Source organism: Thiobaca trueperi (assembly GCF_004342175.1).
In the GTDB taxonomy this organism is placed as follows: Bacteria; Pseudomonadota; Gammaproteobacteria; order Chromatiales; family Chromatiaceae; genus Thiobaca; species Thiobaca trueperi.
In genome coordinates, this window is the sequence record NZ_SMAO01000002.1 from 1 (window position 1) to 56,379 (window position 56,379).

General features: G+C 62.2%; 57 protein-coding genes, 1 tRNA gene and 1 pseudogene (1 of these 59 only partly in view). 42 read left to right on the top strand and 17 right to left on the bottom strand.

What is annotated here, in order from left to right; all coding sequences use genetic code 11:
* Positions 1-192 precede the first annotated feature (192 nt).
* From EDC35_RS03245 to EDC35_RS03265, 5 genes are all read left to right on the top strand, one after another.
* The gene (locus EDC35_RS03245) at positions 193-1,710 is read left to right on the top strand and encodes an RDD family protein (protein WP_165903335.1); all 1,518 of its coding nucleotides are present in this window, start codon (positions 193-195) and stop codon (positions 1,708-1,710) included.
* Between the two features lie 343 nt (positions 1,711-2,053).
* Entirely contained in the window at positions 2,054-4,609 is a 2,556-nt protein-coding gene (gene leuS / locus EDC35_RS03250; protein WP_132975725.1) for a leucine--tRNA ligase, read from the top strand.
* 203 nt (positions 4,610-4,812) lie between these two features.
* On the top strand, positions 4,813-5,283 hold the full coding sequence (locus tag EDC35_RS03255) for an LPS-assembly lipoprotein LptE (protein WP_132975727.1): 471 nt from the start codon (positions 4,813-4,815) through the stop codon (positions 5,281-5,283).
* A gap of 16 nt (positions 5,284-5,299) precedes the next feature.
* Complete coding sequence (gene holA / locus EDC35_RS03260) at positions 5,300-6,298, top strand: DNA polymerase III subunit delta (RefSeq protein WP_132975729.1); 999 nt, start codon at positions 5,300-5,302, stop codon at positions 6,296-6,298.
* A gap of 2 nt (positions 6,299-6,300) precedes the next feature.
* Complete coding sequence (locus EDC35_RS03265) at positions 6,301-7,092, top strand: glutaminyl-peptide cyclotransferase (RefSeq protein WP_243651397.1); 792 nt, start codon at positions 6,301-6,303, stop codon at positions 7,090-7,092.
* A 24-nt stretch (positions 7,093-7,116) separates the two neighbouring features.
* Here EDC35_RS03265 and EDC35_RS03270 read toward each other — a convergent pair whose 3' ends face one another.
* Positions 7,117-7,719 carry a D-sedoheptulose-7-phosphate isomerase gene (locus EDC35_RS03270; RefSeq protein ID WP_132975733.1) on the bottom strand — a complete coding sequence of 201 codons (603 nt, stop codon included), beginning with the start codon at positions 7,717-7,719 and terminating at the stop codon, positions 7,117-7,119.
* A 394-nt stretch (positions 7,720-8,113) separates the two neighbouring features.
* Between EDC35_RS03270 and EDC35_RS03275 the strand changes: the two genes are divergently transcribed.
* The 5 genes from EDC35_RS03275 to EDC35_RS03295 all read left to right on the top strand — a co-directional run bounded on the left by EDC35_RS03275 (position 8,114) and on the right by EDC35_RS03295 (position 10,854).
* A complete protein-coding gene (locus EDC35_RS03275) occupies positions 8,114-8,551 on the top strand; it encodes a DUF423 domain-containing protein (RefSeq protein WP_132975735.1) in 438 nt (145 codons plus the stop codon).
* Between the two features lie 5 nt (positions 8,552-8,556).
* On the top strand, positions 8,557-9,288 hold the full coding sequence (locus tag EDC35_RS03280; protein ID WP_132976281.1) for a 16S rRNA (uracil(1498)-N(3))-methyltransferase: 732 nt from the start codon (positions 8,557-8,559) through the stop codon (positions 9,286-9,288).
* Positions 9,289-9,350: 62 nt separating this feature from the next.
* Positions 9,351-9,557 (top strand): hypothetical protein, encoded by a 207-nt coding sequence (locus tag EDC35_RS03285; RefSeq protein ID WP_132975737.1) that lies wholly within the window; start codon positions 9,351-9,353, stop codon positions 9,555-9,557.
* Complete coding sequence (locus EDC35_RS03290; RefSeq protein ID WP_132975739.1) at positions 9,554-9,808, top strand: type II toxin-antitoxin system RelE family toxin; 255 nt, start codon at positions 9,554-9,556, stop codon at positions 9,806-9,808. The genes EDC35_RS03285 and EDC35_RS03290 overlap by 4 nt, the downstream gene beginning before the upstream one ends.
* A gap of 143 nt (positions 9,809-9,951) precedes the next feature.
* Entirely contained in the window at positions 9,952-10,854 is a 903-nt protein-coding gene (locus EDC35_RS03295; RefSeq protein WP_132975741.1) for a recombination-associated protein RdgC, read from the top strand.
* A gap of 246 nt (positions 10,855-11,100) precedes the next feature.
* Here the strand turns inward: EDC35_RS03295 and EDC35_RS03300 are convergent, their stop codons facing one another.
* From EDC35_RS03300 to EDC35_RS03330, 7 genes and pseudogenes are all read right to left on the bottom strand, one after another.
* Positions 11,101-11,310 carry a hypothetical protein gene (locus EDC35_RS03300; protein WP_207896095.1) on the bottom strand — a complete coding sequence of 70 codons (210 nt, stop codon included), beginning with the start codon at positions 11,308-11,310 and terminating at the stop codon, positions 11,101-11,103.
* Positions 11,300-11,587 (bottom strand): BrnT family toxin, encoded by a 288-nt coding sequence (locus tag EDC35_RS03305; RefSeq protein WP_132975743.1) that lies wholly within the window; start codon positions 11,585-11,587, stop codon positions 11,300-11,302. Before EDC35_RS03305 ends, EDC35_RS03300 begins: the two co-directional genes overlap by 11 nt.
* 66 nt (positions 11,588-11,653) lie before the next feature.
* Complete coding sequence (locus EDC35_RS03310) at positions 11,654-17,113, bottom strand: hybrid sensor histidine kinase/response regulator (protein WP_132975745.1); 5,460 nt, start codon at positions 17,111-17,113, stop codon at positions 11,654-11,656.
* Between the two features lie 29 nt (positions 17,114-17,142).
* Positions 17,143-18,231: pseudogene (locus EDC35_RS03315) on the bottom strand (methyl-accepting chemotaxis protein); the annotation flags it as partial.
* Positions 18,232-18,539: 308 nt separating this feature from the next.
* Complete coding sequence (locus tag EDC35_RS03320) at positions 18,540-19,145, bottom strand: chemotaxis protein CheW (protein ID WP_132975747.1); 606 nt, start codon at positions 19,143-19,145, stop codon at positions 18,540-18,542.
* A 5-nt stretch (positions 19,146-19,150) separates the two neighbouring features.
* Entirely contained in the window at positions 19,151-19,579 is a 429-nt protein-coding gene (locus EDC35_RS03325) for a response regulator (RefSeq protein WP_132975749.1), read from the bottom strand.
* A 107-nt stretch (positions 19,580-19,686) separates the two neighbouring features.
* Complete coding sequence (locus tag EDC35_RS03330) at positions 19,687-20,103, bottom strand: response regulator (protein ID WP_132975751.1); 417 nt, start codon at positions 20,101-20,103, stop codon at positions 19,687-19,689.
* Positions 20,104-20,359: 256 nt separating this feature from the next.
* Here EDC35_RS03330 and gshB point away from each other — a divergent pair, with 256 nt between their 5' ends.
* From gshB to EDC35_RS03375, 9 genes are all read left to right on the top strand, one after another.
* Entirely contained in the window at positions 20,360-21,316 is a 957-nt protein-coding gene (gene gshB / locus EDC35_RS03335) for a glutathione synthase (protein WP_132975753.1), read from the top strand.
* A 4-nt stretch (positions 21,317-21,320) separates the two neighbouring features.
* Positions 21,321-22,295, top strand: a complete 975-nt coding sequence (locus EDC35_RS03340; protein ID WP_132975755.1) for an energy transducer TonB — start codon at positions 21,321-21,323, stop codon at positions 22,293-22,295.
* Positions 22,296-22,390: 95 nt separating this feature from the next.
* Positions 22,391-22,954 (top strand): YqgE/AlgH family protein, encoded by a 564-nt coding sequence (locus EDC35_RS03345; RefSeq protein ID WP_132975757.1) that lies wholly within the window; start codon positions 22,391-22,393, stop codon positions 22,952-22,954.
* 135 nt (positions 22,955-23,089) lie between these two features.
* Positions 23,090-23,527: a Holliday junction resolvase RuvX gene (gene ruvX / locus EDC35_RS03350; RefSeq protein ID WP_132975758.1), complete on the top strand. Its 438-nt coding sequence runs from the start codon at positions 23,090-23,092 to the stop codon at positions 23,525-23,527.
* A gap of 7 nt (positions 23,528-23,534) precedes the next feature.
* Positions 23,535-24,134 carry a bifunctional pyr operon transcriptional regulator/uracil phosphoribosyltransferase PyrR gene (gene pyrR, locus EDC35_RS03355; protein ID WP_132976283.1) on the top strand — a complete coding sequence of 200 codons (600 nt, stop codon included), beginning with the start codon at positions 23,535-23,537 and terminating at the stop codon, positions 24,132-24,134.
* Positions 24,131-25,126, top strand: a complete 996-nt coding sequence (locus EDC35_RS03360) for an aspartate carbamoyltransferase catalytic subunit (RefSeq protein WP_132975760.1) — start codon at positions 24,131-24,133, stop codon at positions 25,124-25,126. The genes pyrR and EDC35_RS03360 overlap by 4 nt, the downstream gene beginning before the upstream one ends.
* Positions 25,119-26,447: a dihydroorotase gene (locus EDC35_RS03365; protein WP_243651398.1), complete on the top strand. Its 1,329-nt coding sequence runs from the start codon at positions 25,119-25,121 to the stop codon at positions 26,445-26,447. Before EDC35_RS03360 ends, EDC35_RS03365 begins: the two co-directional genes overlap by 8 nt.
* Positions 26,448-27,230: 783 nt before the next feature.
* The gene (locus tag EDC35_RS03370; RefSeq protein ID WP_132975762.1) at positions 27,231-28,586 is read left to right on the top strand and encodes a GmrSD restriction endonuclease domain-containing protein; all 1,356 of its coding nucleotides are present in this window, start codon (positions 27,231-27,233) and stop codon (positions 28,584-28,586) included.
* A 47-nt stretch (positions 28,587-28,633) separates the two neighbouring features.
* Positions 28,634-29,281, top strand: coding sequence for an NAD(P)H-dependent oxidoreductase (locus tag EDC35_RS03375; RefSeq protein WP_243651399.1), 648 nt, complete (start codon positions 28,634-28,636; stop codon positions 29,279-29,281).
* A 139-nt stretch (positions 29,282-29,420) separates the two neighbouring features.
* Here the strand turns inward: EDC35_RS03375 and EDC35_RS03380 are convergent, their stop codons facing one another.
* Both EDC35_RS03380 and EDC35_RS03385 read right to left on the bottom strand, forming a co-directional pair.
* A complete protein-coding gene (locus tag EDC35_RS03380) occupies positions 29,421-29,606 on the bottom strand; it encodes a hypothetical protein (RefSeq protein WP_132975764.1) in 186 nt (61 codons plus the stop codon).
* An 82-nt stretch (positions 29,607-29,688) separates the two neighbouring features.
* Positions 29,689-30,360: a Bax inhibitor-1/YccA family protein gene (locus EDC35_RS03385; protein WP_132975766.1), complete on the bottom strand. Its 672-nt coding sequence runs from the start codon at positions 30,358-30,360 to the stop codon at positions 29,689-29,691.
* 229 nt (positions 30,361-30,589) lie between these two features.
* Between EDC35_RS03385 and EDC35_RS03390 the strand changes: the two genes are divergently transcribed.
* The 14 genes from EDC35_RS03390 to uvrB all read left to right on the top strand — a co-directional run bounded on the left by EDC35_RS03390 (position 30,590) and on the right by uvrB (position 42,686).
* Positions 30,590-30,677, top strand: a tRNA-Ser gene (locus EDC35_RS03390).
* A 139-nt stretch (positions 30,678-30,816) separates the two neighbouring features.
* Positions 30,817-32,265, top strand: coding sequence for a chlorophyllide a reductase subunit Z (gene bchZ, locus EDC35_RS03395; RefSeq protein ID WP_132975768.1), 1,449 nt, complete (start codon positions 30,817-30,819; stop codon positions 32,263-32,265).
* A gap of 429 nt (positions 32,266-32,694) precedes the next feature.
* Positions 32,695-32,838, top strand: a complete 144-nt coding sequence (pufB, locus tag EDC35_RS03400) for a light-harvesting antenna LH1, beta subunit (RefSeq protein WP_132975770.1) — start codon at positions 32,695-32,697, stop codon at positions 32,836-32,838.
* Positions 32,839-32,918: 80 nt separating this feature from the next.
* On the top strand, positions 32,919-33,122 hold the full coding sequence (gene pufA / locus EDC35_RS03405; RefSeq protein ID WP_132975771.1) for a light-harvesting antenna LH1, alpha subunit: 204 nt from the start codon (positions 32,919-32,921) through the stop codon (positions 33,120-33,122).
* 118 nt (positions 33,123-33,240) lie between these two features.
* Positions 33,241-34,062: a photosynthetic reaction center subunit L gene (gene pufL, locus EDC35_RS03410; protein ID WP_132975773.1), complete on the top strand. Its 822-nt coding sequence runs from the start codon at positions 33,241-33,243 to the stop codon at positions 34,060-34,062.
* A gap of 16 nt (positions 34,063-34,078) precedes the next feature.
* Positions 34,079-35,050 (top strand): photosynthetic reaction center subunit M, encoded by a 972-nt coding sequence (gene pufM, locus EDC35_RS03415; RefSeq protein ID WP_132975775.1) that lies wholly within the window; start codon positions 34,079-34,081, stop codon positions 35,048-35,050.
* On the top strand, positions 35,047-36,150 hold the full coding sequence (gene pufC / locus EDC35_RS03420) for a photosynthetic reaction center cytochrome PufC (RefSeq protein ID WP_132975777.1): 1,104 nt from the start codon (positions 35,047-35,049) through the stop codon (positions 36,148-36,150). Before pufM ends, pufC begins: the two co-directional genes overlap by 4 nt.
* Before the next feature lie 96 nt (positions 36,151-36,246).
* Complete coding sequence (pufB, locus tag EDC35_RS03425; protein WP_132975779.1) at positions 36,247-36,390, top strand: light-harvesting antenna LH1, beta subunit; 144 nt, start codon at positions 36,247-36,249, stop codon at positions 36,388-36,390.
* A 58-nt stretch (positions 36,391-36,448) separates the two neighbouring features.
* The gene (locus tag EDC35_RS03430) at positions 36,449-36,877 is read left to right on the top strand and encodes a secondary thiamine-phosphate synthase enzyme YjbQ (RefSeq protein ID WP_132975781.1); all 429 of its coding nucleotides are present in this window, start codon (positions 36,449-36,451) and stop codon (positions 36,875-36,877) included.
* A gap of 3 nt (positions 36,878-36,880) precedes the next feature.
* The gene (locus EDC35_RS03435) at positions 36,881-38,236 is read left to right on the top strand and encodes a RuBisCO large subunit C-terminal-like domain-containing protein (RefSeq protein ID WP_132975783.1); all 1,356 of its coding nucleotides are present in this window, start codon (positions 36,881-36,883) and stop codon (positions 38,234-38,236) included.
* Positions 38,233-38,805 (top strand): isopentenyl-diphosphate Delta-isomerase, encoded by a 573-nt coding sequence (idi, locus tag EDC35_RS03440; protein ID WP_132975785.1) that lies wholly within the window; start codon positions 38,233-38,235, stop codon positions 38,803-38,805. The genes EDC35_RS03435 and idi overlap by 4 nt, the downstream gene beginning before the upstream one ends.
* Before the next feature lie 69 nt (positions 38,806-38,874).
* Entirely contained in the window at positions 38,875-39,849 is a 975-nt protein-coding gene (lipA, locus tag EDC35_RS03445) for a lipoyl synthase (protein ID WP_132975787.1), read from the top strand.
* Positions 39,846-40,631, top strand: a complete 786-nt coding sequence (locus tag EDC35_RS03450; protein ID WP_243651400.1) for a YdcF family protein — start codon at positions 39,846-39,848, stop codon at positions 40,629-40,631. The genes lipA and EDC35_RS03450 overlap by 4 nt, the downstream gene beginning before the upstream one ends.
* A 45-nt stretch (positions 40,632-40,676) precedes the next feature.
* Positions 40,677-42,686: an excinuclease ABC subunit UvrB gene (gene uvrB / locus EDC35_RS03455; RefSeq protein WP_132975789.1), complete on the top strand. Its 2,010-nt coding sequence runs from the start codon at positions 40,677-40,679 to the stop codon at positions 42,684-42,686.
* A gap of 196 nt (positions 42,687-42,882) precedes the next feature.
* Here the strand turns inward: uvrB and murU are convergent, their stop codons facing one another.
* Positions 42,883-43,554: an N-acetylmuramate alpha-1-phosphate uridylyltransferase MurU gene (gene murU, locus EDC35_RS03460; protein WP_132975791.1), complete on the bottom strand. Its 672-nt coding sequence runs from the start codon at positions 43,552-43,554 to the stop codon at positions 42,883-42,885.
* A gap of 3 nt (positions 43,555-43,557) precedes the next feature.
* Positions 43,558-45,372, bottom strand: coding sequence for a SulP family inorganic anion transporter (locus EDC35_RS03465; RefSeq protein WP_132976287.1), 1,815 nt, complete (start codon positions 45,370-45,372; stop codon positions 43,558-43,560).
* 209 nt (positions 45,373-45,581) lie between these two features.
* On the opposite strand from EDC35_RS03465, the gene xthA reads away from it, so the two are divergent.
* Entirely contained in the window at positions 45,582-46,400 is an 819-nt protein-coding gene (gene xthA / locus EDC35_RS03470) for an exodeoxyribonuclease III (RefSeq protein ID WP_132975793.1), read from the top strand.
* Positions 46,401-46,588: 188 nt separating this feature from the next.
* Here xthA and nadC read toward each other — a convergent pair whose 3' ends face one another.
* The gene (gene nadC, locus EDC35_RS03475) at positions 46,589-47,452 is read right to left on the bottom strand and encodes a carboxylating nicotinate-nucleotide diphosphorylase (RefSeq protein WP_132975795.1); all 864 of its coding nucleotides are present in this window, start codon (positions 47,450-47,452) and stop codon (positions 46,589-46,591) included.
* 41 nt (positions 47,453-47,493) lie between these two features.
* Here nadC and ampD point away from each other — a divergent pair, with 41 nt between their 5' ends.
* Positions 47,494-48,078, top strand: coding sequence for a 1,6-anhydro-N-acetylmuramyl-L-alanine amidase AmpD (gene ampD, locus EDC35_RS03480; protein ID WP_132976288.1), 585 nt, complete (start codon positions 47,494-47,496; stop codon positions 48,076-48,078).
* Positions 48,079-48,130: 52 nt separating this feature from the next.
* Here ampD and EDC35_RS03485 read toward each other — a convergent pair whose 3' ends face one another.
* From EDC35_RS03485 to EDC35_RS03500, 4 genes are all read right to left on the bottom strand, one after another.
* Positions 48,131-48,523, bottom strand: a complete 393-nt coding sequence (locus tag EDC35_RS03485) for a type II toxin-antitoxin system VapC family toxin (protein WP_132975797.1) — start codon at positions 48,521-48,523, stop codon at positions 48,131-48,133.
* Positions 48,524-48,526: 3 nt separating this feature from the next.
* Positions 48,527-48,757: a type II toxin-antitoxin system Phd/YefM family antitoxin gene (locus EDC35_RS03490; RefSeq protein WP_132975799.1), complete on the bottom strand. Its 231-nt coding sequence runs from the start codon at positions 48,755-48,757 to the stop codon at positions 48,527-48,529.
* A 111-nt stretch (positions 48,758-48,868) separates the two neighbouring features.
* Positions 48,869-49,615 (bottom strand): GNAT family N-acetyltransferase, encoded by a 747-nt coding sequence (locus EDC35_RS03495; RefSeq protein WP_132975801.1) that lies wholly within the window; start codon positions 49,613-49,615, stop codon positions 48,869-48,871.
* Between the two features lie 150 nt (positions 49,616-49,765).
* Positions 49,766-50,221 carry a cupin domain-containing protein gene (locus EDC35_RS03500; RefSeq protein WP_132975803.1) on the bottom strand — a complete coding sequence of 152 codons (456 nt, stop codon included), beginning with the start codon at positions 50,219-50,221 and terminating at the stop codon, positions 49,766-49,768.
* A gap of 191 nt (positions 50,222-50,412) precedes the next feature.
* Here EDC35_RS03500 and EDC35_RS03505 point away from each other — a divergent pair, with 191 nt between their 5' ends.
* From EDC35_RS03505 to glcF, 7 genes are all read left to right on the top strand, one after another.
* Complete coding sequence (locus EDC35_RS03505) at positions 50,413-51,162, top strand: YebC/PmpR family DNA-binding transcriptional regulator (protein ID WP_132975805.1); 750 nt, start codon at positions 50,413-50,415, stop codon at positions 51,160-51,162.
* A gap of 157 nt (positions 51,163-51,319) precedes the next feature.
* The gene (ruvC, locus tag EDC35_RS03510; protein ID WP_132975807.1) at positions 51,320-51,856 is read left to right on the top strand and encodes a crossover junction endodeoxyribonuclease RuvC; all 537 of its coding nucleotides are present in this window, start codon (positions 51,320-51,322) and stop codon (positions 51,854-51,856) included.
* A gap of 91 nt (positions 51,857-51,947) precedes the next feature.
* Positions 51,948-52,562: a Holliday junction branch migration protein RuvA gene (gene ruvA / locus EDC35_RS03515; protein WP_132975809.1), complete on the top strand. Its 615-nt coding sequence runs from the start codon at positions 51,948-51,950 to the stop codon at positions 52,560-52,562.
* Positions 52,563-52,773: 211 nt separating this feature from the next.
* Complete coding sequence (locus EDC35_RS03520; protein WP_132975811.1) at positions 52,774-54,099, top strand: hypothetical protein; 1,326 nt, start codon at positions 52,774-52,776, stop codon at positions 54,097-54,099.
* A complete protein-coding gene (locus EDC35_RS03525; protein WP_132975813.1) occupies positions 54,077-54,997 on the top strand; it encodes a hypothetical protein in 921 nt (306 codons plus the stop codon). Before EDC35_RS03520 ends, EDC35_RS03525 begins: the two co-directional genes overlap by 23 nt.
* 78 nt (positions 54,998-55,075) lie before the next feature.
* The gene (glcE, locus tag EDC35_RS03530; RefSeq protein WP_132975815.1) at positions 55,076-56,158 is read left to right on the top strand and encodes a glycolate oxidase subunit GlcE; all 1,083 of its coding nucleotides are present in this window, start codon (positions 55,076-55,078) and stop codon (positions 56,156-56,158) included.
* Between the two features lie 98 nt (positions 56,159-56,256).
* Positions 56,257-56,379: the 5' end (the start) of a glycolate oxidase subunit GlcF gene (glcF, locus tag EDC35_RS03535; RefSeq protein WP_132975817.1), read on the top strand. It continues 1,104 nt past the right edge of the window; 123 of the gene's 1,227 nt are visible here — the first part of the coding sequence; it begins with the start codon at positions 56,257-56,259; the stop codon falls past the right edge of the window.

Here is a 56,379-nt window from a genome sequence, read left to right on the forward strand (position 1 = left end):
AGTGAGACAGTAGTCAGACATGGCGAAGATTCTACAGATCCGGTTGATGTGTCACAAAATGCCTGTCGGCGAAAAACTCAAATGAGAGCGGTATAAAGTAACAAAGTAGAATTAGTAAACTGTCACCGTAATCCACCACGGGTTTCCAGTGGTGAGAGACTTGGCACGTGGCGGATGCCGGGAGGCGCTCGAATGGCGGGAACGACCTATCGCGTGAAGACAACCGGGATCCCCCAGCCTGGCATAGACCCGGCAGAGGTGCTGAGCCGGCTGGAACGGACCTTCCCCCGGATCGACCCTGGTCTCCGGCGCAGGATGATCGCCGGCACGCCCATGATCCTCAAACGGGGCATGGACCTGGACCGGGCCAGCGCATTCGCCAAGGGATTGCAGCAGGCGGGCCTGGAGTGCCGCATCGAGCCCGAGGACTCCGCGCCCCCAAGGCTGAGCCTTGAGCCCCTGAGCGAGGAGTCCGCCCCGGAAGGGCTCCAAACCGACCGGACCGAGGCTCCGGCGCACCCCGCCCCCCCGCCGGGCGACCCCAGGATCTGTCCGAAGTGCGGCTATGTCGCTAGGAGCTCCGACGACCCCTTGCTCAGCGCCCACGGGGGATTGGGCCAATGTCCCCGCTGCGGCGTCATCCCCGGCAAACTGAGATCGACGCAGTCGTCGCAGGCGTTAACGGGGCCGGTCGTGCCTGTCTCCACGGCCGAGCCACCGGTCCCTACCCGCCCCGAGCTCGCCAGGGCACCCACGGTGACGCTCAAGGAGCGATGGCTGGCCAACCTCGTGACCAACGCCTACATCATGGCTCCGGCTTTGGCGCTGTATTTGCTCTACGCCATGGCCGTCATCTCGCTCCACAAAGGGAGTCTGTTCACGAGCAGCTATTTCGGGGTCACACTCAATCGCGACACCGCAGATGCGCTGGCCCTGGGCTATCTGCTGCTGACCGCTGGTTTCGCCCTTTACGAGTACCTGGTTCGGCCAGCCACCCAGGGGGCGACCCGCGGCGAGCTGTTGCGCGGCATCGTACTGGTCAACGACAGGGGTATCGCCCCCTCGGGGATAGCCACCTTCGCCAAGCGCTTCGCCGGCGTCCTGGTCAACTCGATCTTCCTGGTCACCATCTTGTCCTGTGTCTTCGACGAGAGGCGCAGGACCCTCGCAGACATCTTCTCCGGGACCCGACCCATTCGGGGCGAAGAGATGGACGGGGGCTTTGACACGAGAGGCGGGGGGATCTTCTTGCTGGGCTTCTCTCTGCTGCTTCTGGCTAACGTCGGGGTTCCCAGGTACCTGCTCTATCTCGCCGAGCATCGCAACGACGCCCCGGTATCGACTTCGGTGCCGCTCGCCGAGCATCGCAACGACGCCCCGGTATCGACTTCGGTGCCGCTCGACACCAGGGCGCGTGACGCCATCGAGCGCACCCAGCGCATCCGCAGCGCGATTCCCTCCGCCGACGCCCAGCGGCGTCTGATTGAGCAGGCCGTGGGGCGACTGGAGACCCGCTACGCCGAGGAGCACGACGGCGAATACACGTACGACCTCGGCCTGCTGCTCCAGCTCTATGGCAGCGAGACCAGGGGCGAGGACATCTGGATGTTGGAGCAGGCCTACGCGGACGGCCAGGTCTCGCTCCGAATGGGATCCAGCGCGCCGTTCGAGGTCCGGATCGGTCCACCGGGCCGGCACGCTGTCCATTGATCCTCGGATCGGCACTCGCGGCGGGGTCGGCTGGATGATCTTCAGCGGGAAAAAGGTGCCGTGGGTGAAAGGGAAAAAGGCGAAGATACGAAGATAGAAGATACGGGGATAGTTTACTTAATTAATTAAGTCGAACATCGCGTAAATTAACCATCCTGGCCCCTCATCCCCCCTCTCCCCAACCCCTCTCCCGCGAGGGGATAGGGGCTAAGATGGACCGCTGTTATTGATCTGTGACTGCGTTCTGCTCGACCGCTCGGCTGCATCCCGGTCGCCGTGCCGCGTCGCTCTGCGGTATCCTTCGCGCATCGCTTTCAACCCCCGCTATCACAAGACCACATCCATGCAGACCGACTACGATCCGCGCGCCATCGAGGCGGCGGCCCAAGGCTATTGGGAAGAGAACCAGTCATTCAAGGCCGTCGAAGATCCCTCGCGGGAGAAATTCTATTGCCTGTCCATGTTTCCCTACCCCTCGGGTCGGCTGCACATGGGCCATGTGCGCAACTACACCATCGGCGACGTGATCGCCCGCTATCAGCGGATGCAGGGCAAAAACGTGCTCCAGCCGATGGGTTGGGACGCCTTCGGTCTGCCGGCTGAGAACGCCGCCATCCAGCATGGCATCCCGCCTTCGCAGTGGACCCGGTCCAACATCGCCTACATGAAAGACCAGCTCAAGAGCCTGGGGTTCGGCTATGACTGGGAGCGCGAACTGGCGACCTGCGACCCGGATTATTACCGCTGGGAGCAGTGGCTCTTCACCCGTCTGATGGAAAAAGGGCTGGCCTATCGCTCGACCGCGACGGTCAACTGGGATCCCATCGATCAGACGGTGCTCGCCAACGAGCAGGTCATCGACGGCAGGGGCTGGCGCTCAGGCGCGCCGGTCGAGAAGCGCGAGATCGAGCAGTGGTTCGTGCGCATCACCGACTATGCGCAGGAACTGCTGGACGCGCTCGACGGGCTGGACGGCTGGCCGGAGCGGGTGCGCATCATGCAGCGCAACTGGATCGGGCGCTCCGAAGGCGTGTCGATGGATTTCGGCATCGCCGGATCGGACGAGACGCTGGGCATCTACACCACCCGCCCGGATACGCTCATGGGCGTGACCTATGTCGCGGTGGCCGCCGAACATCCGCTGGCGCATCGGGCGGCGGCGGGCAATCCTGATCTCCTGGCCTTCATCGAGGAATGCCGCAAGGGCGGCACCTCCGAGGCCGAGATCGAGACCATGGAAAAGAAGGGTCATCCGCTCGGCATCGACGCCATTCATCCCGTCACCGGCGAGTCGGTGCCCATCTATGCCGCCAACTTCGTGCTCATGGGCTATGGCACCGGCGCGGTCATGGCGGTGCCGGCGCACGATCAGCGCGACTGGGAATTCGCCGAGCGTTACGGCATCCCCAAAAAGCCGGTCATCCGCTCGGCTGACGGCAGCCCCTGCGGGATCGGGGATGCCGCTTATACCGAGAAGGGCGTGCTCTTCAATTCAGACCCCTTCGATGGTCTGACCTCGGCCCAGGCATTCGACGCCATCGCCGACTGGCTGGCCGAGCGGGGGAGGGGGGCGAAGACGGTCAATTTCCGTCTGCGCGACTGGGGCGTCTCGCGTCAGCGTTACTGGGGCTGCCCGATTCCCGTCATCCGGACCGCCGACGGTGGAACCCGTCCCGAGACCGATCTGCCGGTACGGCTCCCCGAGGACGTGGTGGTCGATGGCTCCGGCTCCCCCCTCAAAAAAATGCCGTCATTCTCGAATCTCGCCGGGAGCGAGGTTCGAGAAACTGACACCTTCGATACCTTTTTCGAGTCGAGCTGGTATTACGCCCGTTACTGCTCGGCCAACTGCGATACAGCCATGCTCGACGAGCGGGCCAACTACTGGCTGCCGGTCGATCAGTATGTCGGCGGGATCGAGCACGCCGTGCTGCATCTGCTCTATGCGCGTTTCTTCCACAAGCTGATGCGCGATGAGGGTCTGGTCGATTGCGACGAGCCATTCAAGAACCTGCTGACCCAGGGCATGGTCGTCGCCGAGACTTGGTATCGCGAGGACGCCGAGGGTCGCAAGCAATGGTTCAATCCGACTGAGATCGAGGTCGAGCGCGACGACAAGGGCAAGCTGCTGTCAGCCGTCCTCAAGTCCGACGGCCAGCCGGTGAGCTTCGGCGGCATCGAGAAGATGTCCAAATCCAAGAACAACGGCGTCGATCCGCAGTCGCTGACCGAGCGTTATGGCGCCGATACGGTGCGGCTCTACACCATGTTCACCTCGCCGCCGGACCAGTCGCTGGAATGGAACGACGAGGGCGTCGAGGGCGCTTTCCGCTTCATTCGCCGTCTGTGGGCGCTGGCGGTCGGCGAGTCTGACGCGATCCGCTCCGCGCCCGCTGTGGGCGAGCTGGACGAGGCCGCCCAGACCGCACGCCGCGAGATCCACACCGCGCTCAAAAAGGCGCTGTTCGATTATGAGCGTCAGCAGTTCAACACCGTGGTTTCGGGCTGCATGAGCATGGTCAACGTCCTCTACCGGCTGGATGACTCGTCCGCGCGCGCGGGTCTGGTGCGCGAAGGGGTTGGCATCGTGCTGCGACTGCTTGCGCCCATCGCGCCGCATGTCACCCATCATCTGTGGCGTGAGCTTGGCTTTGGCGATGACATCCTCAATGCCGACTGGCCGCAGGTCGATGAGGCCGCGCTCAGACAGGACAGCATCGAGTACGTGGTGCAGGTCAACGGCAAGGTGCGCGGGAGCGTGCGAGTGGCGGTCGATGCCGATCAGGCGACGGTCCAGGCGGCGGCGCTGGCGACTGAGCAGGTGGCTAAGTTCATCGACGGCAAGCCATTGCGTAAGGCGATCCTGGTGCCCGGCAAGCTCCTCAATCTCGTGGTCTGATGATGTTTTCGCGTTGCGAAAACATGATGATTTTTTCAGGCTGGAGACGAGCGGGATTCCGGCTTTTGGGTGCGATCCGTTCCGGTTATCGATCAGACAGGATTGACAGGATGAACAGGTTTGCAAACAACCAATTAAAGAATCCTGTCAAAAGCTATCGTTCCGGCGTTCCATTGGGGAGCGTCACAGGCGTTCTGTTCCTGATGTCTGTTTTGACGATGCTGACCGGCTGCGGCTTTCATCTGCGCGGCAGCCTGGAGATTCCGCCGTCGCTCAACCCGGTCTTCATCCAGGCGCCCGCCGGGTCGCCGGTGCGTCAGGCATTCGATGACCGGCTGGCGGGCAGTGATGTGCGTCTGGCGGCGAGCCCCGCCGAGGCCCGGCTGATCGTGCGCATCCTCTCCGAAGAACGCTCCTCGCGGGTCGTCGCCGTCGATGCCAATGGCAAGACCCTGGCCTACGAACTGCATTATCTGGTCCAGTTCGATGCGGTCGGCCCCGATGGGGTGCAGCGGGTGTCGCGGCAGTCAATGGATCTGATCCGCAACTTCGACAATCCCGATGTCGAGGTGCTTGGCAAGCAGCTCGAAGAGGAACTCATTTATCAGGATTTCGCCGCCGATGCCGCTGATCGCATCCTGATGCGACTGCGCGCCGCGCTCATTGCATCCTGATCCACCGGCCCGGAAGATGAATCTGCGCTTCAACCAACTCGCCGGTCAGCTCAGTCGCGGACTGGCGCCGGTCTATCTGCTCTGCGGCGACGAGCCCTATCAGCTTGGCGAGGCCGCGCGTCTGATCCGCGAGCAGGCGCGGCGCAAGGGCTTCGACGAGCGCGAGATTCTGGATGCGGACGGCCATTTCGACTGGAATCTGCTGACCGCCGCCGCCGAGTCGATGTCGCTCTTCTCGGCCCGCAAGCTGATCGAGCTGCGGGTCAGTCACGGCAAGCTGGGCAAGGAGGGCGCCGCCGCGCTGCGCGCCTATTGCGAACGGCTCTGCCCGGACAATCTGCTGCTGATCCTCGCTCCCGGACTGGAGCGCAAGGATTTGCAGACCCAGTGGGCCAAGACGGTGGAGGCGCTCGGCGTGCTGGTGCAGGTCTGGCCGCTCAAGGAAAAGGAACTGGATGGCTGGCTGACGCAGCGTCTCCAGGCGGTCGGATTTCAGCCGGAGCCGGGTGTCGCCGCGCTGCTGGCCGAACGCTCGGAAGGCAATCTGCTGGCGGCGGTGCAGGAGATCGAGAAGCTGCGACTGCTCCATGAACCCGGCCCCCTGACGCTGGATGATCTGCTCGGCAACCTCGCCGACAGCGCCCGTTTCGATCTCTTTGCCCTCACCGACGCCGCTCTAGTCGGCGACCGGGCGCGGGTCCAGCGTATCCTCTCGGTGCTGCGTGGCGAAGGGACCGCCGAGATCCTGGTGCTCTGGGTGCTGGCCCGTGAGTTGCGGATGCTGGCCGAAGCCGCCGGGGCCATCGCGCGGCGGACCTCGCCGGCGTCGGTCCTCGCCGCCCATCGCATCCCCCGCCAGCGTCTGGAGACCGTCGAGCGTGCATTGCGGCGACTCTCGCCCGCCCGTCTGCATGACCTCCTGCAACAATGCGCTCAGGCCGATCTGGCCATCAAAGGCATGGCCCCCGGCGATCCCTGGCACTATCTGGCGCGCATCGCCGATCAACTGAGCTGATCGTGTTCGCCGCCACGTTCACCCCGCGCCTGTTCTTCGTCACGGCCATCCTCTGGCTGGCCGTCGCCTGTGCCGAGCAGCCGTCATCCGTCCCGGTGTTCGGCTACCGCGTGGTGGCGAGCTTTCCGCACGACCCGAAGTCCTTCACTCAGGGTTTGATCAGCGTCGATGGACAACTCTTCGAAGGCACCGGAAATTACGGTCGGTCGAGTCTGCGCCGCGTGGATCCCGCGACCGGTCGGGTCGAGCAGGAAACCCGGTTGCCGCCCCACCTGTTCGGGGAGGGTCTTGCGCTCTGGCAGGATCGGCTGATCCAGCTCACCTGGCGCGAAGGGCTCGGGTTGATCCATGACCGCGACAGTCTGGCGCTGGTGGATACCTTCGCGTACAGCGGCGAGGGCTGGGGTCTCACCCATGACGGGCGCCACTGGATCATGAGCGACGGCTCCAGCGAACTGCGTTTTCTGGATCCCGACACGCGCCGCGTGGTGCGCCGTCTGCCAGTACGCGACGGCGCGCGTCCTGTCGCTGATCTGAACGAATTGGAATGGGTCGAAGGCGAGATCTGGGCCAATGTCTGGCACAGTGACCGGATTGCGCGGATCGATCCGGCGAGCGGCAGGGTGACGGGATGGATCGATCTGAGCGGACTCTATCCCGAGGCCGAGCGGCCCCATCGCGAGGCCGTCCTCAACGGTATTGCATACGATGCCAAGACCCGCCGGCTCTTCGTGACGGGCAAGAACTGGCCGCGCCTGTATGAAATCGAGATCACGCCATCAGACGGGCGCTGAATGCGGGCAATTTGCACCCTTCTGTCAGCCGTCATCCCCCGCCAGCGACTCCACGACCTCGCACAGAAAATGACCCAGGACGAGATGAATCTCCTGGATGCGCGGCGTTTCGCGGGAAGGGACCGCCAGCACGATGTCGGCGCTGTCGGTCAGATCGGCATGACGGGCGCCGGTCAGGAGCACGCTCAGAACGCCTTGCCCGGCGGCGGTCTCCAGTGCGCGCAGCACGTTGGGCGAGCGCCCGCTGGTTGACAGCGCCCAGAGCACATCGCCGGGTCGCGCCAGGGCGGCAAGCTGGCGGGCGAAAATGGCCTCAAATGAGAAATCGTTGGCGACGGCGGTGACGGCGCTGGTGTCGAAACCGAGCGCGATGGCCGGGAGCGGGCGGCGGCCTTTATTGAGAAAGGGGCCGATCAGCTCGCCACTGAGATGTGTCGCCTCGCCCGCGCTGCCGCCGTTGCCGCAGATGAAGAGCGTCCCGCCCTGCCTGATCGCCTCGGCGGTGCGGGTCGCAGCGTGCAGGGTGGCCGCCAGCAGGTCGGTGTCGGATCGCACGGCGTCGAGCAGTGCGGCGGTGGCGTCGAGCCGCGCCGCGAGCAGGCGGGCCAGATCCGGTGAGTCAGACATGTTCGATTTCCTGCGGAGTCGGGATGGAGAGGATTGGTTAAGGTGCTTCCAGGGAGTTTCTACCCGCCTGAAATACCCCAATTAAACCGCGCCCAGCACGGTATGCGATCTTTGTGGATCGGCTCGGCTCTGGCAGACTCAAGGAGTATCGGAGCTGGCGCGGTTTAAGATATTAAAAAATAAAAAATTTTAAACCGCGTCTCCACTGAGGCTGGTGATATCCCCAAAGCTAAACACAAAATGAAAATTACGCATGTCGCTCTGGACGCGGTTTAATCCTGTCTGTTTGAGGCTGATGCCAGGGTATAACTTTTCAGGCAATCGCCCAAAGGGCGTGCATTATGCGATGTTTTGGCATTCGTTTCGCTTTCCAACACGCTTTAGGAACCTGCCCATGATCCATCCTCCCAATCCGCATTCCAGCATCCCGAACCGGGCGCGTCTCTGGCTGACGCTGGGCGCGCTGTGCGGCCTGCTCACGGTCGCGCTCGGTGCCTTCGGCGCACATGGGCTCAAGGGACGCATCGCGCCCGAGCTGCTGACGAACTGGGGCACGGCGGCGGATTATCTGGGGCTGCATGCGCTGGCGATCCTGGCCTGCGGTCTCTTTCTGCTCCAGCGACCGACGGCCCGCTTGGTCCAGGCGGCGGCCCTGGCGCTGCTGGTTGGCGTCGCTTTGTTCAGCGGCAGCCTCTTTCTGATGGCGCTCACCGGCGCACGCTGGCTGGGCATGATCACGCCCTTCGGCGGGGTGTCTCTGCTCCTGGGCTGGGCGCTGCTGGCCCTGGGCGGCTGGCGCGCTGCCGGTCAGATCACGACCGATCAGGTTTGAGCACCATGCAGATTCCGCGCATTTTCGTTGACCGGCCACTGATGGTGGGTGACAGCCTGACCTTGCCCGATGGTCCGGCGCGCCATCTGATTCAGGTGCTGCGACTGGTCGAGGGTGCCCCGCTTGTGTTGTTCAACGGGGATGGTCGCGATTATCCGGCCCGTCTGAGCGACAGGCCGCGTGCTGGCGCGGTCGTCATGATCGAGGGCGCGGGCGAACCGGAGCCGGAGTCGCGACTGGCGATTCATCTGGCGCTTGGCGTCTCCAAGGGCGAGCGTATGGATTACGCCCTGCAGAAGGCGGTCGAGCTGGGTGTCGATCAGCTCACGCCGCTCTTTACCGAACGCAGTCAGGTGCGTCTCGATGGCCCGCGCCTGGAACGGCGTCTGGAGCACTGGCGCGGCATCCTCATCGGCGCCTGCGAGCAGTCCGGGCGGCGACGGCTGCCGGTGCTCGATCCGGCGGTCAACCTGAGCCAGTGGCTCGCAACGGGGTCCACGGGCGGGCTGCTGCTGGATCCACTGGCGCCGCTGGCGCTCACGGCGCTGCCCGCGCCCGAAACGGGCGTGACCCTGCTGATCGGTCCCGAGGGCGGGCTGAGTCCACGCGAACGGGATGAGGCGGCACGGCAGGGATTTCAGGGGGTGCGTCTGGGGCCGCGCATCCTGCGCACCGAAACCGCCCCGCTCGCGGCGATTGCGGTGATCCAGGCGCTGTGGGGCGATTTCAGGGATTGATTGTCAGCTTTCAGCCGCAGCGGGCTACAATTCGCCTGTCAAAAAGCAAGTGGAATGATGTAATGATCACTGCAAACCATGAGTATCTGGTCGATGAGGCTGGAAACCGTAAAGCGGTTGTCCTGCCGCTTGCCGTCTGGCAGGAGATTAGGGATGCGCTGGAGGAACTCGATGATATTCACGCCTACGACGAAGCCAAGGCACATGCTTCGGAGCCGATCCCATTCGAGCAGGCCATGCGCGAGATTTATGAAGGAAAGATCGATTGAGTTACGCCCTTTTTATCGAGAAGCGGGCCCAACGCTCACTCGCGCAAATCGCTGCGCAGGACCGGGAACGGATATCTGCCGCCGTCCGTCGTCTGGCCGATGAGCCCAGACCCCAGGGAGCCAAAAAACTCAGCGGGCGAAATGGCTGGCGGATTCGCGTCGGCGTCTATCGTGTTCTGTATGAGATCCATGAAGGGCGACTTCTGATCGTGGTGATCGATATCGGCCATCGGCGGGAAATATACCGTTAGATCCGCAGGATGTCGGCCATCGCCTGGATTTTTTCGATAGCTGAATTTCCATGTTGTTTCTGAGCCAGCGCGAGCCGTCAGTCGCCCGCTTGCACTTCGCCGAGACTCGGTCATACTCCAGCCCTTTTTGATTGGGGTTGACCATGTTCAAGAATGCACGATTCTTCCGGCTGGATACGTCTTTCACACTGGATGCGCCCGCTCTGGAGGAACGCCTGGGCACTCGCCGCTTTCGTCCCTGCGGTCCAATCGAAACTGCGACCATGGGCTGGGCCGCTCCGCTGGGTGAAGACACCACGGCGCTGGCGCATGCGATGGGTGGCTGTCTGCTGATGTGCGCCCGCAAACAGGAACGCCTGCTGCCATCCGCCGCCGTGGCCGAGGCCGTCGATGAACGCATCGCCGAGCTGGAGGCGGGTGAGGCGCGGGATGTGGGCCGTGCCGAGCGTCGGCGTCTGCGCGAGCAGGTCATCAACGAGATGCTGCCCCGCGCCTTCACTCGCTCGCGCCGCACTCAGCTCTATGTCGATACCGAGGCCGGCTGGCTGGTGGTGGACGCAGCGAGCGAGAAGCAGGCCGAAGAGGTCGTCTCGCTGTTGCGCGAGACCCTGGAAACCCTGCCTGTCAAGCTGCCGGACCCCGAGAAAACGCCATCTACCGTCATGACCGACTGGTTGCTGCAAGGCTCGGCGCCGTCCGATTTCGTGCCGGGCGATGCCTGCGAACTGCGTGATGCGGATGACAAGGCCGGGGTCGTGCGGTGCAGCGGTCAGGATCTCGCCAGCGACGAGATGCTCAATCATCTGCGCGTCGGCAAGCGGGTCACCAAGCTGGCGCTGGAGTGGGACGAGCGTCTGAGTTTCGTGCTGGCCGAGGATCTGTCGCTCAAACGTCTGCGGGTCGGTGAGGCGCTGCTCGAAGAAATGGACGACACCGATCTGGACCCGGTGGCGCGCCTGGATGCCGAATTCGCGATCCTGGCCCTGCAGGTCAGGCAACTGATCGCCCGTCTCGACGAGGTGTTCGGATTATTGCCGGCCAGATGATTGAGAGGCGCCGACAACTGTTAATCGGGGCGCTGACGGCTATCTGGAGCGTTCGGGTGGTAGCGCGTTACTCTCGGTCAGCAGTTCCGATTCTGGTAGGGTGCTCCCGGTCATCAGGTGAGAGGTGCATCAGCCCATCTGTTGGCAACGCGAAAAAACGCCCCCGTTTCCCGCATAAGGGGCGATGAGATCCGGTTGATTGGTGTGGCAATGTTGGGTTGCCAAAAACGGCAACCCACGGCGCTATTATTTGACCGCCTCGATCAGTTCGATGTCTTTTTCAAGCATATCGTTGACCATCTCGCCCAACGAAAGTCCTTTTGCTGTCGCTCGCGCCTCAAGATAGGTCAGCACATCGGGACGCAGCGTCACGGTAGCCGCTGCCCGTCCCGCAAAGCGATTGGGTTGCGCCTGCGAGTAGTCGAAATCGTACTCCGGCAACAGATCATCCGGCACTGCGTTCATAGTCTCGTTGCTCTTTCGGTGTCGCCGCTCGGGCACTGATGATGCGCAGGCGATCCTCGCCGAGTTCGGTAAAAACGACCAGACACAACCGGCGTTCAGGGAGATGTCCGATGATGATCTCGCGCGGTTCGTTGTCCGAGTGCCAGGCATCCGGGAAAATCATAGCCAGTGGATCGTCAAAAACGGCGGTAGTTTCCGAGAAGTGAATGCCATGTTTACGAACATTGGCAGCCGCTTTGCGTGGATCCCACTCGAAAACCAAGCTCAAGCCTGAGTCCTCAACACGATTGCCATTGGGTTGCCAAAAGTGTTAACTCAATGGTGCTGCTGACGGCTACCTGGCGCGTTCGGCCAGCAGCCCGTTGATCTCGGCCAGCAGTTCCGATTCCTGGTAGGGTTTGCCCAGATAGCGATCGACTCCAAGCTGCATCGCATAGTCGCGGTGCTTCTCGCCGGTGCGCGAGGTGATCATGATGATGGGCAGGTCATGCAGACGGTCGGAGCGCCGGATATGGCGCGTCAGCTCATAGCCGTCCATGCGCGGCATCTCGATATCCAGCAGCAGGAGATCGGGCGTGTGTTCGTCGAGCAGGGTCAGGGCTTCGACCCCGTCCTTGGCCGTCAGCACTTCAATATTCTGGCGCCGCAACAGCCGGCTCGTGACCCGGCGCACGGTGAGCGAGTCGTCCACCACCATCACGCAGGCTGTGGTGCTGGGCGGCTGCTCCACGACGGCGGCGACCGGACGATAGTCCCGCACCGCGCCTGAACGCAGCAGCGCCAGGGCATCAAGGATGAGCGCGACCCGACCATCCGGCAGGATGGTTCCGCCGCTCAGCCAGCGCACGCCGGCGAGTTGCGGACCCAGCGGTTTGACCAGAATCCGCTGGCTTTCGAGCAGGCTGTCGATATGCAGGGCGACACGCTGCTCGCCGAACCGGGTCAGCAGGAGCGGCAGCCAGCGCCGTTCGCCCACTTCGGGTTCCAGGGTTGGATCGAGCACACTGCCCAGATAGGCCACCTTGTAATGGTGTCCATGACTGACGAAGTCCTTGCCCTCTTCGCCCCGATAGATTGCCAGCAGATCCTCGCGTGCGATGCGGGCGGCGGCCTCCACCGTGCTGTGCGGCACGGCATAGATGTTGTCGCCCGCCGCCACCAGAAAGGCTTCGATGATGGCCAGCGTCAGTGGCAGACGGATGGTGAAGCGGGCGCCCTGGCCGGCAACCGACTCCAGATCGATGCTGCCGTTGGCGGCCTTGATTTCGGATGCCACCACATCGAGACCGACGCCCCGCCCCGAGATCTGGGTCACTTTGCCGGAGGTCGTGAAACCGGGCTCCAGAATGAATTGCAGCAGCGCCTCGTCGGGCTGTCTGGCATCGGGACTCAGCAAGCCGCGCGCGATTGCCTGACGGCGAATGGCGTCCAGATCCATGCCTTTGCCATCGTCACTCAGACTGATGACGGCGTCATTGCCTTCGCGATGAAGCGACAGCGTCACCCGACCCGTTGCCGGCTTGCCGTGCGCGATCCGGGTTTTGGCGTCTTCCAGACCGTGATCCACGGCGTTGCGGAGCAGGTGTTCGAGCGGAGCCACCAGCCGATCCAGGATGGTGCGGTCCAGTTCGACCTCAGGGCCGATCACTTCCAGCCGCGCCGATTTGCCGAGGCTGTCTGCGGTCTGACGCACCAGCCGGTGCAGACGCGGCACGACCTGGACGAAAGGTACCAGACGGGTGCGCAGCAGGCCGTCCTGCAGATCGTCCGCGAGACGCGCCTGCTGGGTGAGCAGGTCGGTGAATTCGCGCTGATAGCCGCTGAGCATCTCCTTGACGCTGACCAGATCGTTGACGGTCTCGGCGAGACTGCCCGAAAGCTGCTGAAGTCGGGAGAAGCGGTCGAATTCGAGCGGATCGAATTCGCCGTCATACGCGGAAATCTCGGCCTCGCGCTCGACGCGATGCCGGATCTGGGTCTGGGTCTCGATCTCCAGCAGTCGAAGCTGCTCACGCAGCCGCACCACGGTCTGGTCGAGTTCGCCCAGCCCGAACCCCAACTGACCGTTGCGCTGGGTCAGACGGCTGCGGTAGATGCTGATCTCGCCGGCATGGTTGACCAGCCGGTTGAGGAGATCGGAGCGCACCCGGATCTGCGGTGTCATGGGGACAGCGCTTTCCGGGGCGGATGTTTGCCCGGCGGATACGTCCAGAGTCGCCAGTCCGGCGGTCGGCCGGGTGAAGGCGGGTCGCATCAGGGCGACATCCGGTTCCGCCTCCGGCCCGGCTGGCGTCGTGTCCAGCGGCGACTGCCCAAGCGCCTCGACCAGTTTGGTCATGAGCGGAATGCGTGCGCCCTGCTCCAGTGCATCGACCTGCACCGACAGCATGTCCATGGCGCGCTGGGCCAGTTCCAGCGTGGTGTCGTTCACCACGCCCCGGTCATCGCCCAATGCCTTCAGACGCGATTCCAGCGCATGGCTGAGGTCGCCGATAGGCTCAAGCCCGGAGAGCCGCGCGCTGCCCTTGAGTGTGTGCAGCAGGCGGTTGATGCCATCCAGAATGCTCAGATCCTGCGGGGCGAGTTGCCAGGCACGGAACTGCGTATCCAGATTGTCGAGCAGATCCCGTGCGTCTTCGAGGAAGAGGCTGGCGAGTTCGGTCTCCGGCGCCGGTATCGAATCGGCCGGATCCGTGACCTCCGGCGGTTTTGGCGGCTGGATGGCGGCGAATATCGGACGGGCATCGTCCGGGATGTCTTCAGAGACCGGCTGCGGATGCTCGGCGCGATCTTCCGGACCCTCAGGGGCGACGGAGACGGGCGGCGGCGTTTCGATCATGATTTCCGGCGCTGCCGTTTCTGCAGCGGTTTCTGCCGCTGTCTCCTGATCGGGCTCGACCGTTTCAGGCAGGCTGCCGGCGTCTGCCACCAGATGATCAATATCCAGTTCAGCCGGTTCCTCGACAGATTCGGCGGTCCATTGCCAGTCGCCGATGTCGAGTGAATCGTCGCCAGGGCTTTCTTCCGTCAGCACCAGATCATCGTCAAGCGACAGCGCCGGTTCCTCAATGACCTCCGGAGCGGGCGGTGGTGGCTCGACATCAGGCGCGGGCGGGGCGACCGCAATGGCGGGTTGGGGGTGCGCCAGTTCAGCAGCCAGAATTGCCAGGGCCGCCGCACCGTTCCCCGATGTCGGCAACTCATCGACCCGCGCCGCAACGCCATCGATCACCCGCTGGAACAGGGCCAACAGATTGTCGTCCAGCGGCGCGTCGGCGCTCAGCATGGGCTTGATGCACTGTTCCAGCGCCTTGGTGACGGTTGCGATGGAGCCGATACCGGCCATGCGCGCGCTGCCGGTCAGGGTATGCAGGGCGCGCTGAACCAGTTCATCCACCCTGGCCTCACCGGATCTGGCGCGTTGCAGAAAGGCGCGCAGGTCAGTGAGGTGTTCGTGGGTCTCGGTCTGGAAGATCCGCAGCAGCTCCTCGTCAGTAGCGAAGAGGCTGTCGTGATCGACTGCTTCAGTGGGGGCTTCGGTCTCCGCCGCCCCTGACAGAGGCGCCTGATGACTGTCCGGAACGGGCGTTGGCACGACCTGATCCGGCTGTTCGCGCAGTCGATTGGCGCGGGCAATCATGGGGTCGATGTCGAAGACGCGACCCTCGGCCTCCGCCGCAATCAGTTCCGGCAATTGCTCCACGGCCTCGGCGATACAGGCCAGCGTCTCCTCAGAGGGAAAGCATTGGCCTTCGATCAGACGGTTGAGCAGGTGCTCAATGGCCTGCGCAAAGTCGCCCACCTGGCGTGCACCAACCAGACGACCGCTGCCCTTGAGCGTATGAAAGCTGCGCCGGAGGGAGGCTAAAGCCGCCGCATCGTGGGGATTGGATTCCCAGCGGGCGAACTGCACCTGGGCTGAGGCGGTCTCCTCGTGCGCCTCTTCGAGAAAGATGTCGAGGAATTCGGTCTCGATCTCGGCGGAACTGTCCGCGTCAGGCAACTGGGGCGTCAGCTCAGGAGCGGGCGCGGCGGACGCGTCAGCCGGGGTGGGCTCTGCGCTGGCAGGGGAGGGCGTTGATGCAACGGGTTCTGGAATGGAGGGTGCGAGTGGTTCGGGGATTGAGCGTGGCTGCACGTCACCGCCGCCAGCCAGCGCCGCGAGTGAGTGGCCTGCGCGCTCGATCAGCGTCTCGCCAAAGGGCATGGCTTCCTGGAGATGGCCGATATAGAGCTCAAGCGCCGCGACGGCGTCGGCCAGATGCTCGAATTCGATTGCGGTCGGGGCTTGCGCGGCCTTGACGTAACGCCGTTGCACCAGATTGCCGACGGCTTCGGACAGATCGGCTGCCGGGTGTTCGCCGAGGATGCGCAGCGCGCCGGAGACGCTCAACAGATGATCCCGCACCGGGGCGAGGGCGGATGCGGCCTCCTGTTCGGCATGCGCGTTGGCGATGGCCTCCTTGACACGCACCAGCTCATAGCCGGTCTCGCGCAGGGTCGCGAAAGTGAGTTCGGACAGATCCATGTCGGGGGCGATGATCTGCCCGCTCTGCGTCGGACGATGGGCGGCGTGGGCGAGCAGCACCGCTTCGATGCCCAGCAGTTCCATGGCGTAGGTTTCCAGCCGCGCCTCGTCGCGCTCGCCTGAAGCCAGCTCGTTGAAGTTGGTGGCAAGCTGGCGCAGACGCAGCGGCAGGGTGCCGGCTTCGGCCATGCTCAGGGTTGCGGCAAGCCGGCGCAGGTCGGCGCTGAAGGTCTCGAAGGCGGTGTGATCGGTCTGCTCGCCGAGCGCGAGGCGGTCGAATTGGGTCTTGAGACCGGCGAACTCATCCAATGCCTCGCTCGCCAGTGCAGCCAGCGCCTGCTCGTTGCCGATGGTCTGCGAATCCTCGCGCGGCAACAGGGCGCCGGGCGTCTGTGCGCCATACCAGGATTCAATCTGGGTAATCAGCGGCGAGCTGATCTGACCCGCAGACAGGGTGGTCAGCAGTTGCTCGATGAGGGTCATGGCATCGACTTCAGGCCACTGGGGCGGCTTTTGCGCCAGTGGTTTCAGGATCCAGTCGAGATGCCCCATCAGGGAACGGGCGTGAGCATCCTGTGGCAGATGCCCTTCGCGTAGTGCGGTGGTGAAGATTTCGGCCAGGCGGAAGAGGTCGGCGAGCAACCCTTCCTTCAAATAATCCTGTAGTTGATGAAAGAGGCTGCCCAGACGGATCAGACCCTGATGATCGGGATCGCCCCGATACCAGGCCACCAGATGGCGATGGAACTGCGGGCGCACCTGACGCACCACCTCGGCCAGGAGATCCAGCGCTTCGGGCATCCATTGCGAATCGCCGTCGGCGTTGACGGCGGCGAAGGTCAGCAGCTCGGAGTGGGTGAGCGGCGAATCCTGACAGGCACCGCGCAACTCGTTGATGATCGACCAGAGACTCAGCGGCGGTTCGTCGAAGCCGGCATCCAGGCGGTCGAGATGGTTCGACAACTGGTCCAGCGCCTGACCCATGACCTGCACGGCCTGTCGCACGGACGCCTGATCACCGGCATCGGGCGCAAGGCCATCGGCCATACGCTCGGTGAGACGGATCATCTCGTGCACCAGACGCGCGGGTGTCGGCAACTGCAACGCCAGCAGCACGCCCTGGACCTGATCCAGCGCCTGCACGGATGCGTTCAGATCCGACGACGATACCCCACCGGCATCGACCAGATCGCGCACCGGACGCAGGGTCGCGCCGATCTCGCTCTTGACCCATTTCAGGCCGCCAACCACCTTCTTATCTGCCATGGGGCCGCTACCCGTGGTGAGCCTGTCCGTTAGGGGAGCCGGAAGCCCGCCACCGATTGCTGTAACTCGACGGCCAGATTGGCCAGCTCTTCGACCGAATTCGCCGCGCGTCGGGTGCCATCGGTGTTCTCCTCGGTGATGGCGCGAATGGCCTGCACCGTCTCGTTGATCTCGGCGGACTGGCGCGACTGACGCTGGGAGGAATCAGCGATGCGCTTGGTGAGTTCGGCGATATAGGCCGAGACGTTCTCGATCTCGCGCAGGGCGTCGCCCGCGTTTTCGGCCAGATTGGCGCCCTCGACCACGCCGGCGGTGCTGGCCTCCATCGAGCTGACCGCCTCGTTGGTGTCGGCCTGGATGGTGCGCACCAGCACCTCAATCTGCTTGGTGGCGTTGCGCGAGCGCTCGGCGAGTCGCTGCACCTCGTCGGCCACCACCGCAAAACCGCGCCCGGCCTCGCCGGCCATGGCCGCCTGCATGGCGGCGTTGAGGGCCAGGATGTTGGTCTGGTCGGCGATGTCGTCGATCAGCTCGACGATCTCGCCGATCTCCTGCGAGGACTCGCCCAGACGCTTGATGCGCTTGGAGGTCTCCTGGATCTGCTCGCGGATGGCGTCCATGCCCTGAATGGTGTCGCGCACCGTCTGTGCGCCGCGTCCCGCGACCTCGACCGAGCGTGAGGCGACCTCGGCGGACTCACCGGCGTTGCGCGCCACTTCATCGATCTGGAGCGTGAGCGACTGGACGGCAGTTGATGCCTGGGTGATCTGGAGCGACTGCACGCTACTCGCCTCGGCGAGCCGCAACGAGATGGAGCGGCTTTCCTGGGCCGAATGGGTGACTTTGGCGGCGGTGTCGTTGATCGTCGTGACCAGCGCCCGCAGCGCCTCGATCGCATAGTTGATGGCGTCGGCGATGGCGCCGGTCTTGTCTTCGGTGACGGTTGCCTGGACGGTCAGATCGCCATCGGCGAGATCGCCCATTTCGTCGAGCAGACGCAGGATCGCGCGCTGATCCAGTTCGCTCTGGGTCTTGGTCGTCTCCTCGCGACGTCTGGACTCGCGCACCGAGAACAGGGCGAGCAGACCGACACTTGCCAGGGCCAGGGCAGAGAACAGCAGGATGCCGCCCGCGCCGCCCAGCATCAGTGACTGCGGCGCAGGCGTGGTGGCGGTCTGACTGAGTTCGAGATAGCTTGAGAGCGATAAAACCGCGAAGATCAGTGCCAGTAGCGACAGCAGGAGCGTGATCCACCGCGAGCCGCCGGCCCCGTTCCTTCCCCTATTCATCTTCATGTTATTCGCCATCTGGTGCCGACTCCCGATGCGTGGGTTTGCTATCTCTGTTATTCACTCAGGACAATCCATCTTAAAAAATCCGCTGGCCGGGCGACCGGCGCTGACCGCCGGCTCGGGTCTGGTTGCACTCAGTTCATGGCCGCGTTGAACAGTGGGTCAGTCATCATCTGGCGCAAGGCAATAACCGGCACCTTGATCCCGTCGAGCAGAAAGGACGATTCGACGTAGGGTCTGCTCGCGCCCAGTTCTGCCTGGACTTCATCGACCCGGTCGCTGAATTTGATATGACGCATGCCGATGGCTTCAGAAACGGCCAGGCCGCAGGGCAATTCCTCCTGTCTGACCACCAGCACACGCTCACGCCGTCGATGTGCGCCGTCGCGCCGACGCTCCAGGCCGGGTTCCTTCCGCTGCTGGCGAGGCGCTGGCTGACCGCCTTCGATCAGGGTGGCCAGATCGTAGATCGGCAACAGGGTTCCACGGTTGTTGGCAACGCCCAGAAGCCAGGGCTTGGTGCCCGGCACCCGCGTGATCTCCCACGGCAGATCCAGAACCTCTGCGATCTGTTCCAGCGGGGTGAGGAAAAGCTGCGACCGCACCCGGAACAGAACCGCCGCCCAGGTGTCAGGAGGCGTCATGGTGTCCGATGCGCCGGCCATCTGAGCGCGACAGCGCGCGTCAAGATTGCGAATCAGCGCATGCAGATCGGTTTTGGAACGATGGGTGCGGGCCATCGATGTCAGGCACCCAAAAGAGCGCGGATGCGCTCCAGCAGGAGGTCGCGGTCAACGGGTTTGATCAGATAATCATTGGCGCCCTGACGCAAACCCCAGGCCTGATCCGTCTGCATGTCCTTGGTCGTCACCATGATGATCGGAATCTCGGCGGTTTCGGCGTCGCGACGCAGCATGCGCGTTGCCTGGAAACCGTTAAGCACCGGCATGATGACATCCATCAGGATCAGGTCGGGATGAATCAGGCGTGTGACTTCAATGGCTTCCTGACCATTGACCGCCGTGACCACCCGATACCCCGCCTTGGTCAGCAGGGTGGAGAGAATATGCGTCTCGGTGGGCGAATCATCGACCACCAGCACCGTTGCGGTGTCGGCAGCGGGCGCGCTGGCGTTCTGATCAGGCGGATTCGATTTGCGAAATAAGCGTCTCATGGCGTGCCCTGGGGCTGGTCGGCAAATAAAGTATTCAACGAATCGCAATGGGTCTCGACAAACAACGGATGGCGATGACTGTGTGCCATGTGTCTGCTCCCCGGCATTCAGGACGCCTTTTGCCCCGGTGTGTGGTCGCGGCTCAGATTGCCACGCACCGCTTCCAGCAATTCCTCTCCGGTAAAGGGTTTGGAGAGATAGAGCTGCGCCCCGACCAGCTTGCCTTTGGCCCGGTCGAAGAGTCCGTCCTTGCTCGACAGCATCACGACTGGCGTCTGCCGGAGGGCGGGGTTGCTCTTGATCAGCGCGCAGGTATGGTAGCCGTCGAGCCGGGGCATCATGATATCGACGAAAACCAGATCGGGCTTGAAGGTGACGACTTTGCCGAGCGCCTCGAATCCGTCCTCCGCAACACAGACCTCACAGCCGGCCTTGAGCAGCAGACTTTCCGCCGTGCGTCGGATGGTCTTACTATCGTCGATGACCAGGATCCTGGCGCCGCGTAAATCAGGGTTGTCCATCATGCTCCGTCACATTTGCGGCTTCTTGCCGCAGCAGGTTTTGGAGAACGGCTAGATCTAGCCGCAATTTGTACCACGGTCGAGCCAATGCGTCGATGTGATCGGCGTCACCATTTTGAACATTGGTGGCATGATAGCAGGCTCCAACTGAATTCTCACGGAGACAACGCACATGGTTCGTGAAGATTAAATGACCCTGATGACTCGCGCGAGCATCAGGGTCTGACAGCCCTCAAACTGCTGAAGTACACTGAACTCCATGCCTATCGAAATCGGTTTTGTGATGGATCCGATCGGCTCCATCCGCATCAAGAAAGACAGCACCTTCGCCATGATGCTGGCCGCGCAACGGCGTGGCTGGACGCTCTGGTACATGGAGGTGTCCGACCTCTCGCTGCGCGACGGTCGCGCCTTTGCGCGGATGCGCCAGATCGCGGTGACTGACGATCCCGGCGGCTGGTATCGCTTCGGCGCGGAGACCACCCGTCCGCTCGCCGAACTCGCCACGGTCCTGATGCGCAAGGATCCGCCGTTCGATATGGAATATATCTACACCACCTATCTCCTGGAACAGGCCGAGCGCGACGGCTGTTTCGTGGTCAACCGTCCGCGCAGCCTGCGCGACGCCAACGAAAAGGCGTTCACGGCGATCTTTCCGTCGTGTACGCCGCCGACACTCATCACCCGCCGCGCCCAGGACATCCGCGCCTTTCACGCCGAGCACGCCGACATCATCCTCAAGCCGCTCGACGGCATGGGCGGGGCATCGGTGTTTCGGGTGTGCGCGGACGACCCCAATCTGAGCGTCATCATCGAGACCCTGACCGGCCATGGTCAGCGTTTCTGCATGGCGCAGCGTTTCATCCCGGACATCCGCGACGGCGACAAGCGCATCCTGATGATTCATGGCGAGCCTGTGCCTTACTGTCTGGCGCGCATTCCTGCGCCGGGCGAGACCCGGGGCAACCTCGCCGCCGGCGCCTCCGCCGAGGCCCGGCCCCTGACCGCGCGCGACCGCTGGATTGCCGCCCAGGTCGGCCCCGAACTCAGGGCGCGTGGCATCCTCTTCGCCGGGCTCGACGTGATCGGTGATTACCTCACCGAGATCAACGTCACCAGCCCCACCTGCATCCGCGAACTGGATGCCGCCTTTGGTCTCGATATTGCGGGCGATCTGATGGACGCCATCGCGGAGACCCTTGGCGCGCCGGCCTGACCACATGTCCAAGCCATCTGACGAACTGGCGATTCCGCCACGTCTCCTGGCGTCGCCCGGCAGTTGTGCGCCGCCGCTTCTGGCGCCCGCGTTGGCCGGGGCCGCGCTGCTGCATCTGCTCCTGATTCTCTCCATTTCATCCCTGCCGTCCAAACCGCCGCCCGTTCCGGAAACGGCGCTGGAGGTGTTGATTCTGAGCGAAAACGGGCAGGCCACCAGGCAGCCGGCGCCGGATGCCGCGCGCTCGCAGCGCAACCGGATCGGTGCCTCGCCGGGCGGTGATGCGGTCGTGTCCAGTCAGTCGGACCTTGCGCCGCCGACTGAATTGACGCCAGCGGAGCCGGATCCGGTCCCGCCAGACATCCTGCCGGATCCGCAGCCGGCACCGCCGCCTGAGCCGCCGGCAAGCCGGATGCCATCTGAAACGCCGTCCGGCCCCCAGACACCAGCCGTGCTGGCCGCGCAGACGCCACCCAAATCCAGGCCACCGCCGCCGCCCGATCCGCTGGCGCCCCGTGAAATCCCGGTGGATGCGGCGCAGATCCTCGCCAGTCGCGGCCAGGAGATCCATCGTCTGACCACCAGTCTGGAGGCGCGTGCCACGGCTTACGCCAGTCGTGTGCGGCGCAAATCGGTCAGCGCCAGCACCCGCGAGTTTCGTTATGCGAATTATCTGGGCGCCTGGGCGCGCAAGGTCGAGCGGATCGGTAATCTCAACTATCCCGCCGCCGCCAGGGAGCAGCATCTCTATGGCAGTCTGATCCTGCATGTGGCGGTGCGCGCGGATGGCAGCGTGGAAAACATCCGGCTGGTCCGTTCATCCGGCTTCGCGCTGCTGGACGAGGCGGCGATCCAGATCGTCGAGCTGGCGGCGCCTTACTCACCCTTTCCACCCGATATCGCCGCCGAGACCGATGTGCTCGACATCATTCGCACCTGGCAGTTCACGCGCGGGGGCGTGCTCGGCTGGGAGCGATAGCAAAACGGCCATCAAGTGCGCGATACTAAACGGCGTCCAGCCGCGTCGAACGGTCGTACTTGCCACTCAGCGTGCCGATCAGGATACTAGCGTCCATGTCTTTCAGTACCTCACTCACCAATCACTTTCTGATCGCGATGCCGGGTCTCCAGGATCCCAATTTCGCGCGCACGGTCACCTATGTCTGCGAACATACCGACCAGGGCGCCATGGGCATCGTCATCAATCGCCCGCTGGATGTCACGCTCGGTGAGCTGTTCGCCCAACTGGACATCGTCACCGTGCGTCCCGGTGTGCGCGAGATTCCGGTCTATCAGGGCGGCCCGGTGCAGACTGACCGTGGCTTCGTGCTCCATACCGCTGGCCCGGCCTTCGACTCCACGCTCAACATCACGCCTGATATCAGCGTCACCACCTCCCGGGATGTCCTGGAGGCGATCGCCAGCGGCGAGGGGCCGGAACAGACCCTCATCGCGCTCGGCTATGCCGGCTGGGGCGGCGGTCAGCTTGAGCAGGAGATGAGCGCCAACGCCTGGCTCAACGGCCCGGCGAGCAACGACATCATCTTTCGTCTCGATCCCGCCGCACGCTGGATGGCCGCCGCGCAGTTGCTGGGGGTGGATCTCAATCTGCTCAGTGGCGAGGCCGGCCACGCTTAAACCGCGCCCCGTGCGGTATGCGATGTTGCTGGTTTGGATCGATCTTGGCCCCATTGACGACCGTCTGAGCCGGCGCGGTTTAAGAATTAAAAACAAAAATTTGCAAAATCCTGTTAAGCCCGTCCGGATGCACGCATGACCACCCTGCTCGGCTTTGATTTCGGCCCGCGCAAGATCGGCGTGGCGGTGGGCCAGATGGTCACGCGCTCGGCAAACCCGCTGATCACCCTGCGCAGCCGCAATGAGCAGCCTGACTGGGCGCGGATCGAGACCCTGATCCGTGACTGGAAACCCAGCGCACTGGTCGTGGGGCTCCCGTTCAATATGGACGACACCGAAGTGGACTGGTCGCCACGGGTTCACCGTTTCGCCCGTCAGCTTCATGGTCGTTACCATCTGCCGGTACACCTGGTTGATGAGCGTCTGACCTCCATTGAGGCCCGTCGCCAGCTTGCGGCGCGTCCCGGCCACAAGGCACCAACCCTGGAGGCCGTCGATGCGCTCGCGGCCGCACTCATTCTCGAAACCTGGCTCGGCGAGCAACCACCTGTGAGTGATCATCCCTGTGACTAATGTCTCTGTGAAGAAGGCGACGATCTGGAAAGACACGCCCGACATCGATGCCGCCATGGTCCGCATGGCCGATGAACTGGTCGCCCTGCTGGCCCGGCGCGGCATCGCCGATCCCCTGATGATCGGCATCCATACCGGCGGGGTCTGGATCGCCGAGCGGCTGCATGCACGGCTGGGGCTTGGCGAACCGCTCGGTTGTCTGGACATTTCCTTCTATCGCGATGATTTCAGCCGCATCGGCATGCACCCCGAGGTCAAGCCCTCCCGGCTGCCGGTGTCGGTCGATGACCGTCATCTGATTCTGGTCGATGACGTGATGCACAGCGGTCGCACCATCCGCGCCGCACTCAACGTCCTCTTCGATTATGGCCGGCCCGCCTCGGTCATCCTCGCCACACTTGCCGAGCGCGGCGGTCGCGAACTGCCCATCGCGCCCGATGTGGTGGGGCTGCACGCCCATCTTGAAGGCGATGAGGAGATCAGGCTGACCGGTCCCGAGCCACTGCGAATGATGCGGGGACAGATCCCCGGAAAACCGGCGCTGAAGGGGGCTGATACCGGCCCCGACCACTCGTCGAACCTTGATCCAGTACAGGACCACCCATGAGTGACCCGAATTCGCAGCTCGACGCACAGGGCAAACTCAAACACTTCCTCACCATTGAAGGTCTGAATCGCGGTCTTCTGACCGAGATCCTTGACTATGCTGAGGGTTTTCTTGGCGTGGCCCGGCAGGCGGTGAAAAAAGTCCCGCTGTGCCGGGGCCGGGTGGTCGCCAATCTCTTCTTCGAGAACAGCACCCGCACCCGCACCACCTTCGAGCTGGCTGCCAAGCGTCTGTCGGCGGATGTGCTCAATCTCAATATCTCCACCTCGGCCACCGCCAAGGGCGAGACCCTGCTCGACACGCTCCGCAATCTGGAGGCGATGCAGGTCGATATGTTCGTGGTGCGTCACGCCCAAAGCGGTGCGGCGCATTTCATCGCCGCCCATGCCGCACCACATGTCAGTGTCATCAATGCCGGCGACGGGCGGCATGCGCACCCGACTCAGGCGATGCTCGACATGTTCACCATCCGCCGTCACAAGGGCGATTTCAGCCGGCTGCGGGTCGCCATTGTCGGCGACATCCTGCATTCACGGGTGGCGCGCTCGCAGATGCTGGCGCTCAAGGCGCTCGGTGTCCCCGATGTGCGGGTGATCGCCCCGCGCACCCTGATGCCGGCGCAGGTCGAAGAGGCGTTTGGGGTCAGTGCTTACCATGACCTGCGAGAGGGCGTGCGCGATGCGGATGTGGTCATCATGCTGCGCATTCAGCACGAGCGCATGAACAGCGCGCTGCTGCCCAGCGAGCATGAATATTTCCAGTTGTTCGGCCTGACCGAAAAGCGTCTCGCCACCGCCCGGCCGGACGCCATCGTCATGCATCCCGGCCCCATCAACCGGGGGGTGGAGATGGATTCGCAGGTTGCCGACGGCCCGCGCTCGGTGATCCTCGAACAGGTCAGCAACGGTATCGCGGTGCGCATGGCGGTCATGTCCATGTGTCTCGGCGCCCAGAATCTGCATACTCAGGGCCAGGGAGAGTTCAATGGCTAAGGATTATTCGACCGCATTGGGAATGGCGCACAGCGTCAGCATCCGTCATGGCCGTCTGATCGATCCCGCCAGCGGGATCGACCGCGAGACGGACATCCATCTTGCTGCCGGACGGGTACTCGCCATTGGCGACGCGCCGGCAGGCTTCGCGCCCGATCAGGTGATCGATGCCCAAGGTCTGATCGTCTGCCCCGGATTCATCGACCTCTGCGCCCGCCTGCGCGAGCCGGGTCACGAACAGAAGGCGACCATCGCCAGCGAGACCCGCGCCGCTGCCGCGTCCGGCATCACCACGCTCTGCTGTCCGCCCGACACCCTGCCGGTGATCGACACCCCGGCGGTTGCGCAGCTCGTGCAACAGACCGCCGCGCGTCTCGGTCATGCCCGCGTGCTGCCGGCGGGGGCCGTCACCCAGGGTCTGGAGGGACGCCGGATCGCCGAGATGGCGGCGCTCAGGCAGGCCGGCTGTCCGGTGCTGAGTCAGGCCGACCGGCCCATCCGTAACGCCCAGGTCCAGCGGCGCGCGCTGGAATATGCCGCCACCTTCGGGCTCACGGTCTTTCTCCATCCGCAGGATCCCGATCTGAGCGAAGGCGGCTGCGTCCATGAAGGCCGTGTCAGCGCGCGTCTGGGTCTTCCCGGCATCCCCGAGGCCGCCGAGACCGTCGCCGTTGCGCGCGATCTGGCGCTGGCCGAACAGACCGGCGCGCGCATCCATTTTCGTGGTCTCTCCACCGCGCGTGGGGTTGCCATGCTGGCCGAGGCGCGTCGTCGCGGGGTGCCGGCCAGCGGTGATGTCAGCCTGCATCAGCTTTTTCTGACCGAGTCCGATCTGGCCGACTTCGACGCCAACTGCCATCTGATCCCGCCGCTGCGCACCCGCGCTGACCGCGACGCGCTGCGTCAGGCGCTCGCCAGCGGCGACCTCAGCGCCATCTGCTCCGATCATCAGCCGCACGACGCCGACGCCAAACTGGTGCCCTTCACCGAGACCGCACCCGGCATCTCGGCGCTGGACACCCTGCTGCCGCTGGCGCTGCGTCTGGTCGAGGAGGGTGTACTGGATCTGGCTGGAGCCATTGAACGGCTGACCGTCGGGCCGGCGGCGATCCTCGGTCTCGACCTGGGACGGCTCGCCCCCGGCGATCCTGCCGACCTCTGCATCTTTGATCCCGAGATGACCTGGGTGGTGACCACCGAGACGCTGGTCAGTCAGGGACATCACACGCCGTTCCTTGGCCAGACCCTGCGCGGGCGGGTCGTCTGGACCCTGCTGGGCGGGCGGGTGGTGTTCGAGCGCCCCGAAAGCCGGACGCGCTAAATCAGGTGCAACCTGCTCTCAAGCGGGGCGGGGTATTTCCATCGGCTATTCGCCCCGTCATCAAACGCCGTGGACAGGGCGGCAAAGGTTGCGGTAACGATAGGCCCGATCCGGCCCGGCAAGCGTCCACGCTTGCGCTGGATTCTTGGCGGCGGCGGGGGGTATATTCCGCTCAGGCAGAGATGTTTTATGGCGCAGAGTGTGTGACCGAGAGAGCGGCGAGCCAGGATAGCGGCGGATGCGCTCGATCCGCCCTCGTTTGCGATGGAAACAGGATGGAGCGCCTGATCCCGCAAACGAGGCTTTTGCTTGATTAAGCGAAATGCCGCCTAAAGCAGAGGTCAGACCAGAAGATTGACGTAACGCATTGACAGAAAAGGGAAAGGAACAGCATTCGCCGTGGGCGGGGATTTTTAGGCTTCACTTTTGAGATGTAATCAAGCAGGATTCGGCGTCAATTTTGAGGTTGAATTGTCGTTGTCCGAACATCGCCATCAGATGAGCAACGTGTGGGAGCCGACGGTTGAAATGACAGGGAAAATATGCTGCTAAATCCATCAAGAAGCGATGGATAACTCTTGTTGATCCATCGCTTCTTGATGGATTTAGCACTCCTTGATTTCCTGCGCATTTCCCCCTCGTCTTTTCCCTCACCTTCTGTCCGTGGCGCTGTCGTACAACACGTCGCTTAAGCGGACGTGCGTCGAAGTTTGGCGTAGTGATTGAGCGTTGAAGCCGCACGCCGCTTAGCTTTAGTCGTTATCCACTAAAATTGGAGATCTTATGAATCCGGAAGATGAAATTGACTCTGATTTCAACTACGAAGAAGAAGCTGTAAGCAGTTATGTTGATTCGTTAGATGAGGGCGAACTCAATCCAGCAGCATCTCCACAAAAGAAAGTCGTGCTTGACAAAGCAGATAGGAGTCTTTCCGAACTTCATCGGTGGTACAAGTCGGGTCGAATCATTATTGATCCCGAGTGGCAAAGAAACTATGTCTGGGATTTATCAAGGGCATCAAAACTCATCGAATCATTTTTGCTAGATATTCCAGTTCCAGTTGTCTATTTAGCCAAGACAGATTCAGGTAAGTATGAGGTGATAGACGGCCTTCAGAGATTAACTTCTGTTTTTAACTTTTTTGATAACAAATACAAGTTGCAAAAACTCGACCTTCTTAGTGAGTACAAGGGGAAATCCTTTCAAGATCTTCCAACGGAAATCCAAAACAAACTGGAAGATTCGATATTGCGATCATTTGAGCTTTCAGATAGCCACGGGGATATCCATTTTGTTGTCTTCGAGAGGTTAAATACTGGTGGGATTAAGCTTAATGATATGGAAATCAGAAACTGTCTTTACAGAGGATCGTTGAACTCCCTCATTAAAGACTTGGCTAGGAACGAGAGCTTCAAGAAGGCGGTCAGCCAGAGAAATTTTGAGAAACGCATGCAAGACAGATCGTTGATCCTAAGATTCCTGGCTTTCTATGAGCGAACGCATCTTAAATGCACCCTTGGATTAAAGAGATTTCTGAATGAGTTTCTTGACACCTATAAGGATGCCAACGATGAGAAAATTGTCGAGTATCGTAAAGCTTTTGAAAAAGCCATGAAGGCATGCCTGACCGTATTTGGAGAGAGTTCATTCAGGCTGAAAAGCGATATTGCGAAGCCTGGAAAATTTAGCTCAGGCGAGTGGGCTACAAGACCAAACGCTGCAATTTTCCAAGTTATAGCAACTTCGTTTTCCTTGTATGATCTTGGGCAAGTTACCCAGAAATCCGATAGCATATATGAGTCATACTTGGATTTGATAAATACTGATCCTATCTGGGTTGATAGAGTTCGGCGAGCAACAGGCGAATCGACCAGATTAAAGTATGTTTTTGATACATGGCTTAAAAGACTTGAAGAAGTAATGGAAGATAGTGAGCCTCAGGATGTTAAGAGGGCATTTTCTCGGCAGCTAAAAAAAGAAATGTTTGAAGAAAACCCAACATGCGCGATTTGTGGGAACAAAATATCTCTTATTGATGATGCGGCGATAGATCACGACAACAGGTACTGGCTAGGTGGTAAGACTATCCCTGAGAATGCAAATCTTACCCATAGATTATGTAACCTTAAAAAGGGCTAACAAGGCGCTGTACCGGACGGCAATTCCGCTGCGCTTCATTACCGCCGGTGAGCTTGGTCGTTAGCCAGCATGCGCAACGCATCTCGCAGGCCGTTTTCAACATGAAGTGTCTCGTTGTAGTCGCCCATCCAATCCCCGAAAGTCTGTGCCATTCCCTGGCGAGATCGGCTATCCAGGCGTTGACCGAAGGCGGCCACGAGGTACAGGTCGAGAATCTCTATCAACCCGAGTTTTCGCCTTCGCTCACCATCAGTGAGCGTCAGAGTTATTATCACCCTCCGTTCGATTCCTCAGCCGTTCAGGCCCAGGTCCAGCGTTTGCTCTCCGCTGAAGCGCTCGTTCTGGTGTTTCCCACTTGGTGGTTTGGTTTTCCTGCAATCATGAAGGGGTGGTTCGACCGCGTCTGGGCGCCTGGTATTGCCTACGACCACGCCACCGATCTTGGCCCAATCAAGCCAAGACTCCATAACCTGCGCCGAGCGATTGCCATTACGTCGCTTGGGTCGCCGTGGTGGGTGGATCGTCTGCTGTTGTGGCAGCCTGTGAAACGCGTACTGAAAACAGCACTTCTTGGCACATGTGCGCCTGCATGCCGGTTCGAGATGTTGTCGCTCTACAAGGCAGAACGCCTTTCTCCCAAAGAGGTTGAGGCATTCTATTCGCGTATCGACAGAAGGCTTGCCAAATGGTCGTAGTGATTGATGGGCTTGGGCATGGTGTCGGTGAGACGCGCGCGAGTGCGTGGAGCGGATGCAGGCATGATGCCACGGTGACATGGCGACCTGTCACGATCTCTCACGCAAGTGCAGCGTAGCGACCCGATCAGGTCTTTCATCACCGCACCGCCATGATCAGCATGATGACAAAGAGGACGACGGCCCCAAGCGGCAGGATGGCTGCGAGCCAGTCGCCTTTTTGGGCTTTGGGACTATTTTCCTGCCAGTGTTTGTAGACGGGCCAGAGATAGAACAGCATCAGCACCAGCAATGCGGCGGCGGCGATCTTCAGAAACAGATCCATGGCATTCACCAGTCAGGGTGGTTGTGACAGAAACAAAAACCCCGGCGCGAAGCCGGGGTTTGCGTTAGGCGACAGTGAAAGGTCAGTCGTCGCCGCCCATGATGCCGAGGATCTGCAACAGGCTGATGAAGATGTTGAAGATGCTCAGATAGATGCCGTAAGTGGCCATGATGTAGTTGGTTTCCTCGCCCCGCGCGATCCGACCGGTATCGAACAGGATGAAGCCGCTCATCAGCAGGATGATGGCCGAGGAAATGGCCAGTGACAGTGCCGGCATCTGCAGGAAGATGTTGGCGATCACCGCGATCATGACGACCATCATGCCGGCAAAGATGAAGCCGCCCATGAAGCTGAAGTCACGTTTGCTGGTCAGGGCATAGCCCGAGAGACCCAGGAAGATGGCCGCCGTGCCACCGAAGGCGAGGCCGACGGTCTGCGGGCCATGCGGCAGGGCCAGATACATGCTCAGGATGGCGCCCAGTCCGAAGCCGAGCAGGCCGGTGATCAGGAAGATCATGCCGATGCCGGAGGCCGAGTTGGCGGTTCTGGGCAGCACGAAGATGCCGAGCACCATGGCGACGATGACCGACGCCAGATAGGTCCAGGACGGCATCGCGAGCGCCAGCGACAGCATTGCGGTCAGGGCGCTGAAGCCGAGCGTTGCCGCCAGCAGCAGATAGGTGTTTTTCAGCACCTTGTTGGCCGCAACGGCGGTCTGAGTGGTGCGAATGGCTGAAATGCCTGGATTGGCCATAGTGAAGCTCACTCCTTAACAGTTAGTGGCGGTTGCAAGTGGTTGCCGAGTCTCAGACTCGATGCAGGGTGTTGAGTTCCGAAGAATACCTGACGATTCGGTTCGCGCAAGTTTGATCGGCCTTGGGCAAATTCGCGTCATGATGGTATGCTCTGCACCCGCAGATGCGGTCGCATTGAGCAGGAACCAAGAACCGGTTATCCGGATCCTGTTCCTCGCATCGAAAAATGGAGAGGTGGCTGAGCGGTCGAAAGCGGCGGTCTTGAAAACCGTTGACTCGCAAGGGTCCGGGGGTTCGAATCCCTCCCTCTCCGCCAAGTTATTAAGTCCCCACCTTATTCAATTCTTCAAAGCGCGTTTGGCGTGGTCTTCCATGAGGCGGCTCAGTCCGACTTCCGCGACTGCGTTCGGGTCGGGATAGTGAGAGGCGCTTTGAATCGATGAGGATATTCCTGAATGCTGATCAATGACCTCGACCGCGCGGGCGGTTATTGGGGCTCCGTCTATGTCTTCACCGCCATCAAGGGCTTGCAGGTGATCATTGATGGGCCGGTGGGCTGTGAGAATCTGCCGGTCACGGCGGTGCTGCACTATACCGACGGTCTGCCGCCGCACGAGCTGCCGGTGGTGGTGACCGGGCTGGGCGAGGAGGAGCTGGGGCAGAAGGGCACCGAGCAGGCGATGCGCCGCGCCTTTGAGGCGCTCGATCCCAAACAGCCGTCCGTCGTCGTCACCGGCTCGATCGCCGAGATGATCGGCGGCGGCGTCACGCCTGAGGGCACCGGCATCGTCCGCTTCCTGCCGCGCACTATTGATGAGGATCAGTGGCAGAGCGCCAATCGGGCGATCTATTGGCTTTGGACGCAATATGGCCCGAAGAAAGGGAGTGCGTCCAAACGCAAGCCACGCGCGGCGGGCGAAAAGCCGCGTGTCAATCTCATCGGCCCTATCTATGGTGTCTTCAATTCGCCCTCCGATCTGGCCGAGATCCGGCGTTTGGTCGAGGGCATCGGCGCCGAGGTCAATCTGACCTTTCCGCTCGGGAGTCATCTGGATGATGTGCCTAGGCTGGCGGACGCCGACGCCAGCATCTGTCTCTATCGCGAGTTCGGGCGCACCCTGTGCGAGGCGCTGGAGAAACCTTATCTTCAGGCGCCGATCGGGCTCCACAGCACCACTAAATTTCTGCGCGCGCTGGGCGAGATCCTGGGGCTCGATCCCGAGCCTTTCATCGAGCGCGAGAAGCACACCACCATCAAGCCGATCTGGGATCTGTGGCGCTCGGTGACGCAGGATTTCTTTGGCACTGCGAGCTTCGGCGTCTCCGCGAGCGAGACCTACTCGCGCGGTCTGCGTCATTTTCTGGAAGACGAGATGGGGCTGCCCTGCAACTTCGCCTTCGCCCGGCGTCCTGGCGTCAAGATCGATAATGACGCCATCCGTGCCGCCGTTCACGACAAAACCCCGCTGATCCTCTTCGGCAGCTATAACGAGCGCATGTATCTGGCCGAGAAGGGCGCACGCGCGACCTACATCCCGGCGTCTTTCCCCGGCACCGTGATCCGCCGTCACACCGGCACGCCCTTCATGGGTTATGCCGGCGCGACCTATCTGGTGCAGGAAGTCTGTAACGCGCTCTTTGATGCACTGTTCAACATCATTCCTTTAGGTACCGAGCTCGACAAGGTCGATCCCACGCCAGCCAGGATGCACCGTGAACTGCCATGGGACGAGGATGCACGGGCGCTCTTCGATCAGATCGTTGAATCTCAGCCGGTGCTGGTGCGCATCTCCGCCGCCAAACGGCTGCGCGATGCCGCCGAGCGTGCTGCGCGCACGGCGGGCGAGGAGCGGGTGACGCTTGCGCGCGTGACCGAAATGCGGGCACAGGCAGGGATCGGGTAAGGGAACTACCCTTGCTTGCAAGGTGCTGATCACTCGCTGGCGGCGCTTGTCCAGCCGTCGGCGAGATTCGCCAAGTATCCTGTTTTTCTTGCATTCCGCTTGCCTTCCAGATCGTCTTCCCCTTGTCATCTCGTGCCCGAACGGCTGTAAATTTTGGTTGACATCTACGTCAGTCAAGCTAGACTGACACGCATCTTAAGTCACCTTAAAAAGAATTGGCATCAGTCCTTGCATTTTTGCCGCTTCTTCAGGAGACAGAAGATTGGTCGAATTTTGTGGCTCCTGGCTGGGGGTCGCGAAGTGAATGAGGGCATGCCCGAGCATCGGGTGGCTTCTCTGCCGTGGCAGGTTCGTCCATGGCGTTCCCTGTCGCACCTGCTGAGTGCGGCGTAACCGAGGCTTATCTCCACCATTTCGGAGGAATTATCAATGGCTGAACAAAAGAGCTTGACCGGGTTGACCGATGACGAGGCGAAAGAATTCCACGCCATCTTCACGCAGACCATGACCGGCTTCTTCGGTATCGTCGTGATCGCGCACATTCTTGCGTGGCTGTACCGTCCCTGGCTGTAATCGCCGGACTGGTCTAAAGCACTGACGCCCTGCGCGTCGGTCAAATTGTGAATGCATCAATTTTGTTAGGAGAAGCGAGTATGTCGAACAATCTTTGGAAGCTCTGGCTCATCGTCGATCCGCGTCGTGCGCTGACTGCCATTTTTGCGTTTCTGACCGTTTTGGGCCTGCTGATCCATTTCATTCTGCTCAGCACCGATCTGAACTGGCTGGACGATGGTATTCCTGTCAGCTATCAGGCGAAAAGCGCCCAGGTTGTGACGCCTGTTGTGCCGCAACGGTAAATGCGTCCTTGACGGGGGTGGCAGGTGAGGCGTGGCTTCTGATGGTCGGTCTCGCCTACCACCGCAGTGCTAAGAGGAGGTAGCCGTCGTAGGTACCTCCCCAGCAGAGGATTTTACGATGGCCATGCTCAGTTTTGAGAGAAAGTACCGCGTCCGTGGCGGGACGCTGATAGGGGGGGATCTGTTCGACTTCTGGGTGGGGCCGTTGTATGTCGGCTTCTTCGGGGTGTCGGCGTTCTTCTTCACGTTGTTGGGGGTGCTCCTCATCGTTTGGGGCGCTGCTCTCGGGCCAACCTGGAATTTGTGGCAGATCAGTATTGCGCCGCCTGACCTGAGCTATGGCTTGGGCGTGGCGCCGCTCACAGAAGGCGGTCTGTGGCAGTTCATCACGATCTGTGCTGCGGGCGCATTCATCTCCTGGGCGCTGCGGGAAGTCGAAATCTGTCGGAAGCTCGGTATCGGTTTCCACGTTCCTTTCGCCTTCAGTTTCGCGATCGGCGCCTATCTCGTTCTCGTCTTTTTACGCCCGTTGCTGATGGGTGCATGGGGTCACGGTTTCCCTTACGGGATTCTGAGCCACCTGGACTGGGTTTCGAATACAGGCTACCAGTTCCTGCATTTCCATTACAACCCGGGGCACATGCTGGGTATCTCCTTCTTCTTCATCAACGCTCTGGCGTTGTCGATGCATGGTTCGCTGATTCTGTCGGTCGTCAATCCTCAAAAGGGCGAGCCCGTCAAGACCGGTGAGCATGAAAATACCTACTTCCGGGATGTCGTCGGCTACTCCATTGGCGCGCTCGCCATTCACCGCCTGGGTCTGTTCCTGGCGCTCAGTGCCGTGTTCTGGAGCGCGGTGTGCATGATCCTCAGTGGACCCTTCTGGACGCGCGGTTTTCCAGAATGGTGGAACTGGTGGCCACAGCTTCCGATCTGGTAGGCTCTAGGAGACTAAAATGCCTGAATATCAAAATATTTTTACCAGCGTGCAGGTGCGCTCTCCGGCTTATCCCGGGGTGCCGCTGCCCAGAGGCACTCTCCCGCGGATTGGCAAGCAGCCCATTTTTTCCTACTGGCTCGGGAAGATCGGTGACGCGCAGATCGGACCTATCTATCTTGGCTTCACCGGCACTATGTCGCTGATCTTCGGTAGTATTGCGATCGCCATCATGGGTTTCAGCATGCTGGCGTCGGTGAATTGGAGCCCGATCGAGTTCCTCCGGCACTTTTTCTGGTTGGCGCTTGAGCCGCCAGCGCCTGAGTATGGGTTGAGCATTCCGCCGTTGTCTGAAGGTGGATGGTGGTTGATCGCCGGTGCCTTCCTGACGTTCTCGATTCTCCTGTGGTGGGTTCGCACCTACAAGCGGGCGGCGGATCTGGGAATGGGGCAGCATATGTCCTGGGCCTTTGCGGCGGCGATCTTCTTCTATCTGGTGCTGGGCTTCATTCGCCCGGTGATGATGGGGAGTTGGGCGGAAGCCCCGCCTTTCGGCATCTTCGCTCATCTGGACTGGACGGCGGCCTTCTCGATTCGCTATGGGAACCTCTATTACAACCCGTTCCACATGCTGTCCATCGCCTTCCTCTATGGATCGGCCCTGCTGTTTGCCATGCATGGCGCGACCATTCTGTCGGTGAGCCGGTTTGGCGGTGATCGTGAGATCGATCAGATCGTTGATCGTGGCACGGCGGCTGAACGTGCAGCACTCTTCTGGCGCTGGACCATGGGCTTCAACGCCTCGATGGAGTCGATTCACCGCTGGGGCTGGTGGTTTGCGGTTCTGACCGTCATTACCGCTGGCATCGGTATCCTGTTGAGCGGAACGGTTGTCGATAACTGGTATCTCTGGGGTATCAAGCACGGTATTGTGCCCTCCTACCCGATCGACGTGATCGTCCAAGACCCGACGTTGGGGGTGTCGCAATGAATATCGGAAAGCAAGCATCGGCTCCGCTGATTGCGGTTGTTGCTTCCGCGCTCCTTATGGGTTGCGAGGCTCCCCCGCCAGAGGTCGTGCAGTTGGGCTACCGTGGTCTGGCAATGGAACAGAACTACAATCCACGGTCGCTTGAGGCCCGCATCAACAAAAATGTTGCACCGGCTCCCATTCCGGCTGCTGCGCCGGGTGGTCCCAAGGTGTCTGGGGTCTACCAGAATGTTCAGGTTCTGAGCGATCTCACCGTGGCTGAGTTCACCCGCCTGATGGTCGCAGTCACGACCTGGGTAGCGCCGAAAGAAGGCTGTAACTACTGCCACGTTCCGGGCAACTGGGCCTCCGACGACATCTATACCAAGAAGGTGTCGCGTCGGATGTTCGAGATGGTCCAGAACACCAATGCCGACTGGAAGCAGCATGTGGCGGTTCAGGGTGTGGGCGTGACCTGCTATACCTGCCATCGCGGCAACCCGGTGCCCAAATATGTCTGGGTCACGGATCCGGGTCCGAAGCAGCCTGGCAGTGTCACCCCCACGGGTCAGAACACCCGTGCCTCGACGGCGGCTTATTCGGCTCTGCCCTATGATCCGTTCACCCCGTACCTTGATCAGGCGAATGATCTGCGGGTGACGACGCGAACCGCTCTGCCGAGTGGTAACACGGCATCGATCAAGCAGACCGAGTGGGTGTATGCGCTGATGATGCAGATCTCGACCTCCCTGGGCGTGAACTGCACCTACTGCCATAACAGCCGTCAGTTTGCTGACTGGAGCCAGAGCACGCCGAAGCGCACCACGGCCTGGTACGCCATCCGTCATGTGCGTGACATGAACCAGAACTATATCTGGCCATTGAACGACGTGCTCCCGGCATCGCGGAAAGGTCCGTATGGCGATCCCTTCAAGATCAGCTGCATGACCTGTCATCAGGGTGCCTTCAAGCCACTCTATGGTGCGCAGATGTTGAAGGACTATCCTGCTCTCGCGGCTCCGACCAAGGCGGCAGCGCCTGAAGCGGCGGCTCCGGTGGAACCGGCTCCGGTTGAGGCAGCGCCTGCTGCGGAAGCCGCGCCTGCTGCGCAGCAACTCTAAGTCTCAGGATCGCAGGGCGGCAGGGATGCCGTGCACGACGCCGGATGTCAGAATCCGGCGTCGGTAAACCGAATCATCCACATGAGGTTGAATGCAATGTCCGATCAGAACAGTGTGGCGGGGCTCAACGAAGGTGAAGCGCAAGAGTTTCATGGTCTTTTCGTACAAAGCATGGGCGCATTTTTCGGGCTGGTCGTCGTAGCCCATATTCTCGTCTGGCTCTGGCGTCCCTGGCTGTAGGCTCATCCCAACATCGACGGGGAATGTCTTTCCTCACGTCAAGACACCGCTATTCCCCATGCTTTTTCTTTGCGAACACCTTCCATTACAAACGACCGCACCGATTGAGATCCTCGATATCACGGATCGGGTCAGGAAGGTGTTTGACCAGCACCGCATTCAGAACGGTCAGGTGACGGTCTGTTCAGCACATACCACTGCTTTTATTGCCCTGAATGAAAGCGAGCCGATGCTGCAACAGGATATGCTCGATTTCCTGATCCGGCTCGTTCCGTCCGACGCCCCGTATCGACATAACATCAATCCTGTCGATGGGCGGCTCAATGCGCATTCCCATCTGCTCGGTCTCTTCATGAATGCCTCGGAAACCATTCCGGTCGTCAACGGCGAACTCCTGCTGGGTGGCTGGCAATCGATTTTTTTCATCGAACTGGATGGCCCTCGCGCCGAGCGAACGCTCAGAGTGCAGATCATCGGTGAGCGTTGAGACATGACTGAATCGGATTGGTCCGGCTTTTTCGCCGACGTGGATACGTTGGATCGGGAAGCCTACATCACGCTTGATTATTATCTGGAATGTCGCGGCGATCCCGAACTCGCCGCCGCGCATTTCTGTGCCGAGCAATCGACTGCGCAGTGGCGGCGCGTCGGCTCCAGCGAAGATCTCAGGCCGCGCTTTGGCGCCCGCGTCATCAATCTGGCCGTGCTGGAGTCGAATCGCCCCGAATTCAGCTATGGCGTCGGTCAGCCGGCATCCGATGGTGGGGTGCACGCCTGTCGCGTCACCATCGCCCATCCGCACGGTAATTTTGGTCCCCGTCTGCCGAATCTACTGAGCGCCGTGTGTGGCGAAGGCACCTTTTTTTCGCCCGGCGCGCCGATCGTCAAGCTGCTCGATATTCGTTTTCCGGACACCTATCTGGCTCAGTTCCAGGGTCCGCAGTTCGGTGTCGACGGGCTGCGCGATTTGCTTCAAGTTTATGATCGTCCGATTTTTTTTGGCGTCATCAAGCCCAATATCGGACTTCCGCCCGAAGCCTTTGCCGAATTGGGTTATGAAAGCTGGCTGGGCGGGCTCGATATTGCCAAGGATGACGAGATGCTGGCTGACACCGACTGGTGCCCGCTGGCGCAGCGTTCGGTGCTCCTGGGCACGGCGCGGCGACGGGCGGAGCAGGAGACGGGCTGTCGCAAGATCTATCTCGCAAATATCACCGACGAGGTCGAGCGTCTGACCGATCTGCATGATCTCGCGGTGGCGAACGGTGCGAATGCCCTGCTGATCAACGCCATGCCGGTTGGCTTGAGCGCGGTGCGGATGCTGCGTCGGCATGCACGCGTGCCGCTGATGGCGCATTTTCCCTTTATCGCTCCGTTCAGCCGTCTGACCCATTTCGGAATCCACTCCAGGGTCTTCACCAAATTGCAGCGACTGGCCGGCTTCGATGTGGTCATCATGCCGGGCTTCGGCGAGCGCATGCATACCTCGGACGACGAGGTTCGCGCGAATGTCGAGGCCTGTCTTGCCCCCATGGGACCGATCAAGCGCTGTCTGCCGGTTCCGGGTGGCAGCGACTGGGCCGGCACCTTGAAACCCCTTTACGACCGGCTCGGTACGGTCGATTTCGGCTTTGTGCCCGGACGCGGCGTCTTCGGTCATCCAATGGGACCGCGCGGCGGGGCGGCAAGCATCCGTCAGGCATGGGATGCCATCATTGATGGCCTGTCGCTCGATGAACAGGCGGCGCGTCATGTCGAACTGTGCGCTGCCATCGAGACCTTCGGCGGGGCGGTCAAACCTGCATCCGCAGAATCGACTGCTCAACCTGCTGGAGATGACGCTTGAGCGCCCACATCGTACCTCCCCTGACCGCTGAGGAGTGGGAGCGTGCCGGGCAGCGCGATGCCGTGGAGCAGGTGATCCTCGTTGACCAGGAGGATCGTGAGCTGGGCGCGGCGGGTAAGCTCGACGTTCACCAGGATGGGCAGCTCCATCGCGCCTTCTCGATTCTGGTGTTCAACGCCGAGGGCGAGCTCCTGTTACAGCGTCGCGCCGATGGCAAATACCACTTCGCCACCCGCTGGTCCAACACCTGCTGCGGTCATCCCAGACCAGATGAATCGACCGAGGCCGCAGCGGAGCGTCGGTTGCAGGAAGAATTCGGCATCCGCGTGACGCTCACCGAGCGCACCCAACTGGTCTATCGCGCCGAGGATCAGGGGTCGGGTCTGATCGAGCATGAGTTTCTGCATATCTTTCATGGCCGGTATGCGGGTGATCCGCATCCCGATCCCTCTGAAATCGGCGCCTGGCGCTGGATGGCGGTCCCGGCCATTCGCCGTGCGCTCAGGGTGCGTCCGGACTGGTTTACGCCCTGGTTTCACCTGCTGATCGGGCGGTTGCTGGTCGATTGACCGGGTAGGGATTGCACCGTCGCGTCCCCATGTCTGATGCCCGATCCCATTAGCCCCGCGAGCGGTTTCATGCCCGATCCTCATGCCCTTGATGCGCCGTCGCGCGCGACGCCTGACACCCATCAGCGCGGTCAGGACAAGCTCTCCCGCATTCCGATCAAGGTCGAGACCGGCGGCGAGCCTTTGCGTAAACCGAGCTGGATCCGCGCCAAAGCCCCGGTTGGCCCCGGCGTTGCGCGCATCAAATCACTGCTGCGACAAAGCAAGCTGACCACCGTCTGCGAAGAGGCCATGTGCCCCAATCTGGGCGAGTGCTTCAATCACGGCACCGCCACCTTCATGATTCTGGGCGATGTCTGCACCCGCCGCTGTCCCTTCTGCGATGTCGCCCACGGTCATCCGCAGCCGCCCGATCTGGACGAGCCCGTGCATCTGGCCGAGTCCATCGCCATCATGGGGCTGCGTTATGTGGTCATCACCTCGGTCGATCGCGATGATCTGCGCGACGGTGGTGCGGATCATTTCGCCGCCTGTCTTCGTGCCGTCCGCGCGCTCAATCCAACGACGAAGCTGGAGATCCTGGTGCCGGATTTTCGCGGTCGCGAGTCGGTCGCGCTCGATCAACTGACTGACGCCGCCGTGCCTGATGTCTTCAATCACAATCTGGAAAGTGTGCCGCGACTCTATCGTCAGGTCCGGCCCGGTGCGGACTATGCCGGATCGCTGCGTCTGCTCCAATCCTTCAAGGCCCGTCACCCCAAGATCCCGACCAAATCCGGGATCATGCTGGGACTCGGCGAGACGTATGACGAGGTGCTGGCGGTCATGCGCGATCTGCGTGATCACGGCTGCGACATGCTGACCCTGGGGCAATATCTCCAGCCGAGCCGCGATCATCTGCCGGTGGTGCGCTACTGGACCCCGGACGAGTTCGACGATCTGCGCATCCAGGGCGAGACGATGGGCTTTGCCAATGTCGCCAGCGGGGCCATGGTGCGCTCGTCCTATCACGCCGACCGTCAGGCGGGCGATCTCGTCGCATGATGCTGTACAGCCTCATCAAAGGTCTGCTGATGCCGCCGGGCATTCTCATCCTGCTGCTGATCGCCGCCTTTTTTCTGGTGCGCGGTGTGCTCGGGCGCATGCTGATGGTCACGGTCATCACGGTTTTGACCACAATGAGTAGCCTGCCGGTCGGGATCACGCTGATGGAGCCCTTGGAAAGCGCACCTGCTCTTGGCACGCCGGCCATGCCCATTCCGTCCACAGCGCAGGCGATTGTCATTCTGAGCGCCGGTCGCAAACGCGGCGCTCCGGAATACGGCGGCGATACGCTCGATGACGCGACGCTGCGCCGGGTGCGCTATGGCGCGAAACTCGCTCGCTCAACCGGACTGCCGCTCTATGTCACCGGCGGTCGTCTGTCCGGCGAGCGCGAGCCGATTGCCCGGTTGATGGCCGATGTGCTGCGCGACGACTATGGCCTGCCGGTCGCTGGCGTGGAGACGGAGAGTCGCACCACCTGGGAAAACGCAACCGGTACCGCGTCCCTGCTGGCGCGCGACGGCGTGTCGCATATCCTCCTGGTCAGCGATGCCTGGCATCTGCCGCGTGCGGTCGATGTCTTTGCCGGCATGGGGCTGACCGTCACGCCCGCGCCGACCGCTTTTGTGCATTATCCGGGCTGGGAGACGGACCTGACGTGGCGCGACTGGCTGCCGTCGATTCCTGCCCTGCTCGTCAGTTATCAGGCCATCCATGAACATCTCGGGCGTCTCTGGTATCAGATTCGCGGTTGGATCGAGCCGCTTCCAGCCCAACCCTGAGACGAATGGCGCTGTTCGCCATCGTTTCGTTGCCGTGAGTCACGCATGTCCAGCAAAGCCTTCCAGCTCGTCGCCCCTTTCGTCCCTGCTGGCGATCAGCCGGAGGCCATCCGCCGACTGGTTGCGGGACTCAATGACGGTGAGGCGGGCATGACCCTGCTCGGCGTCACCGGCTCGGGCAAGACCTTCACCATCGCCAGTGTCATCGAACAGGTACAGCGCCCAACCCTCATCCTTGCGCCCAACAAGACCCTGGCGGCCCAGCTCTACAGCGAGATGCGCGACTTCTTTCCGCATAACGCGGTGGAGTATTTCGTCTCCTATTACGACTATTACCAGCCCGAGGCCTACGTCCCTTCGACCGACACCTATATCGAAAAAGACGCCGCCATCAACGAGCACATCGAGCAGATGCGTCTCTCGGCGACCAAGGCGCTGCTGGAGCGGCGGGATGTCATCCTGGTCGCGACCGTGTCGTCGATCTATGGTCTGGGCGATCCGGACGCCTATCTCAAGATGGTGCTCATCCTCAAGCGCGGCGACCGCATCGATCAGCGCGCCATCCTGCGTCGGCTGGCGGACTTGCAGTACAAGCGCAACGAGGTCGAGCTGTCACGCGGCACCTACCGGGTGCGTGGCGACGTGATCGATATCCATCCGGCTGAATCGGACGAGGAGGCGATTCGGATCGAGCTGTTCGACGACGAGATTGAGTCACTGTCGGTCTTCGATCCGCTGACCGGCGAGATCCGGCGCAAGGTGCCGCGCTATACGGTCTTCCCCAAGACGCACTATGCGACCCCGCGCGAAACCATCCTCAAGGCCGTCGAGGAGATCAAGCCCGAACTCAAGGCGCGGCTGGCCTGGCTGCGCGAGCACGACAAACTGGTCGAGGCGCAGCGGCTGGAACAGCGCACACTCTTCGATCTGGAAATGATGCTGGAAGTGGGCTACTGCTCCGGTATCGAGAACTACAGCCGCTATCTCTCGGGGCGCGATGCCGGCGAGCCGCCGCCAACGCTTTATGACTATCTGCCCGGCGACGCCATCGTCGTGATCGACGAGAGCCATGTCACGGTGCCCCAGCTCGGCGGCATGTACCGGGGCGACCGCTCGCGCAAGGAGAATCTGGTCGAATACGGCTTCCGGCTGCCGTCGGCGCTCGACAACCGCCCGCTCAAATTCGAGGAATTCCAGGCCCGCCAGCCCCAGACCATCTATGTCTCGGCCACCCCGCGCCAATACGAGATCGACCATTCGGGTGCAGTGGTTGAACAGGTGGTGCGACCGACCGGGCTGGTGGATCCGGCGCTGGAGGTCCGTCCGGCCCTGCATCAGGTCGATGACCTGCTGTCCGAGATCGGCCCGCGCGTGGCGGTCGATGAGCGGGTGCTGGTGACGACGCTCACCAAGCGCATGGCCGAGGATCTGACCGACTATCTCAACGGACACGGGGTCAAGGTCAGATATCTGCACTCGGATATCGATACCGTGGAACGGGTCGAAATCATCCGCGATCTGCGTCTGGGCGAATTCGATGTGCTGGTCGGGATCAATCTGCTGCGCGAGGGTCTGGATATGCCCGAGGTCTCGCTGGTGGCTGTGCTGGATGCCGACAAGGAGGGTTTTCTGCGCTCGGCGGATTCGCTGATCCAGACCATCGGACGTGCCGCGCGTCATGCCAACGGCAAGGCGATCCTCTATGCCGACCGGATCACCGGCTCGATGCAGCGCGCCATTGACGAGACCGAGCGGCGGCGCGCCAAACAGATCGCCTCCAATCTAGCCCATGGCGTCACGCCTCAGACCATCCGCAAGGCCGTTGCTGACATTCTGGACGGCGCCACACCCGGCGCGCCCATGAAGGCGCGCGAGTTCGCCAAGGTGGCCGAGCAGATTGGCGAGTACGCCAGTCTTACCCCGCAGCAGATGGCCAAACGCATCAAGGCGCTGGAAAAGGCCATGTATCAGCACGCCAGGGATCTGGAATTCGAGCAGGCCGCTGCGGTGCGCGACCAGATCCGCGAGTTGCAGCAGAAGGGGATTGCGGTTTAAACCGCGTCCAGCGCGATATGCGTCATTTTCAGTTTGTGTTTATCTTTGGAGATGTCATCGACATCAGTGGGGGGCGGTTTAAAATTTCATATTTTTTAATATATTAAACCGCGCTCGCTCGAACGTCCGTCGATTCTGCCAAGGCCGACTCAATCCTCAACGATCACATGCCGCACCAGGCGCGGTTTAATCCTGTCTATTTCAGGTCAATTCTGCTCAGCAGCCGATCCAGCTCCGCCAGCCGTTCCGGCGTGCCGATGTCGAACCAGCGCCCGGTATGCAGCCGTCCGCTCACCCGTCCCGCGCTCATGGCGTGCCTCAGCAGCGGGGCGAGCGGAAAGGCGCCGGGTGTGCAGCCGTCGAATAATGCGGGGCGATAGATGCCGATGCCGCTGAAGGTGTAGCGCGGTGTCCCGTCGGCATGGATACGGCCACCCTCAAGGGCGAAATCGCCGGTCGGATGATGGGCCGGGTTATCCACCAGCACCAGATGCGCCAGATCCCCATCGGCCAATTGCAGTCCGCGCACATCACAATCGGCCCAGACATCGCCATTGATGACCAGAAAGGGATCGGGGCCGAGCAGCGGCAGCGCCCGGAAGATCCCGCCGCCGGTTTCAAGCGCCTCGTTCTCTGCCGAATAGCGGATACGCACGCCGAATGCCGCGCCATCGCCCAGCGCCGTCTCGATCTGTGCGCCGAGATGGGCATGGTTGATGACCAGCTCGCGGATTCCAGCCGCCGCCAGGCGGTCGATGTGATGGACGATCAGCGGCTTGCCACCGGCCACGAGCAGCGGCTTGGGTGTGTGATCGGTGAGCGGACGCATGCGGTTGCCGCGTCCGGCGGCGAGGATCATGGCCTTCATGGTTTAACTGTTGCACTCCCGAAAAATCCGCTTGTCGCAGCCGGTGCAGACGCCTTTGTCCAACTTTTGATAGATGGCTCGCACCGCCGCCGTCTTCGTCTGGAAGACATTGCGCGCCTCCGTCTCGTCCAGACAGCCGCAACGCTCCAGTGCCTCCCACAGACCCTGTTTGATATTGATCAGATACAGTCCGCCGCCATCGGCCAGACGTCGTTGCGTCTCGCGCGCCAGGGTCTGGCCGCCCTGGAGATCGACGAAATTGATGCCATCGGCGAAGATGGCCAGATGTTTCTGTTGCGGATGATCGATGCGCAACTGGTCGAAATACTGCTCGATATGGGCGACCGAACCGAAAAAGAGCGAGCCATCGATGCGCAGAAAACGCAACTGCGGGCATTGGGCGACGGTATGGTCGCTGGTATTGGAGAAGGCGTGGTTGGGCAGGAGCGGATTCGGCGCGAGCGTCACCAGACGCGGCTTGGAGGTGCGGTCGAGATAGAGCACCAGCGACAGCAGCACACCGGCGAAGATGGCGAATTCCAGTTCGAGGAAGATGGCGGAGAAAAAGGTCACGCCCAGCACACCGGTCTCGCGCTTCGAGGCATGCAGGATATGCCTGATCTCCTTGAAATCGATCAGTCCCCAGGCGACCAGAAAGAGCACCCCGGCCATCGCCGCCTTGGGCAGATAACTGGCATAGGGGGCGACGAACAGCACAATGCCCATCAGCATGAAGGCGGCAAAGATGGACGCCAGCGGGGTGCGGGCGCCGGCCTCATAGTTGACCCCGCTGCGATTGAATGAGCCGGTGGCGACATAGGCCGAGAAGAATGAACCGGCGATGTTGGACAGCCCCTGCCCGATGAATTCCTGATTGCCGTCGATGCGATAACCGCCGCGCGCGGCCAGCGAGCGCCCGATGGAGACGGCCTCGGTCAGGGCAAAGAGGGTCATGGCCAATGCGGCGGGAGCCAGTTCACGGAGATGCTCGAAGCTTAGAGAGGGGGCCGAGAGCGGCGGCAGGGTTGCGGGCAGCGCCCCGACGGTCGCGATGCCGGTTCGATCCGCTCCGAGCCAGTCGTTCAGTCCCAGCGCCAGCAGACTGCCGCCGATCATGGCGACGATCATGTATGGGATTTGGGGCAGCCAGCGTTTGCAGGCGATGCCGATCGCCAGCGTCGTGGCCGCGACCAGGGTCGCGCCGGGGGTGATCTCCAGCGCATGCAGGGTGAACTGGAACAGGATCTCATGCAGCGGTCCGCCGCTGTCCATCTCGATGCCGAAGAAGTGCTTGAGCTGCTTGGCGGCGATGAGCACCGCCGCCCCGGCGGTGAAGCCCACCACCACCGAATGCGAGATGAAATTGACCAGCGCGCCCAGACGCGCGAAACCCAGCGCCAGTTCCAGCACCCCGACCATGAAGGTCAGGGTCAGGGCCAGGGTGACATAATCAGGCGAACCGGGAACGGCCAGCAATGAGAGCGACGAAAAGAGCACCACCGAGGCGGCTGTGGTCGGACCCGAGACCAGATGGCGCGACGAGCCGAACCAGGCGGCAATGATCGCTGGCACCATGCCGGCATAGAGTCCGTACTCGGGTGGCATTCCGGCAATGGTGGCGAAGGCCACACCCTGCGGCAGAACGACGACGGCGCCGGTGAGCGCAGCGACGAGATCGGCCTTGATGTCCACCGGGCTGACATGGGGAAGCCAGTTTTTGTAGGGGGTCGACCAGGACCAGTCGAGTGAGCGCAGCGCCTTCGCAGAAGCCGCGAGCGATGCGCGGACCCGTGCACTGAGGTCGAGCGAAGGAAACATCTTCATGATAGGCGGGCGTCCGGTGGGGTAAGCGCGGCGGGTTGCTCGTCCGGTGATAAAACGATGACCGAATCCGGGTGATCAACAGCATATTAAAGAATTGTGATAAAGATGCCTATCCGGGGCACGGCCCGATCCGCGCGGATTTGGACGCCAGCGGCCAGCATGTTAGCCTGCCGGCGCGTTCGCATCTTTGGAGACCGCCTGACGTGTTCAAGATCGTATCCTTCAATATCAACGGCATTCGCGCCCGGCCCCATCAGATCGAGGCGCTGAAGAACGCGCAGGATCCAGACATCATCGGCCTTCAGGAGATCAAGGTCGCCGATGACCAGTTTCCGCTGGAGTGGGCGCGGGGACTCGGCTACGCGCCCCATTTCCACGGTCAGAAGGGCCACTATGGCGTGGCGCTGTTCAGCAAAATCGAGCCGCTGGAGATCGTCAAAGGATTCCGCTGCGATGACGCAGACGCCCAGCGCCGGATCATTGCCGGTCGCTATCCGCTGCCCGGCGGTGATGAGATCAGGGTCATCAACGGTTATTTTCCACAGGGCGAGAGCCGCGATCACCCGGTCAAATTCCCTGGCAAGCGCAGATTCTACGCGGATCTGCTGACCTATCTGCGTGAGGCGTGCAGGCCGAACCAGAATCTGATCGTGCTTGGCGATCTGAATGTCGCGCCGCTGGATCTGGACATCGGCATCGGCGCCGACAACGCCAGACGCTGGCTGCGGACGGGTAAATGCAGCTTTCTGCCGGAGGAGCGGGAGTGGTTTCAGGCGCTGCTCGACTGGGGGCTGACGGATGCCTGGCGGGCGCTCAATCCGGATGCCCAGGATCAGTTCAGTTGGTTCGACTATCGCTCGCGCGGTTTCGAGCGCGAGCCCCGGCACGGTCTGCGGATCGATCATCTGCTGGTAACCGCGCCGCTGCGCGAGCGACTGCTTGACGCCGGTATCGACTATGACATTCGCAGCCTGGACAAGCCCTCGGATCACTGCCCGGTGTGGGCCGGGTTCGAGTTGTGATTAAACCGCGTCCGGTGCGAGATGCTGAGTGTTGAGCGAGTTCGACCTTTGGCGCATGAACGACTTTGGTGAGGCGCGGTTTAAAATTTTATATTTTTTAAAGTCTTAAACCGCGCCAACTCCAACCTTCGCCGATGCTGCCAAGGCCGACCCAATCCCCAGACATCGCATACCGCACCGGGCGCGGTTTAAAGCGTCACGAAGCGCATCGACAAATCTACTGCCCGCACATCCTTGGTGAGCGCGCCGACCGAGATCCGATCCACGCCGGTTTCGGCGATGGCGCGCAGCGTCTCCAGATCGACGCCGCCGGATGCCTCCAGTTGTGCCCGCCCGTCACTCAGTTCCACCGCGCGGCGCAGATCGGCCAGGGTGAAATTGTCGAGCAGCACCAGCCGCGCCCCGGCGTCCAGCGCCTGTTGCAGCTCATCGAGCGATTCCACCTCGATCTCGATCTCCACGTTCGGGCTCAGGGCGCGGGCGGCATCGAGCGCGGCGCGGATCGAGCCGGCAGCCAGGATATGATTTTCCTTGATGAGAATGGCGTCGAAGAGCCCGATGCGATGATTGTGACAGCCGCCGCAGCGAACCGCGTATTTCTGCTGCACGCGCAGCCCCGGCAGGGTCTTGCGGGTGTCCAGGATCCGCGTCGCCAGTCCAGTCACCGCATCGGCATACCGGCGCGCAGTCGTCGCCGTGCCGGAGAGCGTTTGCAGATAATTCATCGCCGTGCGCTCGCCGGTCAGCAGTGCGCGCGAGGCGCCTTCCAGCACGCAGAGCCGCTGACCGGGCGCGATGCGGTCGCCATCGCCGGCCTCCCACTGGATGCGGCAGTCCGCGTCCAGCAGCCGAAACACCGTCTCGAACCAGACGCAGCCGCAGAGGACCGCCGACTCGCGGGTGATGAGTTCAGAGCGCGCGCGCTGATCCGCCGGCAGGAGCGCGGCGGTCAGATCGCCCGCACCCGTATCTTCGGTCAGGGCGGCGCGAACCTGGGACTCGATCAGCGCGCGGTCGGGCAGGGCGGGCGGGAGCGGCGATGCAGTGGACATGATGAGCTGAAACCTGAGCGGATTGAGTGAAAGCGATGGAAATGGAAGATAACCCCAATGCGGTCGGCAGTGACAGTCTGAATCTCGACGCTGACGGCTGGCTGCCGAGCGCCCGGCGTCTGCCTTCGCCCAATTCTGACGCCCGTCCGCCCGGCACCCTGATCGATCTGCTGGTGATCCACAATATCAGCCTGCCGCCGGGCGAGTTTGCTGGCGACTGGATCGATGATCTCTTTCTCAACCGGCTCGATCCGGGCGCCCATCCCTATTTCGTTGCCATCGCCCCGGTGCGCGTCTCTGCACATTTCCTGATCCGACGCGACGGGCGCCTGACCCAATATGTTTCCTGTGAGCAACGCGCCTGGCATGCTGGCGTCTCCGTTTTCATGGGGCGCGAGCGCTGCAACGATTATTCCATCGGCATCGAACTGGAAGGAACCGACTGCATTCCATTCACCAGCGCCCAATACTGTGCATTGGCCGACTGCACGCGCCAGATCCGTGCCCGCTATCCGGCCATCGTCCCCGAACGCATCGTCGGGCACAGCGACATTGCACCCGGACGCAAGACCGATCCTGGGCCGGCGTTCGATTGGGGGCGTTATCTGAAGGGAGTCGTATCCTGACCAGGACTGAGAGATCGGAGCACGACCCGACAGTGAATCGCGGGTCTCTCAATCATGACGACCAAAGCCGCTGGACGCGGAATTGGTCGAAGAGGCGTTCGTTGCTCAACAGGGTCAGATTTTCGATCTGTGCCTGGGCGATCAACATGCGGTCGAATGGGTCACGATGTTCTCCCGGCAGAAGTCCGGCGCGGCGCGCATGTTCAATCGTGATCGGGAGTGTCGCAAAGCCCTGGTCGATCATGATCTCGCCGAACCGATCAGCGACTTCCACCGCACCTGGGAGCTTGCCGATCCTGACCTTCGTGGCGATCTCCCAGGCGGAGGCGGCGCTGATGAGAATCTGATGGCTTTCGCTGGCGATCAATGAGCGTGCCAGATCGGGCAATTGCTGATCGCCATCGAGCCACCAGAGCAGGGCGTGCGTATCAAGCAGCAGGCGCATGCCTTACTCCCAGGCGGTTTGTTCTGCCTCAGGCAGAGGCTCAAAAAAACGCTCATCGACCTGTGCGCGGCCACGCAGCGCGCCGAACCGGCGTCCGGTTATTTCGGGTTTGATGGCGATCAGCCGTGCGACCGGAATGCCTGCCCTGGCGATGATGATTTCTTCCCCCCGGCTGGCCTCTGCGATGAGCCGGGATAATTGAGTCTTGGCGTCGTGAATATTGACTTGAAGCATGAGCCCGCTCCGATCTGGCTATTAGCTAACTTGAGTAGGCTAAGCATAGCATGGAGAACGCGCACATCCTGTCGCAGACTGGCTGATGCCGGACGATCCCTGTCCTCAATCTCATTGACTGCACGCGCGTGGACTCGCGACCGAGGCGCTCGCCGCCGACCAGCGATCCAGCCAGCCATCTGTCCAGGCGCGGCAGAGATCAAGCGAGGCAGACCAGACCCGCGCGGTTCCCGATGACCAGACATCCGCGCCCAGTCTGGCGGCGGCGAGTGAATGGTCCAGAGCGGGTGGACAGGTCGCTTCCGGCGCTGTGACTGGCGGAAAGAGATAGTCGTATTCCAGCGTGCCATCATCGAGCCAATGGACATGGCCACCCAGTCCAGCCGCCAGGGCGCGCATGCCAGCGTTTGCCGCCAGCACCTCGCAGCGAAAACGGCGGATCCCCTGGCGGCGGGCGGCGGTCACCAGGTGCGTGAACAGCGCTTTGCCCAGACCGCGACCCTGCGCCGCATCGACAACGCTGATCGCGAATTCGCTGGCGTCGGCGTCCGGCCCCAGCCGGATGCAGCGCGCCACCCCCAGCAGTTCAACCTCCTGGCCCCAGGCGTCCAGCCGCATGGCGCCCAGCGCGAGATGGTCGCGACCGTCGGCGCTGGTCAGAAAGTCCAGATCACCGTCGGTCAGCGATGATTTGGCCGTGAAAAATCGCATGCGCCGCGATTCGGGCGAGAGACCGGCGAAGCAGGCGATCAGAAAATCCCGGTCGTCCGGCCCGATGGCGCGGATGCGACAGGGCGTCCCATCCTTGAGACGGATGCGCGGATCCCCTGGTAAATGACGCGAAATAAAAGCGGACATGCTGAACCTCCCCCTGACGGGTCGTTGCGGTCTCGACTGCGGATCCACTGCGGATGTCAGTGCATCGGGTCGAGACACATGCAGCCATTTTTGTGCACTGCAACATTAGAGGTTCGTGATTGAGAAAAGGTTCAATTCACTTGGGTTGAGTCAGTCGCCAATCCGTAGATAGTCGGCGATGGCCGGATCCGCGCGCAGTTCAGCCAGATCCTGCGGTGTGGGCAGAACCGGCCGGTCGCGCTCGTGGTTCACCATGCAGAGAAAGCCCAGCGGGGCGTCGTCATCGGCGCGGAACTGATGCCAGGTCCAGGGTGGAATCGTCACCAGATCATGGGGTCTGATCGGCTGGATCGAACGTCCGACGAGACAGGTGCCGCGTCCGTTGAGCACCATGACGCCGTGGGCGTGTTCATGGCGTTCCAGGGTGGAATGGCCGCCAGGACCGATCTCGAAGTAACGCAGTTCGCAGGCCAGTGTCTCTTCGGCGAAGAGGAGCTGACGGGTGATGTCGCGAAAGGGCGCGCTGCCGGTGGCCTTGTAGGCCAGTTGATCGACGTTTTCCCAGCGCCAGTTTGGGAGCAGGCGGCGAATCGGTGAGTGGGTCATGGGTCAGGGTGTCCGTGAGCAGGATTCAAGTTGTTGGATTTTAAATCGCGCCAGCTCATGCGGTCGTCAATGCTGCCAAGGTCGATCCAAACCAAAAACATCACATACTGCACGGGGCGCGGTTTAGAATGCGCCGCTTATCGATCATGACCCGGCTCGCCGGGCCGCATTCCAGATCAGGAGACCATTCGATGGCCGGGCATAGTAAATGGGCCAATATCAAACACCGTAAGGCCGCGCAGGACAAGCAGCGCGGCAAGATGTGGACCAAGCTGATTCGCGAAGTCACGGTCGCGGCGCGCGAGAGCGGTGGCGATCCGGGTGCCAATCCGCGTCTGCGGCTGGCGATGGACAAGGCGTTTGGCGCCAACATGCCGCGTGACACCGTGGAGCGCGCCATCAAGCGCGGCGCGGGCGGGATGGAAGGCGAGAACTACGAGGAGATCCGCTACGAAGGCTATGGCCCCGGCGGGGTCGCGCTCATGGTCGATTGCATGACCGACAACCGCAACCGCACCGCCTCCGATGTCCGGCACGCCTTCACCAAGCGCGGCGGCAATCTGGGGACCGACGGCTCGGTGAGCTACCTCTTCACCAAGCAGGGCATCATCAGCTTCCAGCCCGGTACCAGCGAGGACGCGGTGATGGACGTGGCGATCGAGGCCGGGGCGGATGATGTGGTCGTCAACGATGACGGGTCGCTGGATGTCATCACCTCGCCCGACTCCTTCGCCGCCGTCAAGGATGCGCTGACCCAGGCCGGATTCGATACCGAGGCCGCCGAAATCACCTACAACGCCGCAACCCAGGCTGAACTCGACCAGGAAACCGCCGAGAAACTGCTGAAACTGGTCGAGATGCTGGAAGACCTGGATGATGTGCAGGAGGTCTACCACAATGCCGACATCTCCGATGAGATTCTGGCGGCGCTCGATGTCTGAGGCCGGTAAGGCAATTTTCTGCACAGTACACGTATCAAATAGACAGGATTAACAGGATTTCTCAGGATGGACAGGATTTTTCAAGTCATTATTTTTAATCCTGTTAATCCTGTTAATCCTGTTAATCCTGTCTATTTTTGAGCATGGAATGATCGCGATGGCTGACCCCCGCACCCCGCGTCATCGCATCCTCGGCATCGATCCCGGCTCGCGCAACACCGGTTTCGCGGTCATCGATAGTGACGGACACCACAGTATCCGGGTCGCCAGCGGCTGCATCCGGGTCGGCGAGCATCCCTGGCCGGAGCGGCTCGGGCTGATCTTCGATCAGGTCGCCGCCATCGTCGCCGCGCACCAGCCGCACGAGATGGCGGTCGAGCAGCTCATCTTCGCCCGCGATCCCACGGCGGCGCTCAAGCTCGGACAGGCACGCGGTGCCATCCTCTGCGCCGGACTCAAAGGCGGGCTGATCGTCCATGAATACAGCCCCAAATCGGTCAAGCTCGCGGTCGTCGGCACCGGCGGGGCCGAGAAGTCGCAGGTGCAGCACATGGTGCGCGTCCTGCTCGCGCTGCCCGAGACACCTTCCGAAGACGAGGCGGATGCGCTCGCCATCGCACTCTGTCATGCGCACTCGATGGGTATCCCGGCACGCAAACGCGCCGCCGCCTCCTGGCGGGACTGGCGACCTTAAAGTCGTCAGTAGGCGGGCGGGGATTGTGTTGTTCCATTTTCCCGTGTCAAGCTCAAGTCTGACCACTGCCAACTGACGACTTAATTTAAGAATGATCGGACAACTACGCGGCCAGATTCTTGCCAAACACCCGCCGCAACTGCTGCTGGATGTGGGCGGTGTGGGCTATGAGCTTGAAGCCCCCATGTCCACCTTTTACGACCTGCCGGCGGTGGGCGAGACAGTGGTTCTCATCACCCATCTGGCGGTGCGTGAGGATGCACACGTCCTCTATGGCTTTCTGCGCGAGCGGGACCGCGCGCTCTTTCGCGCCCTGCTGAAAGTGACCGGGGTTGGCGCGCGCATGGCGCTGGCGATCCTCTCCAGCATGGATGCGGCGCGCTTTGCGCAATGTGTCGAGCTGGACGACAGCGACGCCCTGACGCGCATCCCCGGCATCGGCAAGAAGACCGCACAGCGGCTGATCATCGAGATGCGTGACCGGCTGGGCGGACTGGATGGCCTGACCGCTGACGCGCCCGCTCCGGGGCTGGCTGCGACGCCGGGCAATGAGCACGATCAGGCGCTGGCGGATGCGGTGAGCGCGCTGGTGGCACTGGGCTATCGTCCGCCTGACGCCAGCCGTATGGCCCGCGCGGCTGACGATGGGGCCAAAACGTCCGAAGAAATCATCCGTACCGCCCTGCGCTCGGTGAATCTCGCCTGAGAAGCTGTTTGGGAACTCCCGCGCCCTTAGGCTGCCAGCTCAGTGAGCGGCGGGGAGATCCTCGCCGGGACTGAGGACAGCACCGGCAATCCCGCCCGCGCGAGGCGCGCGGCGGCGCGCATGCACTCATCTTCCTCAGCGCCCCCTCGCTCATCCCAGTCCGTTCGAGCATGTCGTACAATCCTCCAACGCACCAAGCCCAGAATCGCCCATGACCAACCTTGACGCCTTGCCAGCCATCACCCGGCTCTACCAGCAATGCGAGCCGACCGAGTCCATCAAACCCGCCGACCCCCGCTGGGTGAACTTCGACCCTGTGCGCGGCGACGAGAATGTGGTCGCCCTCTACGCCCGCAGCCTGCGCCGCACCCGACCCGCTCACTGGGACTACAAGCTCTTCACCGGCCATCGCGGTGTCGGCAAGACCAGCGAACTCTATCGTCTCCAGGGCATGCTCGAAACACCCGAGGGTGATCGCAAGGGCTTCATCGTGGTCTTCTGCGATGTCAGCGAGGGGCTCGACGTCAACGACCTCGACTTCCCGGACCTGCTCGTCTTCGTCGCCGCCCAGCTCCAGACCCAGATCGCCGCGCGCAGGCTGCCAGGATTCAGCCCCGTCAACACCTATCTCAAGCGGGTGTGGGACGACATCTGCGGCCTCCTCGGCAAGGAAATCGACATCAAGGGCGGCGAGGTCGAAGGCGGCTTCGGCAAGCTCGCCGTCGAGCTGCGCAACCGCCCCAACGCCCGCCGCGAGCTGCGCGCCGCCGTCGAGATGCACAGCACCAGCCTGCTCAGGGCCGTCAACGACCTGCTCGGCGCCGCCGAGGCCGCCGCCCGACAGGCCGGTCACGATGGCCTCGTCCTCATCATCGACGGTCTCGACAAGCTGGTGCGCCGCGACTGCGGCGACGGTACCAACACCCACGAGCGCCTCTTCATCGACCGCAGCGAGCATCTGGCCTCGCTCCGGGTGCACACGGTCTACACCGTGCCCATCTCGCTCATCTATTCGCCCCGCGTCGGCCAGCTCGAACAGACCTTCGGTGAATACAACACCCCCGTTTCCATGATCCGCCTGCGTCCCTGTCGTGACCAGGAAATCCGCCCCGACTCGCCCGGCATGGCCAAGATGCGCGAGATGGTCGAGAAACGCTGCACCGTCGCCGGCACCAGCCTGGAGCAGGCATTCGACAGCACGGACACCCTGAACCATCTCTGCACCATGAGCGGCGGCCACCCACGCCATCTCATGACCTTCATCCAGGCCGCCTGCAACGAACTGGACGACCTGCCCATCACCCGTCCGGCCGCCGACAAGGCCATCCGTAAATACGCCAACGCACTGCGGCGCGAGGTGCCGGACGCCGCCTGGGACGTGCTGCCCAACTTCGGCCAGCCCCAGCGCGACATCCCCAAGGACGACCTGCACCAGCAACTGCTGTTCCTGCTCTTTGTCTTCGAGTACATGAACGGCGACATCTGGTACGAGATCAACCCGGTGCTGCGGACCCTTGAACGCTTCCGCCAATCCTGACCCGGTCGAACAGGCTGGCGACGCCTTTCGCGCACTGCGCCGGGCCATCGTGCGCAGCCGAGGCTTCTCGCTCCAGGTCTGCACCTGCGACGCGCCCGCCACCCGCGATCAACTGATCGACAACCTCGCCGCCTCGCTGCCGGCGCTCACGCTGCACCGCATCGCGCTGCCGGATCCCGCCGAGCAGGATCCGCTGGCAGCGGTTGCGGCCCTGGCCCCCCCCGGTCCGGTCATGATCGTCGGGCTCGAATGTCTGCTTGCCGATGAGGCCCGCGCCGAGCGACTCCTGAGCGCGCTCAACCTGAGCCGGGGCGACTGGCCGCTGCGCCTGTCCGCGCCCGTCGTCGTTTGGCTTCCGCGCCGCCTCATGGGACGCCTCACCGCCGGCGCGCCCGATTTCTTCGACTGGCGCGGCGACAGCCTCGATTTCCCCGAACTGACCACCGGCCAGGCCCGCCCCTTCGCCGTTCGTGACTGGGAGTGGGGCGTCGATCCGCGCCTGACGCGCGAGGAACAGGACGAGCGGCTGCGCGAACTGGAGGCCAGGCTCGCCACCACCCACGACACGGAAGACGAGCACGTCATCCGCCGCCGTCTGGATTGGTGGGACGAATTGGCCGAGCTGAACCGAACCCGCGGCAACCTCGACGAGGCCCTGCGCATCCGCACCGAGGAAGAGATCCCCGTCTACGAGCGCCTCGGCGACGTGCGCGAGCTGCTCGTCTGTCGCGCAAGAATCGCGTTAAACCTGCTCGCCAGGGGTGGCGCCCAAGACCGGATTCCGGCCAATACACTCCTTTGCCGCGCCTTGGTCGATGCGCATCGCCTGCGCATCCCGGAGATCGAGCAAATCGAGCAGATCCTGCGGCGGTTCGGGATGCAGTGCGATGACCGTTGACACGACCTGCGGCGTCGCTGACCGCGCGGGCCGGCAAAGGCCGCCGCCGAAGCATTTGAATTCTTGAGGAATCGACCGGTGAACAACGATCTGACACAAGACCTGCAAGACCGGGTGCGTGCGGCGGCAGCGGCCGCGACGCCGCTGGTTCTGATGGGACAGGGCACCAAATCATTCATGGGTCGCGCGACGGCTGGCGAGCCGCTGGAACTGGCCGGTCATGCCGGCATCCTCAACTATGAGCCCCAGGAACTGGTCATCACCGCGCGTGCTGGCACGACGCTGAACGAGATCGAAACCGCGCTTGCCGCGCGCGGTCAGATGCTGCCCTTCGAGCCGCCGCATTTCGCCCCGCCAGACGGCCCGGACGCCACGCTGGGCGGTGCCATTGCCTGCGGTCTTTCGGGTCCGGCGCGGCCCTACGCTGGCGCGGCACGCGATCTGGTGCTGGGCGCGCGGGTGCTGACCGGACGCGCCGAGGTGCTGCGTTTCGGTGGCGAGGTGATGAAAAACGTCGCCGGTTACGATGTCTCGCGCCTCATGGTCGGCGCCTATGGGACGCTCGGCATCCTGCTGGATGTCAGTCTCAAGGTGTTGCCGATCCCCTCAGTCACCCGCACCCTGGTTCAGGACTGTTCGATGGCTGAGGCCCTGACGCGGATGACGCGCTGGGCCGGCCAGCCACTGCCGGTGACGGCGACCCTGTGGGATGGGGCGCAGCTCTGGGTGCGTCTGGCGGGGGCAGGGCAGGGCGTCACCGAGGCCGCCGCGCGGATCGGCGGCGATCCCGTCGATGACGATCTGGCCGCGCTGTTCTGGCGCGAGCAGGTGCGCGAGCAGCGGCATGATTTCTTTGCGGGCGAGACCCCGCTCTGGCGGCTGTCGCTGCCGTCATCGGCCCCGCCGTTGGATCTGCCCGGTTCGCAGTGGATCGAATGGGGCGGTGCGCAACGCTGGCTGCGTAGCGAACTGGATGCCGCAACCATCCGCGCCCGGGTCGAGGCGGTCGGCGGTCAGGCGACCCTGTTCCGGGGCGGCGACCGGACCGGCGCGGTCTTCCATCCGCTGCCGCCCGCGCTGCTGCAACTGCATCGTCAGCTCAAGCAGGCGTTCGACCCGCAGTGCATCCTGAATCCGGGTCGGCTGTATGCGGCGTTTTAATTTAAAAACAATAATTTAAAAAATCCTGTCCATCCTGGAAAATCCTGTTGATCCTGTCTATTTGATGCGTGTTTCAGGACATCGCCTGAGGGCCCGAGATGCAGACCCAGATCCTGTCCCGTTTTCTGAACACGCCCGAGGGCCGCGAGGCCGATGCCATTCTGCGCGCCTGTGTCCATTGCGGGTTCTGCACCGCGACCTGTCCAACCTATCAGCTTCTT

Bases quoted from the DNA above. Each gene is read 5' to 3' on its own strand.
- EDC35_RS03245 (WP_165903335.1), top strand. From the start codon at position 193: ATGGCGGGAACGACCTATCGCGTGAAGACAACCGGGATCCCCCAGCCT.
- leuS (WP_132975725.1), top strand. From the start codon at position 2,054: ATGCAGACCGACTACGATCCGCGCGCCATCGAGGCGGCGGCCCAAGGC.
- EDC35_RS03255 (WP_132975727.1), top strand. From the start codon at position 4,813: ATGTCTGTTTTGACGATGCTGACCGGCTGCGGCTTTCATCTGCGCGGC.
- holA (WP_132975729.1), top strand. From the start codon at position 5,300: ATGAATCTGCGCTTCAACCAACTCGCCGGTCAGCTCAGTCGCGGACTG.
- EDC35_RS03270 (WP_132975733.1), bottom strand. From the start codon at position 7,719: ATGTCTGACTCACCGGATCTGGCCCGCCTGCTCGCGGCGCGGCTCGAC.
- EDC35_RS03275 (WP_132975735.1), top strand. From the start codon at position 8,114: ATGATCCATCCTCCCAATCCGCATTCCAGCATCCCGAACCGGGCGCGT.
- EDC35_RS03280 (WP_132976281.1), top strand. From the start codon at position 8,557: ATGCAGATTCCGCGCATTTTCGTTGACCGGCCACTGATGGTGGGTGAC.
- EDC35_RS03285 (WP_132975737.1), top strand. From the start codon at position 9,351: ATGATCACTGCAAACCATGAGTATCTGGTCGATGAGGCTGGAAACCGT.
- EDC35_RS03295 (WP_132975741.1), top strand. From the start codon at position 9,952: ATGTTCAAGAATGCACGATTCTTCCGGCTGGATACGTCTTTCACACTG.
- EDC35_RS03310 (WP_132975745.1), bottom strand. From the start codon at position 17,113: ATGGCAGATAAGAAGGTGGTTGGCGGCCTGAAATGGGTCAAGAGCGAG.
- EDC35_RS03320 (WP_132975747.1), bottom strand. From the start codon at position 19,145: ATGGCCCGCACCCATCGTTCCAAAACCGATCTGCATGCGCTGATTCGC.
- EDC35_RS03325 (WP_132975749.1), bottom strand. From the start codon at position 19,579: ATGAGACGCTTATTTCGCAAATCGAATCCGCCTGATCAGAACGCCAGC.
- EDC35_RS03330 (WP_132975751.1), bottom strand. From the start codon at position 20,103: ATGATGGACAACCCTGATTTACGCGGCGCCAGGATCCTGGTCATCGAC.
- gshB (WP_132975753.1), top strand. From the start codon at position 20,360: ATGCCTATCGAAATCGGTTTTGTGATGGATCCGATCGGCTCCATCCGC.
- EDC35_RS03340 (WP_132975755.1), top strand. From the start codon at position 21,321: ATGTCCAAGCCATCTGACGAACTGGCGATTCCGCCACGTCTCCTGGCG.
- EDC35_RS03345 (WP_132975757.1), top strand. From the start codon at position 22,391: ATGTCTTTCAGTACCTCACTCACCAATCACTTTCTGATCGCGATGCCG.
- ruvX (WP_132975758.1), top strand. From the start codon at position 23,090: ATGACCACCCTGCTCGGCTTTGATTTCGGCCCGCGCAAGATCGGCGTG.
- EDC35_RS03360 (WP_132975760.1), top strand. From the start codon at position 24,131: ATGAGTGACCCGAATTCGCAGCTCGACGCACAGGGCAAACTCAAACAC.
- EDC35_RS03365 (WP_243651398.1), top strand. From the start codon at position 25,119: ATGGCTAAGGATTATTCGACCGCATTGGGAATGGCGCACAGCGTCAGC.
- EDC35_RS03370 (WP_132975762.1), top strand. From the start codon at position 27,231: ATGAATCCGGAAGATGAAATTGACTCTGATTTCAACTACGAAGAAGAA.
- EDC35_RS03380 (WP_132975764.1), bottom strand. From the start codon at position 29,606: ATGGATCTGTTTCTGAAGATCGCCGCCGCCGCATTGCTGGTGCTGATG.
- EDC35_RS03385 (WP_132975766.1), bottom strand. From the start codon at position 30,360: ATGGCCAATCCAGGCATTTCAGCCATTCGCACCACTCAGACCGCCGTT.
- bchZ (WP_132975768.1), top strand. From the start codon at position 30,817: ATGCTGATCAATGACCTCGACCGCGCGGGCGGTTATTGGGGCTCCGTC.
- pufB (WP_132975770.1), top strand. From the start codon at position 32,695: ATGGCTGAACAAAAGAGCTTGACCGGGTTGACCGATGACGAGGCGAAA.
- pufA (WP_132975771.1), top strand. From the start codon at position 32,919: ATGTCGAACAATCTTTGGAAGCTCTGGCTCATCGTCGATCCGCGTCGT.
- pufL (WP_132975773.1), top strand. From the start codon at position 33,241: ATGGCCATGCTCAGTTTTGAGAGAAAGTACCGCGTCCGTGGCGGGACG.
- pufM (WP_132975775.1), top strand. From the start codon at position 34,079: ATGCCTGAATATCAAAATATTTTTACCAGCGTGCAGGTGCGCTCTCCG.
- pufC (WP_132975777.1), top strand. From the start codon at position 35,047: ATGAATATCGGAAAGCAAGCATCGGCTCCGCTGATTGCGGTTGTTGCT.
- pufB (WP_132975779.1), top strand. From the start codon at position 36,247: ATGTCCGATCAGAACAGTGTGGCGGGGCTCAACGAAGGTGAAGCGCAA.
- EDC35_RS03430 (WP_132975781.1), top strand. From the start codon at position 36,449: ATGCTTTTTCTTTGCGAACACCTTCCATTACAAACGACCGCACCGATT.
- EDC35_RS03435 (WP_132975783.1), top strand. From the start codon at position 36,881: ATGACTGAATCGGATTGGTCCGGCTTTTTCGCCGACGTGGATACGTTG.
- lipA (WP_132975787.1), top strand. From the start codon at position 38,875: ATGCCCGATCCTCATGCCCTTGATGCGCCGTCGCGCGCGACGCCTGAC.
- EDC35_RS03450 (WP_243651400.1), top strand. From the start codon at position 39,846: ATGATGCTGTACAGCCTCATCAAAGGTCTGCTGATGCCGCCGGGCATT.
- uvrB (WP_132975789.1), top strand. From the start codon at position 40,677: ATGTCCAGCAAAGCCTTCCAGCTCGTCGCCCCTTTCGTCCCTGCTGGC.
- murU (WP_132975791.1), bottom strand. From the start codon at position 43,554: ATGAAGGCCATGATCCTCGCCGCCGGACGCGGCAACCGCATGCGTCCG.
- EDC35_RS03465 (WP_132976287.1), bottom strand. From the start codon at position 45,372: ATGTTTCCTTCGCTCGACCTCAGTGCACGGGTCCGCGCATCGCTCGCG.
- nadC (WP_132975795.1), bottom strand. From the start codon at position 47,452: ATGTCCACTGCATCGCCGCTCCCGCCCGCCCTGCCCGACCGCGCGCTG.
- ampD (WP_132976288.1), top strand. From the start codon at position 47,494: ATGGAAGATAACCCCAATGCGGTCGGCAGTGACAGTCTGAATCTCGAC.
- EDC35_RS03485 (WP_132975797.1), bottom strand. From the start codon at position 48,523: ATGCGCCTGCTGCTTGATACGCACGCCCTGCTCTGGTGGCTCGATGGC.
- EDC35_RS03490 (WP_132975799.1), bottom strand. From the start codon at position 48,757: ATGCTTCAAGTCAATATTCACGACGCCAAGACTCAATTATCCCGGCTC.
- EDC35_RS03495 (WP_132975801.1), bottom strand. From the start codon at position 49,615: ATGTCCGCTTTTATTTCGCGTCATTTACCAGGGGATCCGCGCATCCGT.
- EDC35_RS03500 (WP_132975803.1), bottom strand. From the start codon at position 50,221: ATGACCCACTCACCGATTCGCCGCCTGCTCCCAAACTGGCGCTGGGAA.
- EDC35_RS03505 (WP_132975805.1), top strand. From the start codon at position 50,413: ATGGCCGGGCATAGTAAATGGGCCAATATCAAACACCGTAAGGCCGCG.
- ruvC (WP_132975807.1), top strand. From the start codon at position 51,320: ATGGCTGACCCCCGCACCCCGCGTCATCGCATCCTCGGCATCGATCCC.
- ruvA (WP_132975809.1), top strand. From the start codon at position 51,948: ATGATCGGACAACTACGCGGCCAGATTCTTGCCAAACACCCGCCGCAA.
- EDC35_RS03520 (WP_132975811.1), top strand. From the start codon at position 52,774: ATGACCAACCTTGACGCCTTGCCAGCCATCACCCGGCTCTACCAGCAA.